The sequence below is a fragment of the Streptomyces sp. NPDC015345 genome, assembly GCF_043078805.1.
Lineage (GTDB): Bacteria > Actinomycetota > Actinomycetes > Streptomycetales > Streptomycetaceae > Streptomyces.
Map to the genome: position 1 here is coordinate 1,110,858 of NZ_JBIBTX010000002.1, position 57,134 is coordinate 1,167,991.

A 57,134-nucleotide genomic window follows, 5' to 3' on the forward strand; every position below is an offset into this window, starting at 1 on the left:
ACCGGCGGCATCGAACGCTGGCTGCGGCTCGGCGAGGCCGCCGGGATCGACCGGCGGCAACTCCTCGACGCGTCACAGGTGTTGCCCGGCGTACGGCTCGCCGTCGACGGCTACGTCAACTTCTGCCGGCTCAGCCCCGCCCTCGACGCAGTCGCCGCCTCCCTCACCGAGCTCTCCGCGCCCGACCTGATGCGGACCCGGATCGCCGCCTTCGAACGGCACTACCCGTGGGTCGACGCGGCCGGCCTCGCCTACTTCCGCACCCGCGTCGGTCAGGGCGGCCGCGACGGGCAGGAGGCGCTCGGCCTCGTCCTGGCGTGGGCGCGCACCCGCGAGGAACAGGAACGGGCGGTCGCCGCCCTCGCGTTCAAGTGCGACGTCCTCTGGTCACTGCTCGACGCCGTCGACCACGGGCCGGGAGGCATCACATGACCGCCCCCGACGGCGTACGCGAAGGGGTACGCCGCACATGGCGCCCCGCGCTCGTCCGCTCCGTCCTGCTCCGGCACGACCGGGTACGCGGCGTCGACCTCCTGGTGCTGCCCGAACGCGTCGTCGTACTGCGGGGCGCCGCGGGAGCCATCGTGGCCCTGTGCGACGGCGAGCGAGACGTCACCGGCATCGTCGCCGAGCTGGCACGCCGCCACCCCGACGCACCCGTGGCCGAGGAAGTGCCGCTGTTCCTCGACCGGCTGAGGTCCGAGGGATGGCTGCGATGAACGCCACCGACCCCGCTCCCGTCTCCGACCCCGATCCGCCCTGGGCCCTCCTCGCCGAACTCACCCACGGCTGCCCCCTGCGCTGCGCCTACTGCTCCAACCCGACGGAACTCACCGGCAGGACCGCCGAGTTGACGACCGACGAATGGGCGGATGTGTTCAGCCAGGCGGCCGGCCTCGGCGTCGTGCAGAGCCATCTGTCCGGCGGGGAACCGCTGCTGCGCCGCGACCTCGCGGAGATCGTCGCCGCTGCCGACTCCGCGGGCATCCACACACAGCTCGTGACCAGCGGCGTCGGCCTGCACCGCGAGCGCCTCGGCCACCTCCGTGACGTCGGGCTGCGCAGCGTCCAGCTCTCCGTGCAGCACGCAGAGCCGCGGGCCGCGGCGCGCATCGCGGGCGCCCGGGCGTTCACCGCGAAGGAACGCGCGGCCCGGCTCGTGCGGGCCGCGGGCCTGCCGCTCGGCCTCAACGCCGTACTGCACCGCGCCAACCTCGACGCGCTGGACGCCCTCGTGGAACTCGCCCTGGCCTGGGGCGCCGACCGCGTCGAACTCGCCAACACCCAGTTCTACGGTTGGGCGCTGCGCAACCGCGACGCCCTGCTGCCCTCCCGCGCGCAGGTCGCCCGCGCCCGCGAGCGCGTCGAACACTGGCGCGAGCGGCTCGCGGGCCGCATGGAACTCGTGTGGGTGGCGCCCGACTACGTCGACGGCGTCGCGAAGCCCTGCATGGGCGGCTGGGGCGCGGTCTCGCTGACCGTCGCCCCCGACGGCACCGTCCTGCCCTGCCCGGCCGCCGCGGACCTCCTCGGCCGGGACGCACCGAACGTCCGTGACCACCGACTGGCCTGGATCTGGCGGGAGTCGGACGCCTTCGGCCGCTACCGCGGCGAGGCGTGGATGAACGATCCCTGCCGCGGCTGCGAACTGCGCACCCTCGACTTCGGGGGGTGCCGCTGCCAGGCGTACGCCCTGACCGGTGACGCCACGCGCACGGACCCCGCCTGCCACCGCTCGCCCGACCACGGCGTCGTCCGGTCCCTGGTGGACGACGCCTCCTCGGCCCCTGCCCGTGACGGCGAGCCGCCCGCGTACGCCTACCGCACCAACGCGCGGTGACCTGCCGCGCCACCACTTCCCCCGTCCCTCACGCAGATGCAGAGATGGAGAACCGGCAACATGCCAAGAACTCTCACCGCCCTGGCAGCCGCGGGCGCCGTCGCCGCGACCTCGCTCACCCTGGCCACCGGACCGTCCGCCCACTCGGCCCCGGCCGACCGCCCCGCCCCGGCCGCCGCGGCCGGGGAACCCGGCCGGCCCACCACCGTCTCCACCGGCTGGACCGTCCCCTGGGGCATGTCCTGGCTGCCGGACGGTTCCGCGGCCCTGATCACCGAGCGCGACGACTTCCGGGTATGGCGCCTGTCGAAGGACGGCAAGGACAAGCAACTGCTGGGCACCGTACCCGAGTCGCAGACCACCGGTGGGGAGGGCGGCCTGATGGGGATAGCGGTCGACCCCGACTGGAACACCAACCACTACGTGTATGTGATGCACACCTCGGCCGAGGGCAACCGCATCGCCCGCATGACGTACGACGGCACGTCCCTGACCGGCTACAAGCCGCTCCTCAAGGGGATCAAGAAGAACCGGTACCACAACGGCGGCCGCCTCGCCTTCGGCCCCGACGGCCACCTCTACGCCACCACCGGCGACGCCCAGGACAAGCCCCTCGCGCAGGACAAGAACTCCCTCAGCGGCAAGATCCTGCGCCTGACGAAGGACGGCAGGCCCGCCCCTGGCAACCCCTTCGGCAACTACGTGTACAGCCTGGGGCACCGCAACCCGCAGGGCCTCGCCTTTGATGCCCAGGGGCGGCTCTGGGAAGCGGAGTTCGGGGACAGCAGGCAGGACGAGCTGAACCTCATCAAGCCCGGCGGGAACTATGGCTGGCCCACCTGCGAGGGTGCCTGCAACGTCGCCGGCATGACCAACCCCAAGAAGACGTGGACCGTCGCCGAGGCCTCGCCGAGCGGGGTGGCCGTCGTCGACGGCGCGGTCTACATGGCGGCGCTGCGGGGCAAACGCCTGTGGCGCATCCCGATCAACGCCGACAACGAGAACGTGGGCGCCGCGAAGGCGTACTACATCGGCGAGTACGGCCGTCTGCGCTCCGTCACCACAGTGCCCGGCGCCAACGCGCTGTGGCTGTCGACCACGAACGCCGACGCCAACGGCGGGCAGCCCGACGGCGCGGACAAGATCCTCCGCGTGCCGATCGGCTAGCACGCTGCCTTCGGGATTACCGGGTCCTGAAGTGGCGGAAGAGGTTGCGGGCCACGTAGACGCCCGGGCCGCCGAAAGCCGCGGCACACCAGTTGCGTCTGCTCGAACTGGCAGTCGCCCCTTGGGATCCAGCGGACCCGTTCCCCGCGACCGTGCTGATCTTTCCGTCGGCCGTGACCTTCCGGACCCGGTGGTTGTCGCAGTCGGAGATGTAGAGGTCGCGACTGTGCTGGTCTTTCCGTCGGGCGTGACCTTCCGGACCCGGTGGTTGTTGTACTCGGCGATGTAGAGGTTGCCGACGCTGTCCACCGCGATCCCGTACGGAACGTCCAACTGGGCCGTCGCTGCGGGTCCGCTAGCCGCGGTACAGCGCCTCGACCTCCGCCGAGTACACCGTCTCGATCGCCTTGCGCTTCAACTTCAGGGAGGGCGTGAGCAGGCCGTGCTCCTCGCTGAACTGATGCGCCAGTATCCGGAACGTACGGATCGACTCGGCCTGCGAGACCAGGGTGTTCGCGGCGACCACGGCCCTGCGCACCTCCGTCTCCAGATCCGGGTCGCGCACCAGCTCACCGGGGGGCAGCAGGGGCTTGCGGCGCATGGTCAGCCAGTGCTCCACGGCCTCCGCGTCCAGCGTGACGAGCGCCGCGATGTAGGGCCGGTCGTTGCCCACGAGGATGCACTGCGCGACCAGCGGATGGTCACGCACACGCTCCTCCAGTTGGGCCGGTGAGACGCTCTTGCCGCCGGAGGTCACGAGGATCTCCTTCTTGCGGCCCGTGATCGTCAGGTAGCCGTCCTCGTCGAGCGAGCCCAGGTCGCCGGTGGCCAGCCAGCCGTCGCGCAGGGACGCCTCGGTGGCCGCCGGGTTGTTGAGATAGCCCTGGAAGACGTTGTCGCCGCGCAGCCAGACCTCGCCGTCCTCCGCGATGTGCACGGTGGTGCCGGGGATGGCCTGGCCGACCGTGCCGTAGCGGGTGCGCTCGGGCGGGTTGGCGGTCGCGGCGGCCGTCGACTCGGTCAGCCCGTACCCCTCGTAGATCGTCACACCCGCGCCCGCGAAGAACAGGCCGAGCCGCCGGTCCATGCCCGAGCCGCCCGACATCGCGTGCCGCACCCGGCCGCCCATCGCGTCGCGCACCTTGGAGTAGACGAGCTTCTCGAAGAGCTGGTGCTGCATGCGCAGCCCCGCCGAAGGCCCGGGGCCCGACCCGAACGCCTTGGCCTCCATCGCGTCCGCGTACCGCACCGCGCACTCCACGGCCTTGTCGAACGCGCCCGCCTTCCCCTCCTTCTCCGCCTTGCGCCGCGCCGCGTTGAAGACCTTCTCGAAGATGTACGGCACGGCCAGGATGAACGAGGGCCGGAACGCGGCCAGGTCGGGCAGCAGCGCCGCCGCGTTGAGGTTCGGCTGGTGGCCCATCTTGACCCGGCCGCGCACCGCCGCGACCTGCACCATGCGGCCGAAGACGTGCGCCAGCGGCAGGAACAGCAGTGTGGTGGCCTCGTCGCCGCGCTTGGAGTGGAAGACCGGCTCCCAGCGCCCGACCATCACATCCGCCTCGAACATGAAGTTCGCGTGGGAGATCAGACAGCCCTTGGGGCGGCCCGTGGTGCCCGAGGTGTAGATGATCGTGGCGATCGAGTCGGGGGTCACCGCGCGGCGGTGGCGGTGCACCACCTCGTCGTCGATGTCCCGGCCCGCGCCGGTCAGCTCACCGACCGCGTCGGCGTCCAGCTGCCACAGCCGGCGCAGCTGCGGCAGCCGGTCGATGACCGAGCCGATGGTCATCGCGTGGTCCTCGTGCTCGACCATCGCGGCGGACACCTGGGCGTCGTGCAGCATCCAGAAGACCTGCTCGGCCGAGGAGGTCGGGTAGACCGGCACGACCTGGGCGCCGATGGTCCACAGGGCGAAGTCGAAGAGCGTCCACTCGTACCGGGTGCGGGACATGATGGCCACGCGGTCGCCGAACCGTACGCCCTGCGCGATCAGGCCCTTCGCCAGCGCCAGCACCTCGTCGCGGAACGCGGCCGAGGTGACGTCGTGCCAGCGTCCGTCGATCTTGCGGCCGAGGGCGACGTGAGCAGGGTCGTCGAGGGCATGGTCGAAAACGGCGTCGGCAAGGCCGCCCACCAGTGGCGCCGACGCCATCGGGGGGTTCGTGAACTCGCGCAATGATGCTCCTTGTGGCGCTCCGCACAGCGCCTGGACCGTACCCCACGGCGCGGCCCCCCGGGAGGGGGCCGAAACGCGGTGGTACGGACCATCGGCACAGGTCAGGCGGTGGAAATACGGCCACAAAGGGAAGGGACGGACAGATCTACTTACGCTGGAGTAAGTTTCGGTGGCGTAATCTCCACCGAATCTGTACGCGGCGTGCAGAGATGCGGCGGCCGCCTCCGCCCCGTGTCCCGCCCTTCGCTACAGGCCGAGCTCGGCCTCGAACTCGCCGGCTTCCAGGATCGCCTTGACGGCGGTCAGGTAGCGGGCGGCGTCGGCTCCGTCGACCAGGCGGTGGTCGTAGGAGAGCGAGAGGTACGTCATGTCCCGTACGGCGATGGTCTCGCCGAGGTCGGGGTGGTTGATGACGACCGGGCGCTTGACGGTGGCGCCGATGCCGAGGATGGCGGCCTGGTTCGGCGGCACGATGACCGTGTCGAACAGGGCGCCGCGGGAGCCGGTGTTGGAGATGGTGAAGGTGGCCCCCGACATGTCGTCCGGGGTGAGGCCGCCGCCGCGGGCCTTGCCGGCCAGCTCGGCGGTCTTCTTGGAGATGCCGGCGATGTTGAGGTCGCCCGCGCCCTTGATGACCGGGGTCATCAGGCCCTTCTCGGCGTCGACGGCGATGCCGATGTTCTCCGCGTCGAAGTAGGTGATGGTGCCTTCGTCGTCATTGATGCGGGCGTTGATGACCGGGTGGGCCTTCAGTGCCTGGGCGGCGGCCTTGACGAAGAACGGCATCGGGGACAGCTTGACGCCCTCGCGGGCGGCGAAGGCGTCCTTGGCCTTGGCGCGCAGCTTCATCAGCTTGGTGATGTCGACCTCGACGACCGAGGTCAGCTGGGCCTGCGAGTGCAGGGCCTTCATCATGTTGTCGCCGATGACCTTGCGCATGCGGGTCATCTTGACCGTCTGACCGCGCAGCGGCGACGCCTCTGGGACTGGCGTCGCACCGCTGTCCTGTGCCGGGGCGGCCTTCTTGGCCTCGGCGGCGGCGATGACGTCCTGCTTGCGGATGCGTCCGCCGACACCGGAGCCGGTGACCTCGGAGAGGTTCACGCCGTTCTCGGAGGCGAGCTTACGGACCAGCGGGGTCACGTAGGCGCCGTCGTCGGCCGGGGCCGACTGCTGGGCCGGGGCGGCGGGAGCGGTGAGGCCCGGCCGCGTGGCGGAAACCGACGGCTGGGCCGCGGCGGTAGCCGGTTCCGGAGCCGCAGCGGTGGGAGCCGAAGCCGTGGCGGTCGGCGCGGCCGGAGCCGCCGGTGCCGCAGCGGCGGCGGGCGCGGCAACCGGAGCCACTGGCTCCGCCGCCCTCGCAGGGCCCGCCCCGGCCGAAGCCGCCGCAGCCCCAGCCGAAACCGCCACCGGTCCCTCCGCCCCGGCAGAGCCCGCCGCACCCCCCGGCGCGCCGACCACCGCCAGCTTCGCGCCCACCTTCGCCGTCTCGTCCTCGCCGACCACGATCTCCAGCAGCACCCCGGCCACCGGCGACGGAATCTCCGTGTCGACCTTGTCCGTCGAGACCTCCAGGAGGGGCTCGTCGGCCGCGACCTCCTCGCCGACCTCCTTCAGCCAGCGGGTGACCGTGCCCTCGGTGACGGACTCACCGAGCGCGGGCAACGTGATGACCTCGTCGGGCCTGGACTCGGACATGCTCACGCCTCCACCCCGTAACGCGCCGCGGCCTGACGTACCGTCTCCTGCTTGACCTCGCCGCGCCTGGCGAGCGTCGCGAGGACGGCGACCACGATCGAGGGAGCGTCCACACCGAAGTGGCGGCGGACGTTCTCCCGGCTGTCGGAGAGGCCGAAGCCGTCGGTCCCGATGGACGTCCACTCCTGTTCCACCCAGGGGCTGATCTGATCCGGCACCGCACGCATCCAGTCGCTGACGGCGACCACCGGCCCCGGAGCACCGGCCAGCGCACGCGTGACGTAGGGGACACGGCCGCCCCCGGCGCCCGCGCCCTCGCCCGCCGTGGCCGCGCGGAGGTTCTCCGCCTCCGCGTCGAGCGCCTCGCGCCGCAGCTCCGTCCAGGACGGGGCGGACCACACGTCGGCGGCGACACCCCAGTCCTCGCGCAGGAGCCGTTGGGCCTCCAGAGTCCAGTGGACGGCGGTGCCGGAGGCCAGAAGTTGCAGGCGCGGGCTGTCGGCGGCCGCGTCGACGGCCTCCTGGTAGCGGTAGAGGCCGCGCAGGATGCCTTCCTCCACGCCCTCGCCGGACGGCATGGGCGGCTGGACCTTCGTCTCGTTGTAGACGGTCAGGTAGTAGAAGACGTCCTCGGCGTCGGGGCCGTACATGCGGCGCAGCCCCTCACGGACGATGACGGCGACCTCGTACGCGAACGCGGGGTCGTAGCTGACCGCGGCCGGGTTGGTGGACGCGATCAGGTGCGAGTGCCCGTCGGCGTGCTGGAGGCCCTCGCCCGTCATGGTGGTGCGGCCCGCCGTCGCTCCGATGACGAAGCCGCGGCCCAACTGGTCGGCGAGCGCCCAGAACTGGTCGGCCGTCCGCTGCCAGCCGAACATCGAGTAGAAGATGTAGAAGGGGATCATCGGCTCGGCGTGCGTCGCGTACGACGTGGCCGCTGCCGTCAGCGAGGCCAGCGAACCGGCCTCCGTGATGCCCTCGTTGAGGATCTGCCCGTCCTTGGACTCCTTGTAGTAGAGGAGCTGGTCGCGGTCGACGGGGTCGTAGGTCTGGCCCACCGGCGAGTAGATGCCGGCCGAGGGGAACAGCGACTCCATGCCGAAGGTGCGGGCCTCGTCGGGGACGACGGGGACCCAGCGCCCGCCGGTCTCCTTGTCCCGCATCAGCTCCTTCACCAGCCGGACGAACGCCATGGTGGTGGCGATCTCCTGGCTGCCCGAACCCTTCTTCAGCGCGTCGAAGGGCTTCGCGGACGGCAGCGGCAGCGGCTTGGGGACGACCTTGCGCGCGGGGGCGGGACCGCCGAGGGCGGCGCGGCGCTCCTTGAGGTAGCGGGCCTCGGGGGAGTCGGGCCCCGGGTGCCAGTACGGCACCAGGGAGTCGTCCAACGCCTTGTCGGGGATGGGCAGTTCGAGCAGGTCCCGCATGGCGCGGAACTCCTTGCCCGAGAGCTTCTTCATCTGGTGGTTGGCGTTGCGCGACTCGAAGCCGGGGCCGAGCGTCCAGCCCTTCACCGTCTGGACCAGGACGACCGTGGGCGCGCCCTTGTGTTCCAGGGCGGCGCGGTAGGCGGCGTACACCTTGCGCGGTTCGTGACCGGCCCGCGAGGTGCCGACGATCTCCTGGAGGCGTGCGTCGCTCAGCCGGTCGGCGAGCGGGGCGAGCGCGGGGTCCGCGCCGAGGAACCGCTCGCGGATGTACGCGCCGTCGCGCGCCGCGAAGGTCTGGAACTGCCCGTCGGGGACGCTCCCGAGGTGGCGCACCAGGGCGCCCTCGGTGTCGTCGGCGAGCAGCTCGTCCCAGGCCTGCCCCCACAGGGACTTGACGACGTTCCAGCCGGCCGCGCGGAACTGCCGCTCCAGCTCCTGGACGATCTTGTAGTTGCCGCGCACGGGGCCGTCGAGGCGCTGGAGGTTGCAGTTGATGACGAAGGTGAGGTTGTCCAGCTTCTCGCGCGCGGCGAGGGCGAGGGCTGCCGTCGACTCTGGCTCGTCCATCTCGCCGTCGCCGAGGAACGCCCACACGTGTGAGCCGGAGGTGTCCTTGATGCCGCGGTTGGTGAGGTAGCGGTTGAAGCGCGCCTGGTAGATCGCGGAGAGCGGGCCGAGGCCCATGGAGACCGTCGGGAACTCCCACAGCCAGGGCAGGCGGCGCGGATGCGGGTAGGAGGGCAGCCCGTCACCGCCCGCCTCCTGCCGGAAGCGGTCCAACTGCCCCTCGGTCAGGCGCCCTTCGAGGAACGCGCGGGCGTAGACGCCGGGGGAGGCGTGACCCTGGACGTACAGCTGGTCACCGGAGCCGTCGGCCTCCTTGCCGCGGAAGAAGTGCTGGAAGCCAACCTCGTACAGCCAGGCCGCCGAGGCGAAGGTCGCCATGTGCCCGCCGAGGCCTCCGCGCTGGTTGCCGCGCGTGACCATCGCCGCCGCGTTCCAGCGGTTCCAGGCGGTGATCCTGGCCTCCATCGCCTCGTCGCCGGGGTAGGCCGGTTCGGCGGCGGTGGGGATGGTGTTGATGTACGGCGTCTCCAGGAACGGCGGGACGTCGATGCCGGTGCGCCGCGCGTGTTCGTTCACGCGCTGCAGAAGCTGTGCGGCCCGTTGCGGACCCCCGAACTCGGCTGCCGCGTCGAGGGATTCACGCCACTCGGCGACCTCGGACGGGTCTTTGTCGGGAAGCTGGTCGAGCTGGGACACGGATGATCCCCTTTCACATTCCTGGGTGAGCGGGGCCGGATATACGGGTGGTCCGGCCGGTGTACGAGGGCGGCGACGCACACCCTGGCTGACGCTGACGCCGCTTTCGTCATGCGGAAGCGTGTTTCCGTTTTCAGAACCTAGAAGCCGTTGTTAGATGCAGTCAACACTTACCGGCGAGTAATGAGCGATGATCGATCATTTCTCACGATGCGAGACCCCGGCGGCGGCCCGGCGGAGCAACTCCTCATAAACCGTGGGGTCGTTGCCCGTCACCTCGGGGAAGCCGGTGCCGTACTTGCCGTGCCAGCGGGCCGTCACCCCGGGGTTGGCGTGGTCGGAGCCGTCCGGCAGGTAGAGATGCGGGCTGCACTGGACCTGGTGCTCCCGGGCGCACGCGAAGTCCTTCGTGATGACGCGGCGCGCCCGCCCGTCGTCCAGACCCTCGGCGATCGCCGACGCGTCGACGCCCGGAGTCTCCCGCGCCACGTCGAGGACCACCGAGCGGGCACCGATGGACCGGCTCTCGGCCCAGAAGGCCCGGCGCAGCGCGAGATCGAGCCGTTCGGAGACCTCCAGGCCCTGCCGCTTGGCCAGTTGCACGGCTTCGAGCGCCGGCAGCGACGAGGACGGGAACTTCCAGTCCGGCGCCCGCCACAGCTGCCAGCCGGCGTCGGGCTCGATGTGCGCCACCCCGCCGACCTCGGAGTCCGTGCCCGGCCGCGGGCTCGGCCCGTCGTTGAACAGCTCCAGGGGGAAGGCCCGGTGGTCGAACCGGACCCGGCTCTCCAGGCCGAGCCTGGCCCGCGTGGTGTGCAGCCTGTACAGCGCCACGTGGGCGAAGGAGCACCAGATGTCGGAGAACACGGTGATGGTGTGCGGCGCGACCCGCTCACGGGGGTGCGGTGTGGTGGGGGCGGCGGGTGTGGTGGTCAAGGCGTTCACGTTCCTATCGGCTTGTGTGCGTAGTCCAGGACGTGCAGTTCGAGCATGCGACCGACGTAGGGGTCCTGGCGCCGGAAGGCGTCCACGATGGCGATGTGGTCCTCGGCGTTCTCGTGCAGTTCGGTGCGCAGCCACTTCAGGGAGAGGCGGGTCCACAGCTCGATGGCCAGGGACTCCCAGTTGCGCAGCAGTACCTCGTTCCCCGCGGCCCGGACGATCTCCCGGTGGAACTCGACCGCGCAGTGGATCTGGAGATCGGGGTCCCCGTCCCGCGCCGCTTGGTGCAGCAGCTCCAGGTGCGGTTCCAGCTCCGACACGTCCCCCGCGAGCCGGCGTACGGCCAACTGGCCGGCGAGGCGTTCCAGGGCGGCGCGCACCGGATAGACCGCGGGCAGGTAGTCCGGGGTCAACTCCCGTACTCGTACACCCTTGTTGGGGATCATGTCCACGAGCTGCATGGCCTGGAGGTCGCGCAGCGCCTCGCGCACGGGGCCGTGGCTGACGTCGAGTTCCTGGGCGATGTGCCGCTCGATGATGCGGTCGCCGGGGCGCCAGCGGCCGTTCAGCAGTCCGTCGAGGAGGGCGCGCCGCACCTGCTCGCTCAATGGGACGCGCTTCAACGAGGCGGCGAACGCCGAGACTTCGGTGACTCTCTCACCTGACATGGGGACTCCGGTCGGAACGGGCGGGCGGCGGCCCGGAAGGGTTGAGCGATGATCGATCATCGTCTAACGTACGTCACGGTGGTCACGCCGCACCAGGTTCAAAACCCTCAGAGGCAAACCCTGTTGCGGCCCAGCCGGGTGCGGGCCCGGCCGCTCTCCGCGATGACGCGCGTTTCCGAGCAGATCTCCACCCTTCTTCCCGGCGCCGACGCGCCGAACGGGCCCAGCCGCCGTGCCGTGCGGGCATGCCCCGGTCCTCGCGCGTCGCCCTCTTTCCCCAAGGACTCCTGTGACCGAGCAGCTTCTCGACCTCACCCAGCACGAGATCCAGGCACTGAAGACCCGGTTCAACCTCGCCGACGCCCACACCCACCAGCAGCAGTCCCCGGGCCAGCGCGAGATCGTGTCGGCCCTGCCCGCCCTCTGGTACGAAGCCGAGGAGACGCGCCAGGCGGACCTGGAAGACCGTTTCAAGGAGGTCTTCTTCCGGCTGCACGGCCAGAACAGCGTGCGCGCGGAGACGACGATGCTCTCCTACGCGGCTTCCATCTCCACGCTCGTCGCGGGCATGTACCTGCGGCGCAACGACATCAGCGTCAGCCTCGTCGAGCCCTGCTTCGACAACCTCCCCGACGTCCTGCGCAACGTCGGCGTCCGCCCGGTGCCGGTCCCCGAGGACGCCCTGCACGACGCCGACCGCATCTACGACCGCCTCGCCGAGTCCGTCACCACCGACGCGCTCTTCCTCGTGGACCCCAACAACCCCACCGGCTTCTCGCTGCTCAGTCACGGCCGCAAGGGTTTCGAGGAAGTCGTCCGCTACTGCGTCGACCACGACAAACTCCTTGTCGTCGACCTCTGCTTCGCCGCCTTCGCCCTCGCCGACCCGCGCTTCGGCCGGTTCGACCTCTACGAACTCCTCGACACCTCCGGGGTGCGCTACATCGCCCTGGAGGACACCGGGAAGACCTGGCCGCTCCAGGACGCCAAGTGCGCCCTGCTCACGTGCAGCCGCGACCTGTACGAGGACGTCTACAACATCCACACCAGCGTCCTGCTCGACGTCTCGCCGTTCGTCCTCAACTTCCTCGCCCGCTACGTCGAGGACTCCATCGAGGACGGCATGGCCTCGGTCCGCGACGTCATCACCCGCAACCGCGAGACCGCCCTCAAGACCCTGGAGGGCAGCCTCCTCGAACACCTCGACCCCGCGGTCAACGTCAGCGTCGCCTGGTTCCGGATCACCGACGACCGGATCAAGGCGACCGAACTCCAGGCCCACCTCATCGAGTACGAGGTCTACGTGCTGCCCGGCACGTACTTCTACTGGAACGAGCCGGAGCGCGGCGAGGCCTACGTCCGCATCGCGCTCGCCCGCGACCCCCAGGAGTTCGCGGACTCCCTCACCCGCCTGCGCGAGGCGGTGGACAGCTATGCCGCGTGACGTCTACGTGGACGCGTCCCTGTTCATGGGGATGCACAGCGCCGATCCGGCCGTGCGCGCCGCCTGCGCCGCCTTCTTCGCCGAACACCTCCACCGGCCGGTCGTGATGACGTACGAGGAAGTCGGCCGGTGCGACGACCTGGTGTGGAGTCACTCACGCCACGAGCAGGACGTCTACTACCCTTTCATGGACGTGCTGCACTCCCTCATGCCGATCCGGCGGCGCGCCTACACCGCCGCCGACTGGGCGGCGCAGGACCGGCTGCCGGCCCGCGCCGGCACCCTCGCCCCGCGCGAGCGGATGCTGCTGGCGTCCGTCCTGGCCACCGAGAGCGAACTGGTCACCGTCAACCCCCGCCTCACGGCGCTCGCCGCGGACGGACTCCCGGTGCGCACCCCGCGACCCGCGGACGGAGCCGTGCGCTTCACCGACGCCGACGACGTACTCGACGGCCTGTACCGCACATCCCTGACCCTGGAGGTCGACCATGCCGCCGTCTGAAGCACCCGGGAACCGGTACGCCGCCGTGGAGGAGCTGAAGCGGCTGCGCGGCGTCGTCGTGCCGCTCGTGACCCCCGTCGACGCGCGGCACAAGGTGTGCGAGCGGAGCGTCGCCCGGCTGATGGACAGCCTGCGGGGCCGGGTCGCGGGGTACATGCCGGCGCTCAGCACCGGGGAGGGCTGGAAGCTCTCCCTCAAGCAGTGGATCGACATCGTGCACCTGACCGTCGAGCACGCCGACGGCGCCCCGGTCCTCGCCGGCGTGGAGGTCGGCCGACCCGCCGGCATCCTGGCGCGGGCCGCCCTCGCCGAGGCCCTGGGCGCCGACGCCATCGTCGTACCGCCGCCGTTCCCGGCCGCCGACACGCCGCGCCCCACGCTCGTCGAGCACTTCCGGGAGATCGTCGACAAGAGCCCGCTGCCGGTCTTCGTCTACCACGAGAACGCGGTTTCCAAGATGGACCTGGACGTGACCGCGCTGCGCGAGGTGTGCGCGCTGCCGGGCGTCATCGGCGTCAAGGAGTCCAGCGGTGACGCCCAGTTCACCAAGGAGCTGCTGGCCGGCGAGGTGCCGGTGCCGGTGTTCCAGGGCTGGGAGCACCAGATCGCCGACGTACCCGGCGTGCAGGGCTTCGTCGGCCCACTGGCCAACCTCGAACCCGACACCTGCGACGAGGCCGTGACGTCCTTCTCCCGCCTCTCCCAGGAGCGGGTCGACGAACTGTCCGAGCAGTACGGCCTGTTGGCGGACGACTGGTACCTGCACGTAAAGACCGAGCTGGCCCGGCGCGGCGTCATCAGCACGGCGCTGGCCGTCGGCTGACCTCGCCCCCACCCCCGCCAAGCGCGAAGGAGCGCCCCAGTGACAGCGAACGCCACCGCGGAACGCACCGCGGGCAGCCGCCTGTTCGTCCTCAACCGCACCATCCCCAGCCCCGAGGAGCTGCGTGAACTGCACGACCTCGAAGAGCGGCTGATCGCCTCCCGGGTCCGCGAGATCGAGGCCGCGGCACCGGACCTGCCGGACCGCGCCGCCCTCGGCCGGCAGATGAAGGAACTGCTGAAGGCCGAGGAGGCCGACCCGCCGGAGTTCGAGCGCGTCATGGCCGAGGACCTGGACCTCGAACAGTTCAAGGAGGTCGTCGCGCAGTTCGCGGTGGACGGCCTGACCGAGTCCGAGTCGTTCCTGCCGATCGTCTGGCGGCTCCCGAAGAAGGCCAAGATGGCCGTGTTCCGGGTCCTCATCGACGAGTTCGGCTGCGGCAACCTCGACCAGGCGCACTTCAACATCTACCGCGACCTGATGACCGAACTGGGCATGTCCCTGGAGGTCGAGGACTATCTCGACCGCACGAACGAGGAGACGTACGCGTACGTCAACACGTTCTTCTGGGCGGCGGCCCGGGCCCCGCGCCCCGAGTACTTCCTCGGCACGCTCTGCTACCTGGAGTCCAGCATCCTCTACGCCTTCAAGTGCTTCGCCGCGGCGGCGCAGCGGCTCGGCCTCAAGGGCGCCCGCTACTACACCGAGCACCTGCACATCGATCACTTCCACGCCAAGGAACTCCAGGTCGCCATCAGGGAGTTCGACGCCGAGGCCGACCTGCACCCGGTGAAGGTATGGGCCGGGTTCAAGATGGCCAGTGAGGTCATCGGCGGCGCCACCGAGGCGGCGGTCGCCTCCGCGCTCAAGGCGGCCTGAGTGGACGACGCCACCATCGAGCAGGTGGGCGATGACAAGCTCCGGGTGCGGGTCGGGGGGCGGGAGTTCGAGGTGGACGCGGCCTGCCCGCACCGCAAGGGCTTCCTCGCCCACGGCTATGTGAACGCCGCGCGGCTGCGGATCACCTGCCCCCTGCACCACTCCAGCTTCTCGCTGGAGACGGGCGAGGCGATCACCGGGCCCACCGACCGGCGCCTGTGCACCCGGGAGACCACCCCACCCGCCGGCTGACCCCTACGGCTGCAACAGGGCGGCGGGTTCCGGGCAGCCGCCCCGGAACCCGCCGCCCGGCACATCGAGCAGGCGCCGCTCCTGCGCCGCCGCAAGGAACTCACCTGCCCGCGACCGCTGCGTCAGCGTCGCGCCGCAGCCGGTCCCCGCCCGCCAGGATCGCCGCCGCCAGCGCGTCCGCGGCGCCCGGCGCGCCCTGCTCGGCGTCGCGCCGCTCGCCGTGCAGCAGGACGAAGTCGACCGAGCCGAGCTCCGGCAGGCCCGCCCGGTCGGGGACGCGGACCAGGCCCGGCGGGATCAGCCCGCGCGAGTGCGCCATCACGCCGAGGCCCGCGCGGGCCGCCGCCACCAGGCCGTTGAGGCTGCCGCTGGTGCATGCCACCCGCCAGGCACGGCCGCGCCGCTCCAGCGCCTCGAAGGCGAGGGCGCGGGTGATGCCCGGCGGCGGATAGACGATCAGCGGCACCGGGCGTTCGGGGTCCAGGCGCAGCCGCTCGGAGCCGATCCACACCAGCTGGTCGTGGCGGACCAGTTCGCCGCGCGGGTCCTCCGGGCGCCGCTTGGCGAGCACCAGGTCGAGCTTGCCCGCGTCCAGCCGCTCGTGGAGCGTGCCGGAGAGCTCGACGGTCAGCTCCAGGTCGACGTCCGGGTGGTCGTGCCGGAAGGACTCGAGGATGTCGGTGAGCCGGGTCAGGACGAAGTCCTCCGACGCCCCGAACCGCAGCCGCCCGCCGAGCCGCGTCCGGGTGAAGAACGCCGCCGCCTGCTCGTGCACCGCCAGAATCCGCCGGGCGAAGCCGAGCATCGCCTCGCCGTCCTCGGTCAGCTCGACGGTGTGGGTGTCCCGGGTGAACAGCGGCCGCCCGGTGGCGTCCTCCAGGCGGCGCACGTGCTGGCTCACCGTCGACTGGCGCAGGCCGAGACGCCGGGCGGCCTGCGTGAAGCTGAGCGTCTGGGCCACCGCGAGGAAGGTGCGGAGCTGCGAAGGGTCGTACACGCCACCAGCGTAGTACCGCTCATCGCGATCCGTGATGACAGTGAGAGCGGTGTACCGGATTCCCGATCGCACCGGACAGGAGGATCATGGTGAGGGCATGTTCCGGCCGAAGGCCGGATTTCGCCCCCGAGAGCATGGAGCACCGTGAAACGCCTGAAGTGGCCGTCGTGGATGCCGGTCGACCCCTACATCGTGGGGCTGCTCGCGATCGTGGGGATCGCGGCCCTGGTGCCCGCCCGCGGCACCGCCGCCGATGTCGCCTCCGGGGCCTCCACCGCCGCCGTCTCGTTCCTCTTCTTCCTCTACGGGGCCCGGCTGTCCACCCGCGAGGCGCTCGACGGGCTCAAGCACTGGCGGCTGCACGTCACGGTCCTCGCCTGTACGTTCCTCGTCTTCCCGCTGCTCGGACTCGCGGCGAAGGGGCTCGTGCCCTACGTCCTGACGCCCGCCCTCTACAGCGGCTTCCTCTTCCTCACGCTGGTGCCGTCGACGATCCAGTCGTCCATCGCCTTCACCTCCATCGCCCGCGGCAACGTCCCCGCGGCCATCTGCGCGGGCTCCTTCTCCTCGCTCGCCGGCATCCTGCTCACCCCGCTGCTCGCGGCGGCCCTGCTCGGCAGCAGGGGCGGCGGCTTCTCTGCGGACTCCGTCGTCAAGATCGTGCTGCAACTGCTCGTGCCGTTCGTCGCCGGGCAGCTCCTGCGCCGCTGGATCGGCGGCTTCGTCACACGGCACAAGAAGGTCCTCGGGTACGTGGACCGCGGCTCGATCCTGCTCGTCGTCTACACCGCCTTCAGCCAGGGCATGGTGCAGGGCATCTGGAGCCAGGTCACCCCATGGCGGCTGCTCGCGCTGCTCGGCGTCGAGGCGGTGCTGCTCACCGTGATGCTGACGCTGACCTGGTACGGCGCCAAGCGGCTCGGCTTCGGCCGCGGCGACCGCGTCGCCATCCAGTTCGCCGGGTCGAAGAAGTCCCTGGCCGCCGGGCTGCCCATGGCGAGCGTCCTGTTCGGGGCGCACGCCTCCCTCGCCGTCCTGCCGCTCATGCTCTTCCACCAGATGCAGCTGATGGTCTGCGCGGTCATCGCCAAGCGCCGCTCGCGCGATCCGCGCGACTTCGACGGCGAGGAGCCGCTCAGCGCGGCTCCGCAAGGCGCAGCGTCACGAACCGCGGCCGGTACAGCGCCACGTTCCGGTTGACGTTCGCCTGCGCGCTCGCGGGCACCGGGTCCAGCCAGTTCACGTCGTAGCTCAGCACCACGCGCCCGTCCCCGCCGAGCGCCGGGTGGGCCTGCGGGTTGTACGCCGCCGTGTCCTGACGCGGCGCGGAGTCCTTCGGCAGCGGCGCCTCGAACCCCTTGGCGGGGCCGTGCCAGGGCCCGGTGGGGGAGCAGGACCAGTACGACGTGACGGTGGTCAGCCCCTCGGTGCCCGCGGCCATGGTGAACAGCACATACGTCCCGTCCTCCCGCACGACCGTGAACGCGCTGCCCACCCCCTTGCGCTTCCCGTCCCCGAGGACCGGCCGCGACGTGGCCCCGCGCCCCCACTCCTCGCCGTCCCAGTACTCCCACGCGTCCGCCTCGGCGAGCCTGCCGTGCGGGACGCGCGCGACATGGGCGTGCGAGGACGGCCGCGAGGTGGCCTGGGCGTCCGTGCCGCCGAAGACGTACGTCCAGCCGCCGTCGTCGACCGTCGCCGCGCCATACAGGACCCGCTTCTCCGGGTCCTTCACGCCCTGCTGGTCGGAGACCTTCACGATGCCCTCGACACGCAGGTCGGGCAGGGAGAGCGTGGCGACCTCCGTGGCGAGGGGGACGCCGTAGATCCAGGGGCCCTGGCTCGCCATGCGGGTCCACAGGAGCACGCGTACGACCTGCTCGTCCGAGCCGGGCGACCGGGGCTCGACGCGCGCCGCCACCGGCCAGCGCCACTGCTGGGGGGCCGGGTCGGCGAAGAGGGGAGTGGGGAGGGTGCGGTTGAGGGTGCCCGAGCGGGACATCACCACGGCGGAGTTGCGCACCATCGGCGCGTTGGTGTCCCGCCAGGTGTGGGGTTGGCCCGCCGGGTTGGGCGGGGCGTGGACCTGGCCGAGGAAGGTGTCGGAGAACAGCCACAGGACGCGCCCGTCCGGCAGCCGCACCGAGTGGGTGCCGTCCCCGCCGGTCCAGTCGTCGGTCCGCGTCCCGTCGTCGCCGTAGCGCGCGAACTCCCCCGTCGCCTTGTCGTCGGCCGACCAGGACGCCACGGCCTTGGGGCGGCACGCCGCGTCCGGCGCGCCCTCCCGGTCGTCTTCCGGGAGGGCGATGAGCAGGACGGCCGCGCAGGCGACGGCGAGCAGCAGGACCAGCCAGATCCTGCCGCCCGCGCCACCGCGACGTTCTCGGTCGGACACGCCGGGGACGTTAGTTGCTGCCGCGCACGCGGTCCATGGGGAGCCGGGTGACGGTGTCCCGTGTCACAGGAGCCTCACCGGTGCGCAGGGCTTCCACCTCCGCGTCGCCCAGGGCTCTGTCGTACACCGCCACGTCGTCGACCGACCCGGTGAAGTGGGCGCGGCTGTCCATGCGTTGCCCGATGTGCACGCCGAACGCGGAGTTGCGGCTGACCGAGCCCGGCACGTCCGCGGCGGTGACCTGCTCCCCGTCGAGGAAGAGCGTGAGCCGCCCGTCGCCACGGCGCAGCGCGATGTGGTGCCACGCGCCGTCGTTGTACGCGCCCGTGGTGCGCACGAAGGCGGACCTCGGCGGCGCGGCGCCCTCGCGCGTGGTGATCAGGCCGGTGACGCGGTCGCTCGCCGGCTCGCCGCGCAGCCACACCTGCGGCTGGTTGGTGCCGATGCCGCCCATCCACAGCATCGGCTGCTCACCGCTGGTCGCGGTGTAGCGGAACCACATGGAGGCAGTGAAGTCCTTGGCGCCCAGCGGCAGCTGGCGGCGGAAGGGCAGGCGTACGGCGTCGTCCGCGCCGTCGAGGGAGAGCGCCCCGCCGAAGCGTCCCGGGGTCGCGCGTGCCCCGCCGAGCACGGCCGCGGCGCGGGCACCCGGGGCGTGGTCGCGGGTCGTCGGGTCGGGGCCCCGGCGCGGCTTCAGCCAGTCCTCCGTGAAGCGGGCGAAGCGGATCTCGTCGCGCGCGTCGACCGCGCCGGCCTCGTACAGCAGGCCGGTATGCGAGCCGTCGGCCCGCACCAGGTCGGAGTAGCCGGACCAGTCCGTGGTCACCGTCGTGCCCCGGTCGACGCTGTCCCAGGTGCGGCCGCCGTCGTAGGAGGAACGGATCTGCATCGTGCGGCGCCGGTCGGGGTCGCCGGGGCAGGCGAGCAGCATCCGCTTGCCCGACTGGAGGGTGGAGCACTGCACTTGGGGCGCGTAGATGTCCGGGACCGCCCGGAAGGGAGCGGTGAAGGAGCCGCCGCCGTTCCGGCTGACCGCCTGGGTGCGGTGGCCGAGGTCGGTGCCGTCCTGCTCGCGCCCGCTGACGTGGAGCGCCCCGTCGGGCCGCTCGGTGACGGTCATCTCGGACGGCTTCTGGCGGAACGTGCCGTCGGCGGCGACCGGGTACGAGTCCGTGGCGCCGATCCGCCAGTGGTCGCCGCCGTCGTCGCTGACGACCAGCGCCGCGTGGTTGGCGCTTATCCGGCTGCCGTCCCACGTCTCGGCGTTGACGGCGAGGACGAGCCGTCCCGCGTGCCGGCCGCGGGTCAGCTGGACGCCGTGCACGGGGCCGGTCGCGTACCAGGAGTTCCAGTTCTCCGGCAGGATCTCCTCGCTCAGGTCGCGCGGCGGCGACCAGGTGCGGCCGTCGTCGTCGCTGTACTGGAGGTGGGGCGTGCGGTCGCAGGGGATGTCGCAGTTCTTGCCGTCCGTGCGGCCGGTGTTGAAGGTCTCCGCGAGCAGGATCCGGCCGCTCTCGCGGTCCACGACGGGCGCCGGATTGCCGTGGGTGTCGCCCCCGCCCTCGTTGATGACCTGGAGCGGGCCCCAGGTGCGGCCCCCGTCGTACGAGCGCTTGAGCACCAGGTCTATGTCGCCCGCGTCGCCGCAGTTGTCGACCCGGCCCTCGGCGAAGGCGAGCAGCGTGCCCTTGGTCGTCCTCACGACGGCCGGGATGCGGAAGCAGGCGTACCCCGGGTCCTGGGAGGCCTTGAACAGCACCTGCTCCTCGAACGGCGCCGTCCGTTCGGGCGCCGCCTGCGCCCCGGGAGCGGGCAGCAGGGCGCCGACGGACACGACGGCCGCGGCGGTCAGGGCGGCGGTGGCGGCGCGGAGGGATCCGAGACGTACGCGGAGGCTGGATCTCGATGGGCTCGACGACAGCGACGACATGGTGCGGCCCGCCTTTCGTGGCGACTGCGATGGCGACGGCGACAGCGACTGCTCGACAGCGATACGACTGCGACTGGACATCTGGACATCCCACGTCCTATGTGCGAGTCATAGACGGTACTGAGGGCCACCGCACCTCACAAGAACCATGCGTCGGGGAACCGCGCGTCGCTCACGGCACGAGGACCACCTTCCCGAGATTGCTCCGCCCCTCGATCGCCGCGTGGGCGAGGGCCGCGTCCTCCAGTGCGAACCGCCCGTGCACGGCGGGCCGCAGCTCACCCGCCTCGAACAGGCGCCACAGCTCCCGCCGCCACGTCTCGTACACCGCGGGTCTGCCGCGCGCGATCAGCGCCATCTGGAAGCCGATGACCGACTTGGCGCCGACGAGCAGGTCGTACGCCGCCACGGTGCCGCCGCCCGAGCTGTAGGCCACCAGCCGGCCGTGCGGGGCGAGGGATCCGACGGCGGGTGACAGCAGGTCGCCGCCCACCGCGTCCAGGACGTAGTCGACCGGCTCGCCCCAGTCCTTACGGTCGTACGTGATGACGTCATCGGCGCCGAGCCCGCGCACGAAGCCGGCCTTGTCGGAGTCGGACACGGCGCCCACGACGCGTCCGGCCCCCCGCGCCTTCGCCAGCTGCACGGCAAGATGGCCGACCCCGCTCGCCGCGGCCGTGACGAGCGCGGCCTCACCGGGCGCGGGGCGCGCGGCCTCCAGCGCGCCGAACGCGACGAGCCCTGAGCGGACCAGCGCGACGGCGTCGACCGCGCTCGCCCCGTCCGGGACCGGGGAGGCCATGGTGGTGTGCAGCAGGGCGTAGTCGGCGTATCCGTGCCCGAAGACGAGCCCTGTCACCCGGTCGCCCGGCGCATGGCCGCGGGCGCCCTCGCCGAGCGCGACGACCTTCCCGGCGATCTCGCCGCCGAGCGCGATCGGCTCGCGCTGCTCACGCACTTTGCGGACGACGGGCAGCGTGACGCCGGCGGCCTCGACGCGCACGAGCAGCTCGCCGGGGCCCGGCTCGGGGACGGGGGCCTCCTCCAGGAACAGGACCTCGGGGCCGCCACTTCGTTCGTACCGGACGCGACGCATCCGCACCACCTCCAGAGTGCTCGGGAATCATTGGGAACCCCAACGGTAAACAGGTTTCGTTGGGAAGTCCAATGATTCTTCGCTAGGCTCGGTCCATGCCCACGACGCCGCCCGCCCCCAGCACCATCCGCACCCTCCCCAGCTGGCTGCTCGGCCGCGCGGCCGCCCGCGGCCGGGGCCTCGTCGCCGAAGCGCTTGGGCAGGAGGGGCTGAAGATGTGGCACCACGTGGTGCTCGCCGCCGTCGCGGACCTCGGCCCGGTCGCCCAGGCGGAGCTGGGCCGCAGCGTCCTGCTCGACCCGAAGGACATGGTCGGGGTGCTCAACGACCTCCAGGCAGGCGGCTTCGTCGACCGCGCGCCCGACCCCAAGGACCGCCGCAAGAACGCGATCACGATCACCGCCGAGGGAAAGCGGCTCCTGGCCCGCTGCACCCGCGCCGCCGAGCGGGCCAACGGCGAACTCCTCGCGCCCCTCTCCGCCGACGAGCGGGCACGGTTCCTGGAGATGCTGACCCGGATCTCCGGGGTCACGGAGGACGGCGCGTCCTGAGGCAGGCGGCCCGGTCGGCGCAGGGGGCGCTCCCCGCCGGCCGGGACCGCGCCGCCGTGCGGCGGGCGGCCCCGGGTCAGCCCTGGGCGGCCGCGGCCCGCAGGGCGACGCGGTGCTCGCCCGCGTACACGTTCATGGAGGAGCCGCGCAGGAAACCGATCAGCGTCAGACCGGTCTCGGCGGCCAGGTCGACCGCGAGCGAGGACGGCGCCGAGACCGCGGCGAGCACCGGTATGCCCGCCATCACCGCCTTCTGGGCGAGCTCGAAGGAGGCCCGGCCCGAGACGAGCAGGATCGCGCGCGACAGCGGGAGCCGCCCCTCCTGAAGGGCCCGGCCGACGAGCTTGTCGACGGCGTTGTGCCGCCCCACGTCCTCCCGTACGTCGAGCAGCTCCCCCTCCTCGGAGAAGAGCGCCGCCGCGTGCAGGCCCCCGGTCCTGTCGAAGACCCGCTGCGCCGCGCGCAGCCGGTCGGGCAGGACCGCGAGGAGCTCCACACCGAGCCGCACCGGTGGGGTGTCGGCGATCGGGAAGCGGGCCGTGGTGCGGACGGCGTCCAGGCTCGCCTTGCCGCACAGGCCGCAGGACGAGGTGGTGTAGACGTTGCGCTCCAGCGTGATGTCGGGGATCACGACACCCGGGGCGGTCCTCACGTCGACGACGTTGTACGTGTTGACACCCTCGGCGGTCGCCCCGGCGCAGTACACGATCGACTGGAGCTCGTCGGCCGCGCCGAGCACGCCCTCACTGACCAGGAACCCCGCCGCGAGCGCGAAGTCGTCGCCCGGCGTGCGCATGGTGATGGCGAGCGGCCTGCCGTTCAGCCGGATCTCAAGGGGCTCCTCGGCGACCAGGGTGTCGGGCCGCTCGGAGACGTGCCCGTCCCGGATCCGGATGACCTTGCGTCGCTCCGTGACTCGTCCCATGTCCTGATCAGTCCCGGTTCTGTACGTGCTGGTAGCCGAAGCGGCCCTTGACGCGGAGATTGCCGTGGGTCACCGGATCGTCGTACGAGGAGGTGACCTTCACGATCTCATTGTCCTGCACGCGCAGGGTGAGGTCGCAGCCGGCTCCGCAGTACGCGAGTACGCGCACACGGTCCTCGTCCCGGTCCGCGCCGCCTCGTACCAGGTCGGTCGCTGCGAGAGCGATGGCGTCGGGGGTGGCGGGGTCGACGGTGGCGGTGGCGGTGGCGTGGGTTGGCGCGCAGGTCACCGGGCCCCGCCTCGCGTAGGGTCCGTGCGGCAGATCGCGGTTGGCACGAGGCGCTGCGCCGTGGGGAGTTGACGTGAATGGCCGGTGGTCCGAGGAAGCCGGCGACGGCGAGGCATGCCGGAACCGCCCGAAGCCGCCTACCGCGCCTACGCCGAGCGGGGCGACCGACTGGCCTACGAGCAGCCCTACTTCGCCCGCGGGCTCACGTGACGGCGCTCGCGGCCGAGGCGGTGTCCGACCCGGCGGCGCCGGTCGCCGCCCTGGAGGACGCGCTGCGGGCGGTGTGCGGCGAGACGGCTCGCCCGACCACGGCGCAGGCCGCACCGGCACCACCCGTCCCGGACCGGTCCTCACCGTCGCCTCCGTCGTACGGGAGGGCGTCGAGGTCCGCCTGCCCGCGCCGACGGGCTCGCTCCCGGGCACCGCGTCCGGATGGGCGGCCGGCCTGTCGCGGGGGACGCGCGGTCGCGAACGGAGGCCGCCGGCTCCGGCCGGGCCGAGGCGGCCACCGCCGCCCTGCGCCCCACCTCGACGTCGCCGGGCGGCGGCTTCGCGGAGGCGGGCGTGCTCACCGAGGAGGGGGCCTCGCCGCTCGGCCGGTGGACGGCGATCCCCTGGCTCTGCGCCGCCGGGGCCGACGGCGTGGTCCTCGCGGCGGTCGTGACCCTCACCAAGGCGGCGCCGGCGATCGACGGCCCGACGCCCGCCCTGACCACGCACGAGGACGGCGAGGGCGGTCACCTGGCCGTCATCACCTGGCCCTACGGCACCCGCAGCGACGTCCCCCCGCCACCGCCGGAACAGGCGGGTCAGGTATACGAGGCGGGGACAGCGGTCGAAGAGGGCCGCGCAGCGGCCAATTCCGTGCGCCCCCTTCCCAAGCCGCCGGACGGTTCCTAGCGTTCGGGATCATGAAGCCCCCCGTCGCACCCCCCGGCTGGAGTCGCTGGCTCGTGCCGCCGGCCGCCCTTTCGGTGCACCTCTCCATCGGCCAGGCGTATGCCTGGAGCGTCTTCAAACCGCCCCTCGAATCAGCGCTGCACCTCAGCGGCACCCAGAGCGCGCTGCCCTTCCAGCTCGGCATCGTCATGTTGGGCCTGTCCGCCGCCTTCGGCGGCACGCTCGTCGAGCGCAACGGCCCGCGCTGGGCGATGAGCGTGGCGCTCGTCTGCTTCTCATCGGGCTTCCTGATCGCCGCGCTCGGCGCCGCGATCAGCCAGTACTGGCTGATCGTGTTCGGCTACGGCTTCGTCGGCGGGATCGGCCTCGGCATCGGCTACATCTCGCCCGTCTCCACCCTCATCAAGTGGTTCCCCGACCGCCCGGGCATGGCCACCGGCATCGCGATCATGGGCTTCGGCGGCGGCGCGCTCATCGCCTCGCCGTGGTCGGCGCGGATGCTGGACGCCTTCGGCGCGGACACGGACGGCATCGCGCTCGCCTTCCTCGTGCACGGCCTCACGTACGCCGTCTTCATGGCACTAGGCGTGCTCCTGGTCCGCGTACCGCGTACGGAGGGCGCGCGCCGGCCCGGCGTCCCCGGCGTGCTCGAAGGACCGCAGGTGTCGGCGCGGCAGGCCGTCCGCACCCCGCAGTTCTGGTGCCTGTGGGTGGTCCTGTGCATGAACGTGACCGCGGGCATCGGCATCCTGGAGAAGGCCGCCCCGATGATCACGGACTTCTTCGCGGACACCGCGACCCCCGTCTCGGTCTCCGCCGCGGCCGGCTTCGTCGCCCTGCTCTCAGCCGCCAACATGGCAGGTCGCATCGGCTGGTCCTCGGCCTCCGATCTGATCGGCCGCAAGAACGTCTACCGCGTCTACCTCGGCGTGGGCGCTCTGATGTATCTGCTCATCGCCCGCTTCGGGGACGCATCAAAACCGCTGTTCATCATCTGCGCGCTGGTCATCCTCTCCTTCTATGGAGGCGGCTTCGCGACCGTCCCCGCCTATCTGAAGGACCTCTTCGGCACCTATCAGGTGGGCGCCATCCATGGCCGGCTGCTCACCGCCTGGTCCACGGCGGGCGTCCTCGGGCCGCTGATCGTGAACCGGGTGGCCGACCACCAGGAGGAGGCGGGCCGACACGGGTCCGGGCTCTACGGCCTCTCCTTCGCCATCATGATCGGACTGCTGCTCGTCGGCTTCGTGGCCAACGAACTCGTCCGCCCCGTCCACCCCCGCCACCACATCCCCGCCCCGAGGGAGGCCGGCGATGACCACGCCGCCGAGCACACCACCACGTGACCGCCGCTCACTCACCGTGTTCGCCTGGCTCTGGGTCGGGGTACCGCTCGGCTACGGACTGTATGAACTCGTACACAAGGTCACCCAGCTCTTCAGAGGGTGACCGGCTCATGAGAAGCATCCAAAGGGGGCGCGCCTTTCCTGTTGCTTTACGTGTCCTGTTACCGGTGAGTCGCTGACCACACTGGAGGGTCCCGCATCTCCGGCAACAAGGGGGACCCGTACATGCACGGCTCGCGCATCGCCGCCGTCGGCCACTACCAACCCGCCAAGATCCTCACCAACGAGGATCTGGCGGGCATCGTGGACACGAGCGACGAGTGGATCCGCTCCCGGGTGGGCATCCGCACCCGACACATCGCGGGTCCCGAGGAGCCGGTCGACGAGCTGGCCGCGCACGCCGGCGGCAAGGCCCTGGCCGCCGCGGGCCTGACCCCCGACGCGGTCGACCTGGTCCTGGTCGCCACCTCCACGGCCATCGACCGCTCGCCGAACATGGCCGCCCGCGTGGCGGCCCGGCTCGGCATCCCCTCGCCGGCCGCCATGGACATCAACGTCGTGTGCGCGGGCTTCACGCACGCGCTCGCCACGGCCGACCACACCCTGCGGGCCGGGGCCGCCACCCGCGCCCTGGTCATCGGCGCGGACAAGATGTCCGAGGTCACCGACTGGACGGACCGCACCACCTGCGTGCTGACCGGTGACGGCGCGGGCGCCGCCGTCGTCGAGGCGTGCGGGCCAGGCCAGGAGCCCGGCATCGGCCCCGTGCTGTGGGGCTCGGTGCCCGGGATGGGCAACGCCGTCCGGATCGAGGGCACCCCGCCGCGCTTCGCCCAGGAGGGACAGAGCGTCTACCGCTGGGCGACGACCCAGCTGCCGCCGCTGGCCCGCGCGGCCTGCGAACGCGCCGGGCTCACCCCCGCCGACCTCGCCGGAGTCGTCCTGCACCAGGCCAACCTCCGCATCATCGAGCCGCTCGCCGAGCGCATCGGCGCGGTGAACGCCGTCGTCGCCCGCGATGTCGTCGACTCCGGGAACACCTCGGCGGGCTCCATCCCGATGGCGCTGTCCAAGCTGGTGGAGCGCGGGGAGCTGCGCTCCGGCGACCCTGTGCTGCTGTTCGGCTTCGGCGGCAACCTCTCGTACGCGGGGCAGGTCGTCCGCTGCCCGTGAACGGGGCACGCCCCGCCGTTTGACCGGCTCGCGCCCCGGGCCGCTCAGGGAGCGGATCTACGAGACGCTGCTCGGACTACGGCTGAACACCGAGGGCCGGGTCGATCTGCGGCCCGCCCGGGGCGCGTTCGTGCACGAGCCGACCGAGGAGGAGGCGGACCAACTGCTCACGGCCCGCACCCTCTTGGCGACCGGGGCGAACAGGCCGTGGCGGACGGCGACACCGACGTGGTCGTCCCCCTCGACGCCGCCTGCCACGCCAAGGTGATGGAGTTCGCGGGCGATGGCGTCCCCGCGAGCGGCGCGCCACCGAGATCGTGCGGGCCCACACGGAAACACCCGGCGGACCTACCACCAGCGCGAGCGGGGCTGACCCCGCCCGCGCCACGGCCCGCGGGCCAGGGGCTCACTTGCTCCTGGGCGCCAGCACCGCCTGCGTCTGCGTGGTCTGTCCCGCCAGGCGCCCCTGATCGTCGTACACCTCGGTCTGTACGACGATGAAGGAGCCGCCGACGTGCAGCGGGCGGGCCACGGCGCGGGCCGTCCCGGAGCGCACGGCCCGCAGGAAGTTGGTCTTGGACTCGATCGTCGAGGTGGCCTCACCCTCGGGCAGATTGAGGTACGCGCACACCGCGCCGACCGTGTCCGCGAGGGTCATCAACGCCCCGCCGTGCAGCACGCCGCCCGCCGTGCACAGCTGGGGGGACCACGGCAGGGTGCCCTCCACGCGCTCGGGTCCCGCCTCGTCGAAGGCGATGCCGAGATGGGCGGCGAAGGGGACGGCGGAAAGCAGTTGGGCCCGGAGATCGTTCTGGGGCAAGGTGTCCGACATGGGGTGACCTTCCACTGGGGGGCGTGGCGACCACCATCGTGCGGCACGGCCCCCCGGGGCGTCGATTACCCCGGAGGTAAGCCACCACGGCACCGCCACGGCACGACAGCGACACCGGGAGAAGCACATGAATACGGAGCACCGCGTACGCCCCGCGACCGAGGAGGACGTGCCGACGGCCGTGGACACCCTCGCCCGGGCCTTCGCCGACTACCCCTTCACGCGGTACGTCGTCGCGGCCGACGGCCACGAGGAGCGGATACGCGGCTTCCAGGAACTCTTCCTCACCCGGATCGGCATGGTCTACGGACGCGTCTGGGTCGCGGACGCCGGACGTGCCGTCGCCGTCTGGACCACGCCGGACCAGGACCCGGGGCCCGGTTTCGCCGAGGTCGGCCCGCGGATCGGGGAACTCGCCGGGGACCGCGCCCCCTGGTTCGAGTCGGCCGAGCGCGCCCTGGAGGCACACCGTCCCGAACGCCCGGTGTGGTTCCTCGCCACGGTCGGGGTCGACCCGGCGGCGCAGGGCCAGGGGCTCGGCAGTGCGGTGCTCCGGCCCGGCCTGGAGGCCGCCGACCGCGCGGGGTGCCCGGCGTTCCTGGAGACGTCGAGCGAGCGCAACGTCGCGTTCTACGAGCGGCTCGGCTTCGCCGTCACGGCGGAGGTCGCGCTGCCGGACGACGGCCCGCGCACGTGGTGCATGCTGCGCGAGCCCGCGTAGCCGCGCACGCCCTTCCTCCTCGGTCCGGCGAGTGGGGCGCCCTTTGTCCTGTGACTGGAGAAAGTCGGGGGCATTTTCCGCGCAACTTCTTCCCACACCCGGCACGCGCTGCTACGTTCCCCTCGAAAGCTCGGAAGCCCGATGAGGCGGGGAGGGGCGCGTGAGACGTATGACGGCTCGACCCGCCAACGCGCACCAGGCGCGACTGCTGCGGCTGTTGCGTGACGGCGGGCCCAACTCCCGCGCCCAGCTGGGTGATCAGGTCGACCTCTCGCGGTCCAAACTGGCCGTGGAGGTGGACCGGCTCCTGGAGACCGGGCTCGTGGTCGCCGACGGACTCGCCGCCTCGCGCGGCGGCCGCCGCTCCCACAACATCCGCCTGGCACCGGCGCTGCGCTTCCTCGGCGTGGACATCGGCGCGACCTCGGTCGACGTCGCGGTCACCAACGCCGAGCTGGAGGTCCTCGGCCACATCAACCAGCCCATGGACGTACGCGAGGGCCCGGTCGCGGTCTTCGAGCAAGTCCTCGCCATGGCCGCCAAGTTGCAGGCCTCCGGCCTCGCGGAGGGGTTCGACGGCGCGGGCATCGGCGTCCCCGGGCCCGTCCGCTTCCCCGAAGGCGTCCCGGTCGCCCCGCCGATCATGCCGGGGTGGGACGGCTTTCCCGTCAGGGAGGCCCTCAGCCAGGATCTTGGCTGCCCGGTCATGGTCGACAACGACGTGAACCTCATGGCGATGGGGGAGCAGCACGCGGGCGTCGCACGCTCCGTCGGCGACTTCCTCTGCGTCAAGATCGGCACCGGCATCGGCTGCGGCATCGTCGTCGGCGGCGAGGTCCACCGCGGTACGACGGGCAGCGCCGGCGACATCGGCCACATCCAGGCGGAGCCGGACGGACGCCCCTGCGCCTGCGGCAACAGGGGTTGCCTGGAGGCCTACTTCAGTGGCGCGGCGCTCGCCCGCGACGCCGAGGAGGCGGCCACCCAGGGGCGTTCGGCGGAGCTCGCCGCGCGGCTCGACGAGGCGGGGCGCCTGAGCGCCGTCGACGTCGCGGCGGCCGCCGCCGCGGGCGACGCCGCCGCGCTCGACCTCATCCGCGAGGGCGGCAACCGCACCGGCCAGGTCCTCGCCGCCCTCGTCAGCTTCTTCAACCCCGGCCTCGTGGTGATCGGCGGCGGTGTGACCGGGCTCGGCCACACCCTGCTCGCCGCGATCCGCACCCAGGTCTACCGCCAGTCCCTGCCGCTGGCGACCGGCAACCTTCCCATCGTGCTCGGCGAACTCGGCCCCACCGCCGGAGTCATCGGCGGCGCCCGGCTCATCAGCGACCACCTGTTCTCGCCGGCCTGACCGGCACGTACAGCACCTCACCCAGCACCGCACCCCGTACCTCACCCAGCACCGCACCCAGCACAGCGCACTGCTCTGCCCTGCCTGCTCTGCCCTGCCCTGCCCTGAGACCGGCACGTACGCACCCGCCTGGGGGAACCGTCATGGCACCAGAACCACCGCTGCTCACCATGTCCGGCATCACCAAGTCGTTCCCCGGCGTCCGTGCCCTCGACGGCGTCGACCTCCAGGTCCAGGCCGGGGAAGTGCACTGCCTCCTCGGCCAGAACGGCGCCGGGAAGTCCACGCTCATCAAGGTCCTCGCCGGCGCCCACCAGCCCGACGGCGGCGAGATCCGCTGGCGCGGCGAGCGCACCGCCCTGCGCTCGCCCATCACGGCCATGCGGCTCGGCATCGCCACCATCTACCAGGAACTCGACCTGGTGGAGGGCCTGTCCGTCGCCGAGAACGTCCACCTCGGACACGAGCCGACCGCCGCCGGGTTCGTGGTGCGCGGCCGGGAGGCCAAGGCGTCGACGGCCGCCCTGCTCAAGCGACTCGGGCACGCCGAGATAGACCCGGGGCGGCTCGTCGGCGAACTCTCCGCCGCGCAGCGGCAGATCGTCTCGATGGCCCGCGCGCTCTCCCACGAGGTGCGCCTCATCGTCATGGACGAGCCGTCCGCGGCCCTCGACCCCGACGAGGTGGACAACCTCTTCCGCATCGTCGGCGACCTCACCGGGGACGGCGTCGCCGTCGTCTACATCTCGCACCGCCTGGAGGAGATCCGCCGCATCGGCGACCGCGTCACCGTCCTCAAGGACGGGCGTGCCGTCGCGGGCGGCCTGCCCGCGAAGTCCACGCCGACCAAGGACGTCGTGGCGCTCATGACCGGACGCAACGTCGAGTACGTCTTCCCCGACCGCCCCACGCAACGGCACGCACACCAGCCGGTGTTGACGACCCGCGGCCTCACCCGGCACGGCGAGTTCGCACCCCTCGACCTCGACCTGCGCCCCGGCGAGATCGTCGGCCTCGCCGGACTCGTCGGCTCCGGACGCTCCGAGATCCTGGAGACGATCTACGGCGCCCGCAAGCCGAGCGCCGGCCACGTGAGCGTCGACGGACGGCCGCTGCGGCCCGGCAGCGTCCGCGCCGCCGTCCGCGCGGGCCTCGGCCTCGCCCCCGAGGAGCGCAAGGCACAGGCCCTGCTCATGCTGGAGTCCGTCACCCGCAACGTATCGGTCTCCTCCATGTCCCGCTTCTCGCGCGGCGGCTGGCTCGACAGGGGCGCCGAGCGGGAGGCCGCCCGCGCCGCCACCCGCGAGCTGTCGCTCCGCCCCGACCAGCCGTCCGCCCCGGTGCGCACCCTCTCCGGCGGCAACCAGCAGAAGGCGGTCCTCGCCCGCTGGCTGCTGCGCGGCTGCCGCGTCCTGCTGCTGGACGAGCCCACCCGCGGCGTGGACGTCGGCGCCCGCGCCGAGCTGTACGCGGTGATCCGCCGCCTCGCCGACGAAGGCCTCGCCGTGCTCCTCGTCTCCAGCGAGGTGCCCGAGGTGCTCGGCCTCGCCGACCGCGTCCTGGTGCTCCGCGAAGGCCGCGTCGTCCACACCGCGCCCGCCCGGGACCTCGACGAACACCGCGTACTCGACCTCGTCCTCGAAGGGAGCCCGGCGTCATGACCCAGCCCGCCCCGGCGGCCGAGGCCGCCGACCGCAAGCCCGCACCGGCCGACGACGGCGGCAGCCCGTGGCGCGCCACGCTCGCCCGCGCCGACGTGCGCACCCTGTCGCTGCTCGGCGTGCTCGCCGCGCTGATCGTGATCGGCGGCATCACCCAGCCCGACTCCTTCCTGGACGGCGACAACGTCCAGCTGATCCTCACCCAGGCGTCCGTCATCGGCGTCGTCACCGTCGGCATGACCTTCGTGATCATCTCCGGCGGCATCGACCTGTCGGTCGGCGCGATCGTCGCGCTGGCCTCGGTATGGGCGACGACCGTCGCCACCCAGGAGTACGGCTTCGCGGGCATCCTCTTCACCGCCGTCGTCGTCGGCATGGGATGCGGCCTGGTCAACGGCCTGCTCATCGCGTACGGCGGCATGGTGCCGTTCATCGCCACCCTCGCCATGCTGGCGGCGGGCCGCGGACTCGCCCTCCAGATCACCGACGGCAAGACCCAGATGGTCACCGTGGACGGGGTGCTGAAGCTTGGCGAGCGCGACTCCTACGTCCTCGGCATCCCACCGCTCGTCCTGGTCTTCGCCGCCGTCACCGTCGTCGGCTGGCTGCTGCTCAACCGCACCACGTTCGGCCGCCGCTCCGTCGCGGTCGGCGGCAACGCGGAAGCGGCGCGCCTCGCCGGCATCGACGTACGCAGGCAGCGGCTGTATCTGTACCTGCTCTCGGGCCTGTGCTGCGGCATCGCGGCGTTCCTGCTGATCATCCTCTCCGGTTCGGGACAGAACACCAACGGCAATCTGTACGAACTCGACGCCATCGCCGCGGCGATCATCGGCGGCACCCTGCTCAGCGGTGGCCGCGGCACCATCACCGGCTCCGTGCTCGGTGTGCTGATCTTCACCACGATCACCAACATCTTCGCGCTCAACAACCTGGAGACCGCGACCCAGCAGATCGCCAAGGGCGCGATCATCGTCGCCGCGGTCCTGGTCCAACGACGCACGGCCCACACTTCCTGAGCTGAGGGGTTCACCCATGCCAACGAACGCGAGCCGCAGAGGGCTCCTCTTCGGAGCCGCAGCCCTGTCCACCGGAGCCCTGATGACGGGGTGCACCAGCAACGAACCGAAGGACGAGGGCGACGACGCCAAGGACCAGCCGGTCGCCGACGACAAGCCGGGCAAGAAGGTCACCATCGGCTTCGCGGGCCCACAGGCCGACCACGGCTGGCTCAACGCCATCAACGACAACGCCAGGCGGCGGGCGGAGAAGTACTCCGACGTCACCCTGGAGGCCACCGAGGGCTCCAACGACACCGCCGCCCAGATCGGCCAGGTCGAGACGCTCATCAACAAGAAGGTCGACGTCCTGGTGATCCTGCCGGCCGACGGCAAGGCGCTCACCCAGGTCGGACTGAAGGCGATGAAGGCGAACATCCCTGTCGTCAACCTCGACCGCGTCTTCGCCTCCCCGCAGGCCTACCGCTGCTGGATCGGCGGCGACAACTACGGCATGGGCCTGAGCGCCGGCCACTACATCGGCGAGAAGCTCAAGGACAAGAAGAACGCGCGCGTGGTGGAGCTGGCCGGGCTCGACAACCTCGAACTGACCAAGCAGCGCACCAAGGGCTTCGACGACGCCCTCAAGAATTACCCGAACATCAAGAAGGTCGCCCGCCAGGCCGCCGAGTTCACCGTCGAGTCGGGGCAGTCGAAGATGTCCCAGCTCCTCCAGGCGCAGAAGAACTTCGACGCGCTGTGGAACCACGACGACGACCAGGGCGTGGGCGCCCTGCGCGCGATCAAGCAGGCGGGCCGCGACGACTTCATGATGGTCGGCGGCGCGGGCGCGCTCTCCGCCTTCCAGGCCATCGAGGCGGACAACAGCGTCCTGAAGGCCACCGTCCTCTATCCGCCCACCATGGCCGCGTCCGCGATCGACCTCGCGCGCGCCCTCGGCCAGGGCAAGGGCGTCAGCGGCATGGCCGAATTCGAGATCCCGGCCTTCATCACGCTGTACTCGGCGGTCGTCGACAAGGAGAACGTCGGTCAGTACATGTCCACCGGCTTCAAGTGATGCGCGCGTCCGCACCCCCCACAGAGCGTCGACGAGGAGGAGTACCGCATGCGTGAGACGGGACCCGATGCCGGGGCCGATGCCGGAAGCGCGGGGAAGAGGCCGGTGGGGGTGGGCATGGTCGGCTACGCGTTCATGGGCGCCGCCCACTCCCAGGGCTGGCGCACCGTGGGGCGCGTCTTCGACCTGCCGGTCGAGCCGGTGCTCGCGGCCGTCTGCGGCCGTGACGGGGGCGCCGTGCGCGCCGCTGCCGACCGGCTCGGCTGGGCCGCCGCCGAGACCGACTGGCGGGCCCTGATCGCGCGGGACGACGTCGACCTCGTCGACATCTGCACCCCCGGCGACAGCCATGCGGAGATCGCCGTCGCCGCCCTGGAGGCGGGCAAGCACGTGCTGTGCGAGAAGCCGCTCGCCAACACCGTCGAGGAGGCCGAGGCCATGGCCGAGGCGGCCGAACGGGCCCGCGCCCGGGGGCAGGTGTCCATGGTCGGCTTCAACTACCGCCGGGTGCCCGCGCTCGCGCTCGCCCGCCGGATGGTCGCCGAGGGGAGGCTCGGGCCACTGCGGCACGTGCGCCTGACGTACCTTCAGGACTGGCTGGTGGATGCCGAGTTCCCGCTGACATGGCGGCTGATCAAGGAGCACGCCGGCTCCGGCGCGCTCGGGGACCTGGGGGCGCACATCGTCGACCTCGCGCAGTACCTGGTGGGGGAGCAGGTGGCGGGGGTCTCCGCGCTCACCGAGACCTTCGTCAGGGAACGGCCGCTGCTGGAGGGCGCCTCCAGCGGGCTCACCGCGGCGGGCGGAGCGCGGCGCGGCGCCGTCACGGTGGACGACGCGGCCGTCTTCACCGGCCGCTTCCCCAACGGGGCGCTGGCCTCCTTCGAGGCGACGCGCTTCGCGGCGGGCCGCAAGAACGCGCTGCGGCTCGAACTCAACGGCTCTGACGGCTCGTTGGCCTTCGACCTGGAGCGCCTGAACGAACTGTCCTTCCACGACCACACCGAGCCCGCCGCGTCCTCCGGCTTCCGCAGGATCCTGGTGACCGAGCCCGAGCATCCGTATCTGGCGGCCTGGTGGCCGCCGGGGCACGGACTCGGCTACGAGCACACCTTCGTGCACCAGGCCCGCGACCTGCTGCACGCCATCGCCACCGGGACGCGGCCCGAACCCTCCTTCGCCGACGGGCTCTCCGTGCAGCGGGTGCTCGCGGCGGTGGAGGAGAGCGCGGCGAAGAACTCCGTGTACACGCCGGTGACGGCGTGAGCCGTCGCGCCGATCCCCGCCCGAGTATCCACGCCCTTGCTTGAGGAGGCCCGGACATGCCCCGTAGCTTCACGCTCTTCACCGGCCAGTGGGCCGACCTGCCGCTCGAAGAGGTCTGCCGGCTCGCCCGCGAATTCGGCTACGACGGCCTCGAACTCGCCTGCTGGGGCGACCACTTCGAGGTCGACAAAGCGCTCGCCGACCCGTCCTATCTGGACGGTCGGCACGCCCTGCTCGACAAGTACGGCCTGAAGTGCTGGGCCATCTCCAACCACCTGGTCGGCCAGGCCGTCTGTGACGCGATCATCGACGAGCGGCACCGCGCGATCCTGCCCGCCCGGATCTGGGGCGACGGCGAGGCGGAGGGCGTGCGGCAGCGGGCCGCCGCAGAGATCAAGGACACGGCACGGGCCGCCGCCGCCTTCGGCGTGGACACCGTTGTCGGCTTCACCGGCTCGGCGATCTGGCATCTGGTCGCGATGTTCCCGCCGGTCCCCGAGTCCATGATCGAGCGCGGGTACGAGGACTTCGCCGAGCGCTGGAACCCGATCCTGGACGTCTTCGACGAGCACGGCGTGCGGTTCGCCCACGAGGTGCATCCGTCCGAGATCGCGTACGACTACTGGACGACGCACAAGGCGTTGGAGGCCGTCGGCCGCCGCCCGGCCTTCGGCCTCAACTTCGACCCCTCGCATTTCGTCTGGCAGGACCTCGACCCGGTGGGCTTCCTCTACGACTTCCGCGACCGCGTCTACCACGTCGACTGCAAGGAGGCCCGGCGCCGCCTGGACGGCCGCAACGGCCGCCTGGGTTCGCACCTGCCGTGGGGTGACCCGCGGCGCGGCTGGGACTTCGTGTCGGCGGGCCACGGGGACGTCCCCTGGGAGGACGTCTTCCGCATGCTCGGCTCCATCGCGTACGAGGGGCCGGTCTCGGTGGAGTGGGAGGACGCCGGCATGGACCGCCTCCAGGGCGCCCCGGAGGCCCTCGCTCGTTTGAAGGCGTACGACTTCGAGGCACCGACCGCCTCGTTCGACGCCGCGTTCGGCGGCTCCGACTAGCCGTCGCCGCACCATGTTTGTCCAGTGACGGGAAAAAGCTGAACTTCAATGCTGCGTAAGGGCTTTCCGCCCGGGACAAACGTGGCTACCGTCCCTGATGTGTACAGGACATGAAGGTCCGGGGTGACGGCGCACCCCGGCGCACGGCGCAGACACCCGCGTACGACTGTCCCCTCCGGAGGAACCCCGTGCACAGGAAACGCCCAAGACTTCGCCACCAGGCCCTCGCCCTGCTCACCGGCGCGCTGCTCACCGGTGCCTCGCTGACCCTCGCCGCACCGACGGCCGGGGCCGTCCCCGCCGACCCGCCCGCGACGGCCGCGCCCGCCGCCGAGGACTTCCAGCAGGTCACCCTCGCCAAGGGCGAGCCGGAGGTCGGCGAGCCCATGACGCTCTCCGTGCTCCCCGACCGCTCGGTCCTGCACACCTCCCGCGACGGCACGCTGCGTCTGACCGACGCGGCGGGCAATACCAAGATCGCGGGCAAGATACCGGTCTACACGCACGACGAAGAAGGCCTCCAAGGCGTCGCCATCGACCCGAAGTTCAGCGAGAACCGCGCGATCTTCCTCTACTACGCGCCTCCGCTCGACACCCCGGCCGGCGACGCCCCGGAGAACGGCACGGCCGAGGACTTCAAGAAGTTCGACGGCGTCAACCGGCTCTCCCGCTTCGTCCTGAAGGCCGACGGCACCCTGGACACCGCCAGCGAGAAGAAGGTTCTCGACGTCCCCGCCAGCCGCGGCATCTGCTGCCACGTCGGCGGCGACATCGACTTCGACAAGGCCGGCAACCTCTACCTCTCGACGGGCGACGACTCCAACCCCTTCGCCTCGGACGGCTTCACGCCCATCGACGAACGCGCGGGCCGCAACCCCGCCTACGACGCCCGGCGCGGCGCCGGCAACACCAACGACCTGCGCGGCAAGATCCTGCGCATCAAGGTCGCCGACGACGGCTCGTACACGGTCCCTGACGGCAACCTCTTCCCCAAGGGCACCGAGAAGACCCGTCCCGAGATCTACGCGATGGGCTTCCGCAACCCCTTCCGGATGAGCGTCGACAAGCCGACCGGCGTGGTCTACGTCGGCGACTACGGGCCCGACGCGGGCGCGGCCGACCCCAAGCGCGGTCCCGCCGGGCAGGTCGAGTTCGCCCGCGTGACCAAGCCGGGCAACTTCGGCTGGCCGTTCTGCACCGGCAAGAACGACGCCTACGTCGACTACGACTTCGCCACCGGCACCTCGGGCGCGCCCTTCGACTGCGCCAATCCGAAGAACGACTCGCCGTACAACACCGGCCTCACCGACCTGCCGGCCGCCCAGGAGGCATGGATCCCGTACGACGGCGGTTCCGTCCCGGAGCTCGGCTCCGGTTCCGAGTCCCCGATGGCCGGTCCCGTCTACCGCTACGACGGGGCGAACGACTCCCCGGTGAAGTTCCCCGAGGCGTACGACGGCGACTTCTTCGCGGGCGAGTTCGGCCGGCGCTGGATCAAGCGCATCGAACAGGGTGCGGACGGCGCGGTCTCGAAGATCAACCCGTTCCCGTGGACGGGCACCCAGGTGATGGACATGGAGTTCGGCCCCGACGGCGCGCTCTACGTCCTGGACTACGGCACGGCCTGGTTCGGCGGCGACGAGAACTCCGGTCTCTTCCGCATCGAGAACGCCACGACAGGGCACTCGCCGGTCGCCGAGGCGAGCGCGTCGGTGACCAGCGGCCAGGCCCCGCTGCGCACCAAGTTCACGGCCAAGGCCACGGACGCCGACGGCGGCACGCTGACCTACGCCTGGGACTTTGGCGACGGCGGCAAGACGACCCAGCAGAACCCCACGTACACGTACAAGAAGAACGGCGTCTACACCGCCACCGTGACCGTCAAGGACTCCACCGGCCGCACCGGCTCGGCCAGCGCGCACATCACCGTCGGCAACACCGCGCCCAAGGTCACCCTCGAACTGCCAGGCGACGGTCAGCTGTTCACCTTCGGCGACAAGGTGCCCTTCAAGGTGAAGGTGACCGACCCCGAAGACGGCGCCGCGGGACCCATCGACTGCTCGAAGGTCAAGGTCACCCACATCCTGGGCCATGACAGCCACGGCCACCCGGTCACCTCGGCCAACGGCTGCTCGGGCACCATCCAGACGTCAGCGGACGGCGAGCACGACCCGAACGCCAACATCTTCGGGGTCTTCGACGCCGAGTACACCGACAGGGGCGCGAACGGCCAGCCCGCGCTGACCACCCACGACCAGAACGTCGTCCAGCCCAAGCACCGCCAGGGCGAGCACTACGGCGACTCCAAGGGCGTCTCCGTGATCAACCACACCCCGGCGCACGGCGGGAAGACCGTCGGCGACATCCACAACGGCGACTGGATCTCCTTCAAGCCGTACATCCTCGGCAACGCCACCAAGCTGACCGCGCGGATCGCCTCCGCCGGGTCCGGTGGCACCCTGGAGGTCCGCAGCGGATCGGTGAGCGGCAGGCTGCTCGGCACCGCGAAGGTCGAGTCGACCGGCTCGTGGGAGACGTACAAGGACGTCAGCACGGCGATCACCAAGGCGCCGTCGAAGACCACGACGCTCTACCTGGTCTTCAAGGGCACGGGCACCGGGGCGCTCTACGACGTGGACGACTTCACGTTCACGACCAGGTCCACGGCCGGCGGGAAGAGGTGAGCGCGATGCGTGGACGAGCGCGGCTCCTCACCGCGACGGCGGCGGCCGCCCTGCTCATCGGGTGCGTCGCGGGCACGGCGTCCTCCGAGCCGGGCCCGGGTACGGGTGCCGGTGTGGGCGGGGACGCGGGTGCGGGTACGGGCAAGGACGGTGAGCGCGTCCTGGTCTTCTCCAAGACGGCGGGTTTCCGGCACGACTCGATCCCGGCCGGGGTGGCGGCCGTCAGGGAACTCGGCGCTGAGGGCGGCTTCACCGTCGACGCGACCGAGGACGCGGGCGCCTTCACCGCCGCCAACCTCGCCCGGTACGACGCCGTGGTCTGGATGTCGACCACCGGGGACGTCCTCAACGGGGAGCAACAGCGGGCGTTCGAGGGCTATATCCGCGGCGGCGGCGCCTACGTCGGCGTGCACGCCGCCGCCGACACCGAGTACGACTGGCCCTTCTACGCGGGCCTCGCGGGCGCGTACTTCCAGTCGCACCCCGCGATCCAGAAGGCGCGGGTCCATGTGGAGGACCACGCGCACCCGGCCACGTCCCACCTGGGCGCCGGGGCCTGGGAGCGCACCGACGAGTGGTACAACTACCGCTCCAATCCGCGCGAGCGGGCCCGGGTCCTCGCCTCGCTCGACGAGTCGTCGTACGCGGGCGGCACGATGTCGGGCGACCACCCCATCGCCTGGTGCCAGAGCGACTACCACGGAGGCCGCTCCTTCTACACGGGCGGCGGTCACACCAAGGAGTCGTACGCCGAACCGGAGTTCCGCCGACACCTGCTCGGCGGCATCCGCTGGGCGGTCGGCGCCGCGCAGGCCGACTGCCGTCCCGAGAAGGGCTACACGTCGATCTTCGACGGCACGGCGGCGTCCCTGCCGGGCTGGAAACAGGCCGGTCCGGGATCCTTCGCCCTGAACGAGGACGACGGAACGCTCACCACCGTCGGCGGCATGGGCATGCTCTGGTACGAGCGGCGCCAGCTCGGCGCGTACTCACTCAAGCTCGACTGGCGGATGCGCGGCGACGACAACTCCGGGATCTTCGTCGGCTTCCCGGCATCCGACGATCCCTGGTCGGCCGTGAACAACGGCTACGAGATCCAGATCGACGCCACGGACGTCCCCGCGAAGACCACGGGCTCCGTCTACGGCTTCAAGTCCGCCGACCTGAAGAAGCGCGACAAGGCGCTGAATCCGCCGGGGGAGTGGAACACCTACGAGATCCGCGTCGAGGGCGAACGCCTTCGCGTCTACCTCAACGGCGTGAAGATCAACGATTTCACCAACACCGATCCGGCGCGGAGCCTGCGCCAAGGGCATATCGGCATCCAGAACCACGGCGATGCCGATGAGGTCTCCTTCCGGGACATCCGGGTGAAGGACCTGCCCGCGGCGTGACCGGGCGCCGGTCACTGGACGGCGGCGGGCGGAGGACGCCGGACCTCCGCTCGCCGTCTCGCACCACACAGCCACGTTTCGTGAGCTCGTGAGCGCGTGAGCTCTTGAGTCATGCAGGAGGCAGCCGTGTCCGAGTCCCCCGTGCCCGCCGAGTCCGCCGCCGTCCGTCATGCCCCGCCTTCCGTCTCCTCTGTAGGGGTCTGGCTGATCGGTGCCCGGGGGTCGGTCGCGACCACGGCCGTCGCGGGGTGCGCGGCCGTGGCAGCCGGTCTGCATCCGCCGATCGGCATGGTGACCGAGACACCGCCCTTCACGGACTGCGGCCTGCCGACGCTGCCGTCGCTCGTCTTCGGCGGCCACGACACCGCGAACTGCCCGCTGCCCAAACGCGCCGAGGAACTCGCCGCAGGTGGCGTACTGCCGCACGGCCTTCCCTCGGCCGTGCATGCCGAACTCACCGCCGCGGACGCCGAGATACGTCCCGGCGGCCCCCTGCCGGGCGACTCCCGCACGGACGAGGAGCTGATCGACGCCTTCGCCGCCGACCTGCGCGACTTCCTGCGCCGCCGGGGACTGACCCGTGCGATCGTCATCAACGTCGCCTCCACGGAACCAGTCCTTTCGGGTGTTGACGAGGGGCGGGAAGCTGCGGGCTCGGGCGGGTCGGCCTCGGCGGGCGGGGCGCGGCTGCCCGCCAGCTCCCTCTACGCCGCGGCGGCGCTGCGGGCCGGCTGCCCCTACGTGAACTTCACCCCCTCCGCCGGCCTGCACCACCCCCGCCTTGCCGAGGCCGCCCGCGCCTCAGGGCTGCCCTACGCCGGCCGCGACGGCAAGACCGGGCAGACCCTCCTGCGCTCGGTGCTCGGCCCGATGTTCGCGCAGCGGGCCCTCGCCGTACGCGCCTGGTCCGGCACGAACCTCCTGGGCGGCGGCGACGGCGCGGCCCTCGCCGACCCCGCCGCAGCGGCGGCCAAGAACGCCGGCAAGGAACGCGTCCTCGCTGACACCCTCGGCACCGTCCCCGAGGGCGAGGTCCACATCGACGACGTCCCTTCCCTCGGCGACTGGAAGACCGCCTGGGACCACATCGCCTTCGACGGCTTCCTCGGCACCCGCATGGTCCTCCAGACCACCTGGCAGGGCTGCGACTCCTCTCTCGCGGCCCCCTTGATCCTCGACCTGGCACGCCTGACCTCCCGTGCCCACGAGCAGGGCCTCGCGGGCCCTCTGCCGGAACTCGCCTTCTACTTCAAGGACCCGGACGACGACGCACCTGCCGCGCTCGGGGACCAGTACGCAGCGTTGCTCGGCTTCGCCGCGCGGCTGAGGGGTGGGCGATGAGTGCGGGGGCGGGTGCGGGGCCGGGCGCAGGTGCTGGGGGTGGGGGTGGGCGTTGGGGTGGCTCTGGCGTGGGGTCGGCTGCGGGGGTGGCGGGTGGCTCCGGTGCGGGGTCGGCTGTGGGGCCTGGGGTGAGTTCTGCCGTGAGGTCGGCCGACGGGTCCGTCGCGCGCTCGGCCGCGCGGGACTGGGCCGAACTGTTTCGGCTCCCGGCCCTGTTCACCGTCCCCGGCGACGCGCTCGCCGGAGCCGCCGCGACCGGCATGCGCCCCAACCGCCGCACCCTCCTCGCCCTCACCTCCTCTCTCTGCCTGTACGAAGCCGGCATGGCCCTCAACGACTGGGCGGACCGAGCCGACGATGCCGTCGAGCGTCCCGAACGCCCTCTGCCGTCGGGCCGCATCAGCCCGCCCGCTGCCCTCGCGGCGGCGGTCGCCCTCTCCGCGGCGGGCCTGGCTCTCGCCTCCCGCGCCGGCCGCCCCGCCCTGGCGGTGGCGGGCACCTTGGCGGGCACGGTGTGGGCGTACGACCTCGGCCTGAAGCACACCCCGGCGGGCCCCGCGGCCATGGCCGCCGCGCGGGGCCTCGACCTGCTCCTCGGCGCGACCGCAACGGCGGACCGGGGCCACAGCCTGCGCGCCGCCAAGCACGCCGTGCCCTCCGCCGGCGCCCTCGCCGCCCACACGCTGGCCGTCACGGTGGTCTCCCGCCGCGAAGCCGAGGGCGGCTCCTCGGCAGCCCCCTTGGCCGCGCTGGCAGTGACGACGGCCCTGGCACGGCTCGTCGGCGGAAGACCGGGCGCGCGGCCGGCCGACGGGGGTACCTGCGGTGGTGGCGAGGCCTGCACCGGGGCTGGGCCCGGGGGAGGGGCGGGGGCCGGTATGAGAGCTCCGGCCGGAGCAGGAGCAGGAGCAGGAGCCGCAGCCGGGGCTGGCACTGGTGCTGGTGCTGGTGCTGGTGCCTGGCCTGGTGCTGGCGCTGGTGCCGGTGCCGGTGTCACAGCTTGGGCGGGAGCGGGAGCGGGAGCTGACGATGGAGCTGGAACCGGTGGCGGAATCCGAGCCAGGGTCGGTTCCGGTGCCAGAACCGGTCCCGCAGCTTGGGCGGGAGCGGGAGCGGGAGCTGGCGATGGAGCTGGAACCGGTGCGGGAAATCGCGCCAGGGTCGGTGCCGCCGCCAGAGCCGGTGTCGGCACCGGAACCCCCTCCCGCGCCCCCCGCCAACCCCTGCGAGCCGCCCTCGCTCTCGCCTACGTCGGGACCGCCGCCAAACCCCTCTTCCACGCCGTCCTCAACCCTTCACCTCCCCTCACCCAACGAGCCGTCGGCGGCGGGATCCGCGCCATGATCCCGCTGCAAGCCGCGCTCGCCGCTCGGTCGGGCGCCGTCGGTACCGCCCTGCTGACGGCCGCCCTCGCCCCGGCCGCCCGGAAGTTCGCACGGAAGGTGAGCGTCACATGAGCGGCACCACGCCCCAGCACCCGAACCCGGCCGGGACCCCCACCGACCGCCCGATCGACACCCTCCGCTTCGGCTACGGCACCAACGGCCTCACCGACCTCCGTCTCGACGACGCCCTCGGTCTCCTCGCCGACCTCGGCTACTCCGGTGTCGGTCTGACCCTCGACCACATGCACCTCGATCCCCTCGCCTCCGACCTCGCCACCCGCACACGCCATGTGGCCCGCACCCTCGACCGCCGCGGCCTGACCGTCACCGTCGAAACGGGCGCCCGCTATGTCCTCGACCCGCGCCTCAAACACGGCCCCTCCCTCCTCGATCCCGACCCGCAGCGGCGGGCCACCCGCGTACGCCTGCTGATCCGCGCCGTCCACGTCGCCGCAGACCTGGGCGCCCACGCCGTGCACTGCTTCAGCGGCATCCGCCCGGACGACACCCCCGACGACGTCGCGTGGAAGCGGCTCGCCGACACCCTCGGCCCCGTCCTCGACACCGCGTCCGGCGCCGGTGTCCCGCTCGCCGTCGAACCCGAACCCGGCCACCTCCTCTCCTCGATCAACGACTTCCACCACCTCCGCGGCGAACTGGGCGATCCCGCGCCCGAACTCCTCGGCCTCACCCTCGACATCGGCCACTGCCAGTGCCTCGAACCGCTCCCGCCCGCCGACTGCGTGCGCGCCGTCGCGCCCTGGCTGCGGCACGTCCAGATCGAGGACATGCGGCGCGGCGTCCACGAGCACCTGCCGTTCGGGGACGGGGAGATCGACTTCCCGCCCGTCCTCGCGGCGCTGGCGGCCACCGGCTACCAAGGGCTCACCGTCGTCGAACTGCCCCGCCACTCCCACGCAGGACCCCGGCTCGCCGCGGACTGTCTCGACTTCCTCCGCCGAGCGGCGGCAGACGCCGAGAAGCCGGTGCCCCCGGAGCGCGTGCCGCTGCCCCGAGCCCTCGCCGCTGTCCCCACCGCCGCCGAAGGAGGAACCCGGTGACCGACACCCCCGGAATCGCCGCCCTCCGCACCCGTCTCGAAGCCGACCTCGGCGGAGCCGCCCGCGCCTGGCTCGACCAGGCCACCGCCGAGGCCGCGGCCCACGCCGAGCGGAGCGAACCGGAGCGGGGAGGGCCCATCCCCACATGGGAGTTGCGGATCGCCGAGGCGGGACGACGCTGCGGGCCCGACCACGCCGACGCCGCCCGCGTCCTGCTGCTGCACGCGGCGTCCGCGGACCCGGCCACCCTCACCCGTGTCTACGCCCAGGGCACCGCCCCCGAACGCCGCGCCGTCCTGCACGCCCTGCCGCACCTGGTGCCGGGCCCCGAAGCCCTGCCGCTGGTCGAGGACGCCCTGCGCACCAACGACACCCGGCTCGTCGCCGCGGCCGTCGGCCCGTACGCCGCCGCACACCTGGCACCGCACGACTGGCGCCACGCCGTCCTCAAGTGCCTGTTCACCGGCGTGCCCGTGGACGCCGTCGCCGACCTCCCGAGGCGTGCCCGAGGCGACGGAGAACTCGCCCGCATGCTCGGCGACTACGCGAGCGAACGCACGGCGGCGGGCCGCCCCGTCCCCGGCGACCTGCATCGCGTCCTGGCCCTGACCGCCCCCGGGGCGGTATCGCACCCCACGGCGCCCTCGGGCCCCGGGGCCCCTTCGACCGGCGAGGAGTAGGAGTCCCGATGCGCATCTTCGATCCCCACATCCATATGACTTCCCGTACCACCGACGACTACCAGGCGATGTACGCGGCGGGTGTCCGCGCGGTAGTGGAGCCGGCCTTCTGGCTTGGCCAGCCCCGCACCTCGCCCGCCTCCTTCTTCGACTACTTCGACTCCCTCCTCGGCTGGGAACCCTTCCGCGCCGCCCAGTACGGCATCGCCCACCACTGCACGATCGCCCTCAACCCGAAGGAGGCGAACGACCCCCGCTGCACCCCCGTCCTCGACGAACTGCCCCGCTACCTCGTCAAGGACAACGTCGTCGCCGTCGGCGAGATCGGCTACGACTCCATGACGCCCGCCGAGGACACCGCGCTCAGCGCCCAGCTCCAACTGGCCGCCGACCACGAACTGCCCGCCCTCGTGCACACCCCGCACCGCGACAAGCTCGCCGGCCTGCGCCGCACGATCGATGTCATCCGGGAGTCCGCGCTGCCCCTGGACCGCGTGCTGATCGACCACCTCAACGAGACCACCGTCAAAGAAGCCAAGGACAGCGGCTGCTGGCTCGGGTTCTCCGTCTATCCCGACACCAAGATGGACGAGGGGAGAACGGTCGAGATCCTGCGGGAATTCGGCCCCGAGCGGGTCCTGGTCAACTCCGCGGCGGACTGGGGGAAGAGCGACCCGCTCAAGACCCGCAAGGTCGCCGACGCCATGCTCGCGGCCGGCTACGGCGAGGACGACGTCGACCTGGTCCTGTGGCGCAACCCAGTCGCCTTCTACGGACTCAGCGGCCGCCTCGCCCTGGACATCACCGGCACGGACGCCACCCACGAGGGCAACTCCATCCTGCGCGGCGGGGCGTGAGCCATGCGCTTCCGGCACCCCGACGGTTCCACCGTCCACCTCGCCTACTGCACCAACGTCCACCCGGCCGAGACCCTCGAAGGCGTCCTCGCCCAACTCCGTGACCACTGCGAACCCGTGCGCAAGAGACTCGGCAGGGACCGCATCGGCATCGGCCTCTGGCTCGCCAAGGACGCCGCCCGCGCCCTCGTCACCGACCCCGCGGCCCTGCGCGGCCTGCGCACCGAACTCGACCGGCGCGGCCTCGAAGTCGTCACGCTCAACGGCTTCCCCTATGAGGGCTTCGGCGCCGAAGAGGTCAAGTACCGCGTGTACAAGCCGGACTGGACCGACCCGGAGCGCCTCGCCCACACCACCGACCTGGCCCGGCTGCTCGCCGCCCTGCTCCCCGACGACGTCACCGAAGGCACCATCTCCACCCTGCCGTTGGCCTGGCGCACCCCCTTCGACGCCGTCCGCGCCGAGGCCGCCCGCACCGCCCTCACCATGCTCGCCCAGCGACTGGACGCCCTCGACGAACTGACCGGCCGCTCCATCCGCATCGGCCTGGAACCGGAACCGGGCTGCACCGTCGAGACGACCGCCGACGCCATCGCCCCCCTCACCGCAGTCGGCAACGACCGCATCGGTGTCTGCGTCGACACCTGCCATCTCGCCACCTCTTTCGAGGACCCGAAGACCGCTCTCGATGCCCTCACCGACGCGGGCATCCCCGTCGTCAAATCCCAGCTCTCCGCCGCCCTGCATGCCGAACACCCCCATCGCCCCGATGTACGTGAGGCCCTCGCCGCCTTCGACGAGCCCCGCTTCCTCCACCAGACCCGCGCCCTGACCAGCGGCGGGCTGCACTCCGCCGACGACCTCGGCGAAGCTCTCAGTGGCCACGCCCTGCCCGACACCTCCCCCTGGCGGGCGCACTTCCACGTCCCCCTCCACGCGGACCCGGCCGCGCCGCTCACCTCCACCCTCCCCGTGCTCCAGGACGCTCTGACCCGACTCGTCGGCGGCACCGTCCCCCTCACCCGCCACCTGGAGGTCGAGACCTACACCTGGCAGGCCCTGCCTCCCGCGCTGCGCCCCCGCGGGCGCTCCCAGCTCGCCGAGGGCATCGCCGCGGAACTCACCCTCGCCCGTGACCTCCTGACGGACCTCGGCCTGAAGGAACTCCCATGAGCCAGCCCCAGAGCGACCCGCACAACGGCCCCACCCCGCTCCTCGTCCTGGACGTCGTCGGCCTCACCCCCCGCCTTCTCGATCACATGCCACACCTCAAGGCCCTCGGCCAGTCCGGATCCCGGGCACCGCTCGGCACCGTCCTGCCCGCCGTGACCTGCGCCGCCCAGTCCACCTTCCTCACCGGCACCACTCCCGCCGAGCACGGCATCGTCGGCAACGGCTGGTACTTCCGCGAACTCGGTGACGTACTCCTGTGGAGGCAGCACAACGGCCTCGTCGCCGGCGACAAGCTGTGGGACGCTGCCCGCCGCGCGCATCCCGGCTACACCGTCGCCAACATCTGCTGGTGGTACGCCATGGGCGCCGACACCGACTTCACCGTCACTCCCCGCCCCGTCTACTACGCCGACGGCCGCAAGGAACCGGACTGCTACACCAGGCCTCCTGCCCTGCACGACGAACTCACCGAGAAACTCGGCACGTTCCCCCTCTTCCACTTCTGGGGACCGGGCGCCGATCTCGTCTCCAGCCGCTGGATCGTCGACGCCACCCGGCACATCATCGACACCCGCCGACCTGACCTCGCCCTGTGCTACCTCCCTCACCTCGACTACGACCTCCAGCGTTTCGGCCCCGACGACCCGCGCTCCCACCGAGCGGCCGCCGACCTGGACGCGACCCTCACCCCGCTCCTCGACGACGCCCGAGCCGAGGGCCGCACCGTCGTCGCGCTCTCCGAGTACGGCATCACCCGCGTGAACCGGCCCGTCGACATCAACCGCGTGCTGCGCCGCGCCGGCCTGCTGGAAGTGCACACACAGGACGGCATGGAGTACCTCGACCCGATGGCCTCGCGCGCCTTCGCCGTCGCCGACCACCAGATCGCCCATGTCTACGTGCGCCGGCCGGAAGACCTCGACATCACCCGCGCCGCCCTGAAGGACGTCCCCGGCATCGAGCAACTCCTCGATGACGAGGGCAAGAAGACACACCACCTGGACCATCCGCGCTCGGGCGAACTCGTCGCCCTCGCGGAACCGGACGCCTGGTTCACGTACTACTACTGGCTCGACGACGACCGCGCGCCCGACTTCGCGCAGCTCGTCGAGATCCACCGCAAACCCGGCTACGACCCCGTCGAGCTCTTCATGGACCCCGATGACCCCTACGTCCGCGTCAAGGCCGCGGGCGCACTGGCCCGGAAGAAGCTCGGCATGCGCTACCGCATGGCGGTCGTGCCCCTGGATCCCTCACCTATTCGAGGCAGCCATGGCCGCCTCCCCACGAGCGAGGACGAAGGTCCGCTCATTCTGTGCTCCACCCCCCGCGCTGTCAGCGGCCGCGTCGCGGCCACCGATGTGAAATCGCTCCTGCTCCGTCTCGCGGGCCTGCACTGACCTCGGCCTGCCCGCGTCGCTGCGTCTGCTTGATCTCCACTGAACCAGACAGCTCGACCCCTGCCATCAGGGTCCGACCCCCAGCGAACCCTGAACCGTAGGTCGAACCGATCCCTGACACGACCCTGATCCGCCCAGCTTCGCCACGATCCACCCCGATCCACCCCGATCCACCCTGATCTACACCGTCCACCCCATTCATCCCGATCCGCCCTGATCCAGCCTGATCCAGTCGAGGAGAACCGCATGAGCCGCAAGCCGACCCCCGCCGACCCCGAACTCGCCCACAGACTCAGCCGACGCGGCATGCTCGGCGTCGCGGCGGGCGCCACCGCCGCGGCCCTCCTCGGCACCGCGACGCCGGCCGCGGCGGGAGAGAAGGGTCGAGGCCGCCCCGTCCTGCCACCGGGACGCCTCGGCATCCAGCTCTACAGCCTCCGCGACAAGGTCTCCACGCTCGGATTCGCCGCCGTATTCGCCGAATTGAAGAAGTACGGCTATGACGAGATCGAGTTCGCCGGTTACAGCCAGGGCTCGGCGGGCGCCATCAGCCTCGCCCAGCTGAAGGCGCTCGCCCGCGACCACGGACTGCACCCCATCGGTTCCCACGTCGGCTATTACGACAACAACAACCCGAACGCTTACACGTTCGCGCAGAACCTCACCAAGGTCCTCGACGACGCGGAGGCGCTCGGTCTGAAGCACATCGGGACGGCATCGGGACCCTTCCGCTACGGCTCGACGGTCGACGCCTGGAAGCGCGCGGCGGACGACTTCAACACGTATGGCGAGGCGGCCCGCGAGCGCGGCATGAAGTTCTACCAGCACAACCACGCGGAGGAGTTCTCCTTCGCCACGGACAAGCCGGGCGTCCGCCTCTACGACGTACTGCTCGCAGAGACCGATCCCGATCACGTGTTTCTGGAGATGGACATCTACTGGGCCCACTGCGCCCAGTTCCGCTTCGGCAAGCGCCCCGACGGCACGCCCGCCCCCTTCGAGCCGGTCGACTACGTACTGAAGCAGCCGCACCGCTATCCGCTGTTCCACGTCAAGGACGGCGTGCGTGACGAGACGACCCGCGACGGTTACCGCATGTCGGATGTCGGGGACGGCGACATCGACTACAAGAAGTTCCTTTCGAAGGTGACCGCGCGCACGCACCACGGACGGCGCTACCACCACTGGCAGACCGAGCACGACAACCCGGTCGAGTCCTACGCCTTCGCCCGCAAATCCAGCGAGCATCTGCACTCCCTGCGCTCAGGGCGCTGCGGGGACTGACCCAGGCACCGACACCCCCTGCTCGACACGGAGGGCCCTCCCGCCGCCGGGAGGGCCCCTTCAGGAGGCGAGGTGCTCGCCGCCATGACGCGCCGAAGCCGCCGACGAGCTACATCATGGCGGAAGTGACGTCTGCGTAACCGATCCGTGACCCACGGTGAGGTGGTGACCGGGGCTGGCGCTGCCCACCGCGCATCCGGCGGTCGGCGGACGGATATGCAGGTGAAAGGCACTCCGAAACCTTGGTATTGTTGTCCATGTCGCCGCGGGGAACACCCCGCACGGCGGCAGACACCTAGTCCGGGTGGCGGAATGGCAGACGCGCTAGCTTGAGGTGCTAGTGCCCTTTAACGGGCGTGGGGGTTCAAGTCCCCCCTCGGACACAGAGGCGACAAATCGGTTTCACCGTGCGTCGCGATCCCCATGATCTCCCAGAGATCGTGGGGATTCTTCGTGTGAGGATCTTTAGTATCGGGCTCATCCGTGTATGGATCATTCGGGTTCCGTGTATGGATCATCGGGTAAGGATCTATCGCGGGACCGCCGCCGCGGCGCCCTCCGCCCACAGCGACCGCACATGGCTGAGGTGCCGGGCCATGCACCGCTCCGCCGCCTCCGCGTCGCCCGACAGCATCAGGTCGAGGAGTTCGATGTGCTCCTCGGCCGACGGGGTCAGCTGGTCGTTCTCGTCCAGGGCCGTCAGGCCGTAGAGACGGGAGCGCTTGCGCAGGTCGCCGACCGTCTCGACCAGGCGGTCGTTGCCCGAGAGGGCGAGCAGTGACAGGTGGAAGCGGCGGTCGGCCTCCAGGTAGGCGATCAGGTCATGGCCCCGCGCGGCGCGCACGATCTCCTCGGCGACCGGGCGCAGCGCCTCCAGTTCCTCGCGGGCCGCGGTGCGGGTGATGCGGCCGATCACGGGCACCTCGATCAGGGCCCGGATCTCCGAGTACTGGTCGAGGTCGCGCTCATTGACCTCCGTGACGCGAAAGCCCTTGTTGCGGACCGGCTCGACGAGGCCCTCCCGGGCCAGATCGAGCATCGCCTCGCGCACCGGCGTCGCCGAGATGCCGAAGTCCTCGGCGAGGCCGGGCGCGGAGTAGATCTCGCCGGGCCGCAGCTCGCCGGAGATCAGGGCGGCCCGCAGGGCGTGGGCGACCTGATCGCGCAGTCGCTCCCTGGTCGTGATGAGGTTCTTGTGCTTCAGGTGCCCCATGGTGCTCCCCTCCGGTGGTACCCGCGCCCGCGCGGAGCACCAAAGTACAATGTCACGTTGCCAGTTGGGCGGTCGGGGAGCCGCCGGGGTCAGAGGGTGAAGCCCGCGGGGAACGGATCGTCGGGGTCCAGGAAGTACTGGGCCGTGCCGGTGATCCAGGCCCGTCCGGTGATCCGGGGGACGACCGCGGGCAGGCCCGCCACCTCTGTCCGTGCGATCAGCCGGCCGGTGAACTCCGTACCGATGAAGGACTCGTTGACGAAGTCCCGGTCCAAGGGGAGTTCGCCGCGGGCGTGCAGCTGCGCCATCCGCGCGGAGGTGCCCGTTCCGCACGGGGAGCGGTCGAACCAGCCGGGGTGGATGGCCATCGCGTGCCGGGAGCGGTACGCGTTCGAGCCCGGCGCCGCGAGGTAGACGTGCTTGACGCCGGAGATGTCCGGCTGCTCGGGGTGGGCCGGGCGATCCGGGGAGGCGTTGATCGCGTCCATCACGGCGAGACCCGCCGCGAGCAGGTCGTCCTTGCGGGCACGGTCGAACGGCAGCCCCAGTGCGTCGAGGGGGACGAATGCGTAGAAGTTCCCTCCGAAGGCCAGGTCGTACGTCACCGTGCCGTGGCCCGGCACGGTGACCTCATGGTCCAGGGCGACACAGAACGCGGGGACGTTGGTGAGCGTCACCGATGTCGCCGCACCATCGCTGACCTGCACGTCTACGGAGATCAAGCCCGCCGGGGTGTCCAGGCGGACCGTGGTGACGGGCTCGGTGACCGGCACCATGCCCGTCTCGACGAGGACCGTGGCGACGCCGATGGTGCCGTGGCCGCACATGGGCAGCAGGCCGGACACCTCGATGTAGAGGACGCCGTAATCGGCGTCGGGGCGGGTCGAGGGCTGGAGGATCGCGCCGCTCATCGCGGAGTGGCCGCGCGGCTCGTACATCAGGAGCGTACGCAGATGGTCCAGGTGTTCGATGAAGTGGAGCCGGCGCTCGGCCATGGTGGTGCCGGGGATCACCCCTACGCCGCCGGTGATCACGCGGGTGGGCATGCCCTCGGTGTGCGAGTCGACGGCGTGGAAGACGTGTCGGGTGCGCATGGATCTCCTCGGAGGGGGGCGGGTGTCTCTAGCGGTGGCCTGCCGCCAGCGCCTTCTCGGTGGCCGCCCGCACCAGCGCCTCCGTGGCGCCGGACAGAGGGGCGCGCGGGGGGCGGGTCGGGCCGCCGCGGCGGCCCACGAGGTCCATCGAGAGCTTGATGGACTGCACGAACTCGGTCTTGGAGTCCTGCCGCAGGAGCGGGTGCAGTGAGCGGTAGAGCGGCAGTGCCGTGTCCAGGTCCCGCGCGCAGGCGGCGTGGTAGAGCTCCGCGCAGGCGGCGGGGAACGCGTTCGGATATCCGGCGATCCAGCCCACCGCGCCCGCGACGGCCAGTTCCACCAGGACGTCGTCCGCGCCGATCAGCAGATCGAGGTCGGGGGCCAGTTCGGCGATCTCGTACGCCCTGCGCACATCGCCGCTGAACTCCTTCACCGCCACGATGCTGCCGTCGCCGTGCAGCCGGGCGAGCAGGTCGGGCGTCAGGTCGACCCTGGTGTCGAGGGGGTTGTTGTACGCGACCACGGGCACGCCGGCCTTGGCGACCTCGGCGTAGTGGGCGCGCACGGAATCCTCGTCGGCGCGGTAGGCGTTCGGCGGCAGGAGCAGTACCGAGCCGCAGCCCGCCTGTGCCGCCTGCTCGGCCCAGCGGCGGGACTCGGCGCTGCCGTAGGCGGAGACGCCGGGCATGACCCGGGCTCCGTCGCCCGCCGCTTCGACGGCGGTGCGGACGACGCGGGCGCGTTCGTCGTCGGTGAGGGTCTGGTACTCGCCGAGGGAGCCGTTGGGGACGACGCCGTCGCAGCCGTTGGCGAGGAGGTGGCGGATGTGCGCGGCGTAGGCGTCGTGGTCGATGGAGAGGTCATCGCGGAGGGGGAGCGCGGTGGCGACCATGATGCCGCGCCAGGGGCGGTGCGGTGTCCAGGTCGGCGTCCAGGTGGGGGTTCGGGGGGTGGTGGTCATGACGGCTGCCTGCCCTTCATTAGGGATGCGGGTTGGTGTTTGGGACACCCGGGCCATCCAGACCATCCGGGCCATCCGGGCCGCCCGGATCGACGTGGTCGGTGCGCCCGGTGGGTTCCGAGGCAGGGATCGGGAGGTTGGCGAGGGTGGTGAGAGGGACGGGTGTGGCGAGTGGGCGGCGGTCGAGGGGTGCGGGGGTGGTGGTGGCCGGTGCGGTGAGGCAGGACACCGCCGTTCCGCACATGCGGCCCTGGCACCAGCCCATGCCCGCCCGGGTGAGGAGCTTGACGGTGCGGGCGTCGCGGGCGCCGTAGTCGGCCACGGCCTCACGTACGCGGCCCGCCGTCACCTCCTCGCAGCGGCACACGTCCGTGTCGTCGCTGAGCCACCCCGTCCAGCCGGGGCCCGGCGCGTGTGCGGCGGTCATCGTCTCGGCGAAGGCGCGCATGCGGTCACGTCGGCGTCGCGTGGCGCGCAGCCGGGGGAGGGGCGACGGGCGCTCCCCGGTCAGTCGGGCGGCGATCGCCGCCGCCGCCAACTCGCCCTCCGCGCGCGCCAATTGCGCCCCGCCGATGCCAGACGTCTCACCCGCCGCCCACATGCCCGGGAGTGATGTCTCCTGGAGCGGGCTCAGGGCGAGGGCGTGCGTGCCGTCGGCGGTACGGCGGGTGGCGCAACCCAGGGCGGTCGCCAGGTCGATGTGCGGGACCAGGCCGTGGCCGACCGCCAGCGCGTCGCAGGCGACGCGACGGCCCGTGCCCGGCACCGGTCGCCAGTCGCGGTCCAGGCGGGAGACCGTCACCGCCTCCACCCGGTCCGTGCCGTGCGCCTCGGTCACCGCGCTGCGGGTGCGCAGGCGCACCCGGTGGCGGAGCAGGGCCGTGCCGTGGAGCGCTGCCTCCGCGAGCTTGTGCGGGTTGGCGGCGAGCGCGAACGGGCGGCGGGCGTAACCGAGGTAGCCCGACGCCTCGACCACCTCCGGGACCTCGGCCCCGGCTGCGGCGAGCGAGGTGGCGACGGCGAGCAGCAGCGGTCCGCTGCCCGCGACGACGACGCGGCTGCCGGGCAGGGCGAGACCGGACTTGAGCATGGCCTGGGCGCCGCCCGCGCCCACGACGCCCGGCAGGGTCCAGCCGGGGAAGGGCAGGTGGCGTTCGTACGAGCCGGTCGCGAGGAGGATCGCGCGGGCCCGGACGGTCACCGGCCGCTGCCCTGGTACCAGCCCATGCCCGTCCCTGAGCACGTCCGTGTGCGTGCCGTCCTCTCCGTCCTCCTCACCGGTGAGTGCGTGGACGGCCCACCGTTCCCCGGCCGTCTCGCGCGTCACCGTCCAGACGTGGTGGCCGAAGAGCTGGGTGACGTCGCTCGCCGCCAGGCGGTCGCGCAGGTCGGCGTAGGCGGCCCAGTCGTGGTGCAGGGCCTCGGGGCGGGTGGCGCCCGTGGCCGGGGCGGGGTGCCGGTAGAACTGGCCGCCCGGCCGGTCCGAGGCGTCCAACAGCGCGACGCAGAGGCCCAGTTCGGAGGCCGTCACGGCACCCGCGAGTCCCGCGGGTCCCGCGCCCAGCACCGCGACGTCGTACGCCTCAGGTGTCGAGCCCGGCATGGCCGTGTCCTTCCTGCGTGGTCACCGCGTCGCCGGGCCGGGCGGTGACCAGGCACGCCCGCCGGTTGGGGCGGCCGTTGACGGTGGCGAGGCAGTCGTAGCACTGGCCGATCCCGCAGAACGCCCCGCGCGGGCGCCCCTCGACGCGGGTGCTCCGCCAGGCCAGGATGCCGGCGGACCAGAGCGCGGCTGCGATGGACTGACCCGGCAGGGCGGGCAGTTCGCGGTCGTCGAAGGTGATCGTGAAGGCGGCGGTGTGCGGGGAGACGCCCACGAGCCCGGCGGGTGTCCGTTCGTCACGCTTCATGAGGCGGCTCACTCCTCTCGGATACGGGTGCGGGTGCGGGTGCGGGTGCGGGTGCGGGTGCGTGGGGGCTGTGCGTCCTCACCCTGTGGCCGCCTCTTCCGTGAAACGCTCGGGTGCGAACGGGGCCGCTGACATCGGGGGTTCACGCCCCGTCAGCATCGTGGCGACGAGCAGCCCCGTGGCCGGGGCGAGGCCGATGCCCGCGCCCTCGTGGCCGCACGCGTGCAGCAGGCCCGGGACGCGCGGGTCGGGGCCGATCGCCGGGAGATGATCGGGGAGGTAGGGGCGGAAGCCCGCGTACGTACGGATCGCCCTGACTTCGGCGAGGACGGGGAAGAGCCGCGTGGCCTGTGCCGCGAGGCGCCGCAGCACCTCGACGGACAGGCTGCGGTCGAAGCCCACCCGCTCCCGGCTCGCGCCGATGAGCACCGGGCCCGCCGGGGTGCCCTCCACCACGGCGGACGTCTGGAGCCCGGCGGAGCCGCTGGCGACGTCGGCGACGTAGTCCGCGGAGTACACCTTGTGCCGTACGACGCGCGGCAACGGTTCCGTGACGAGCACGAAGCCCCGCCGGGGGAGCACGGGCAGTTCCACTCCCGCCATGCGGGCGAGTCGGCCACCCCAGGTGCCGGCGGCGTTGACCACGTGCGGAGCCTTCACGTCGCCCGTCGGGGTCCGTACGCCGCGCACCTCGCCGCCCGGCCCGGTGAGGACCGCGGTGACCTCATCGCCGAGCCGCAGTGCCAGGCGCCCCGCGTCGGCGGCCGCCCTCAGCAGGTGGGCCGCCGCCAGGGCCGGTTGCACCTGGGCGTCCTGCGGGTAGTGGAAGCCGCCCGCGAGGCCGGGGGCCAGGTGCGGTTCCAGGTCGGCGAGGCCGTCGGCGGGGACCTCGATCGCCTCGACGCCCGCCTGCCCCTGCCCAGCCGCGAAGTCCCGCAGCGCGTTCATCCCCGCCTCGGTGGAGGCGACGACGAGGCCGCCCTTTCTCTCGTACTCGATGCGCGAGGGGAGCCCGGCCGCCAGTTGTCGCCACAACTGAGCTGATATCAACGCTAGTTCGAGCTCGGGGCCGGGCTCCTTGTCGGAGACGAGGAGGTTGCCCTCGCCTGCTCCCGTCGTGCCGCCCGCGACGGGTCCGCGGTCGATGACGGTGACTCGGAGGCCGGAGAGAGAGGCGTAGTAGGCGCAGGCCGCGCCTACCACCCCGGCCCCCACGACGATGACGTCCGAGTGTCCCGGACGTCCGGAAGGGTGTCTCGTGAGCACGGCAGTAATATTTCACATGGCACTGGGCCTGCCAAGGGGGCGGAGCAGTCAGGGAGTTGACGAGCTCGGGAGCGGATCAGTCGCGGCGGTGGTGCGCTCCCGGCGTGTAACCGAACGCGCGGCGGAACACATCGATGAAGGCGCTGGTGGACGACCATCCGCAGCGGTGTGCGACCGCGGTGACCGGCGTGCCGTCGGCCAGCATGCGCAGGGCGTGGTAGAGGCGCAGCTGCGTGCGCCACTGGGGGAAGGTCATGCCCAGCTCGCGGCGGAAGAGGCGGCTGAGGGTGCGCTCGCCCGCCCCGGCCGCTGCGGCGAGTTGGGCGAGGCCGCGGGTGTCGGCGGGGTCGTCGTGCAGCAGGGCGCAGACGGCGGTGAGGCGTGGGTCCGAGGGGGTGGGCAGCTGGACGGGTTGCTGGGGTGACGCGCGCAGTTGGTCGAGGAGCACCGCGCGAAGGCGCCGCCGCTCGGGGGTGTCCTCGTACGGGTCCCGGGTCCAGGCGAGGATCAGTTCGCGCAGCAGCGGGCTGACGGTGAGGACGGTCGGCACGTCGAGGCCGAGCGGGTTCGTGCCGGCGGGCAGGCCGAGCAGGTGCAGCGCCAGGTGGCCGTGGGCGCGGTGCGCGTGGACGCATCCGGCGGGGACCCAGATGGCGCGGGTGCCGGGTGCGAACCAGGTGCCGGCGTCGGTGGTGACGGCCACGACGCCCGAGCCCGCGTAGATGATCTGGTGGTCGTCGTGGCGGTGCGCGTCGATGCGGTCGCCGGGGGCCAGTACCTGGGTGCGGGTGGGTGCCTCGGGGGTGTGGCGGATGTCCGGCATAAGTTGGCATTTTATCGGAAGCGCGCCACCGGGAGGCGTGGCGACGATGGGGCGGTGCCAGCGAACCAGCCCTCAGTCCCGGCGAACCAGCCCGTAGCGTCGACGCACCCCCGTCACCCCCGTCACCCCCATCACCCCCGTCACCCCATCCTTCTCCTCTCCCTCGCTCACGCCTGCGTCGACGTCTACCAAGGAGCCGTCGCCGCGCTCGTCCCTTTCTTCGTGGCGGAGCGCGCCTACACCTATGCCGCCGCGTCCGGCATCGTGCTTGCCGCGTCGCTGTTGTCCTCCGTGGTGCAGCCGCTCTTCGGGGCGCTCACCGACAAATGGGCCCTGCCTTGGCTGTTGCCGGTCAGCACGCTGGTGGGCGGGGCCGGCGTCGCGTTGGCCGGGGTCGGTGGCTCCTACGCCCTCACCCTTCTCGCCGTCGCCGTGTCCGGCGTCGGCGTCGCCGCGTACCACCCGGAGGCCGCGCGGGCCGCGCGGCGGGCGAGCCGCGGGAGTCATGCCGCCATGAGCTGGTTCTCGCTCGGCGGCAACCTCGGCTTCGCGACCGCCCCTCTGCTGACCGCCGCCACCGTCGCCACGGGCGGCCTGCGCGCCTCGCCGCTCCTTGTGGTCCCCGCCCTCGCGGGGGCGGTGCTGTGCGTGGCCGCGTTGCGGGGCGTCAGGGCCGCGGAGGCCGCCGTACCGAAGAGCGCGGCGCCCGCCCAGGTGGCCCCCGCCGACGACTGGCCCTCCTTCCTCAGGCTGTCCGGCGCCGTCGTCTGCCGCTCGATCGTGTTCGCCGGCTTGAGCACGTTCATCTCGCTGTACGCGCGCCAGCGCACCGGAGGCGGTGAAGTGGCGGGAACCGTCGCCCTGTTCGTGCTCTACCTGGGCGGCGCCGTCGGTACGGTCGCGGGCGGGAGGCTCGCCGCCCGCCATGGCCGCCTGCCGGTGGTGCGGTGG

General features: G+C 71.9%; 51 protein-coding genes, 1 tRNA gene and 1 pseudogene (2 of these 53 cut by a window edge). 34 read left to right on the forward strand and 19 right to left on the reverse strand.

Going from position 1 to position 57,134, the window contains the following annotated elements; translation table 11 throughout:
* The 4 genes in view from pqqC to ACF062_RS11180 are tightly spaced (at most 60 nt apart) and all read left to right on the forward strand, a layout consistent with a single transcriptional unit that may run on beyond the window.
* Positions 1–432: the 3' portion of a pyrroloquinoline-quinone synthase PqqC gene (gene pqqC / locus ACF062_RS11165; protein WP_392137457.1), read on the forward strand. 291 nt of this gene lie to the left of the window's left edge; only the last 432 of its 723 coding nucleotides appear in the window; the start codon falls outside the window, past its left edge; the stop codon is at positions 430–432.
* A complete protein-coding gene (gene pqqD / locus ACF062_RS11170; protein WP_392137458.1) occupies positions 429–719 on the forward strand; it encodes a pyrroloquinoline quinone biosynthesis peptide chaperone PqqD in 291 nt (96 codons plus the stop codon). Before pqqC ends, pqqD begins: the two co-directional genes overlap by 4 nt.
* The gene (gene pqqE, locus ACF062_RS11175; protein ID WP_392137459.1) at positions 716–1,840 is read left to right on the forward strand and encodes a pyrroloquinoline quinone biosynthesis protein PqqE; all 1,125 of its coding nucleotides are present in this window, start codon (positions 716–718) and stop codon (positions 1,838–1,840) included. Before pqqD ends, pqqE begins: the two co-directional genes overlap by 4 nt.
* Positions 1,841–1,900: 60 nt before the next feature.
* Positions 1,901–3,007, forward strand: a complete 1,107-nt coding sequence (locus ACF062_RS11180; protein WP_392137460.1) for a PQQ-dependent sugar dehydrogenase — start codon at positions 1,901–1,903, stop codon at positions 3,005–3,007.
* 355 nt (positions 3,008–3,362) lie between these two features.
* On the opposite strand, the gene ACF062_RS11185 is transcribed toward ACF062_RS11180, so the two are convergent.
* From ACF062_RS11185 to ACF062_RS11205, 5 genes are all read right to left on the reverse strand, one after another.
* Entirely contained in the window at positions 3,363–5,186 is a 1,824-nt protein-coding gene (locus tag ACF062_RS11185; RefSeq protein WP_392137461.1) for an AMP-dependent synthetase/ligase, read from the reverse strand.
* A 246-nt stretch (positions 5,187–5,432) separates the two neighbouring features.
* Entirely contained in the window at positions 5,433–6,884 is a 1,452-nt protein-coding gene (locus tag ACF062_RS11190) for a 2-oxo acid dehydrogenase subunit E2 (RefSeq protein ID WP_392137462.1), read from the reverse strand.
* A 2-nt stretch (positions 6,885–6,886) separates the two neighbouring features.
* On the reverse strand, positions 6,887–9,577 hold the full coding sequence (gene aceE / locus ACF062_RS11195; RefSeq protein WP_392137463.1) for a pyruvate dehydrogenase (acetyl-transferring), homodimeric type: 2,691 nt from the start codon (positions 9,575–9,577) through the stop codon (positions 6,887–6,889).
* Between the two features lie 198 nt (positions 9,578–9,775).
* The gene (locus tag ACF062_RS11200) at positions 9,776–10,513 is read right to left on the reverse strand and encodes a DsbA family protein (RefSeq protein WP_392137464.1); all 738 of its coding nucleotides are present in this window, start codon (positions 10,511–10,513) and stop codon (positions 9,776–9,778) included.
* A gap of 5 nt (positions 10,514–10,518) precedes the next feature.
* A complete protein-coding gene (locus ACF062_RS11205) occupies positions 10,519–11,187 on the reverse strand; it encodes a GntR family transcriptional regulator (protein ID WP_392137465.1) in 669 nt (222 codons plus the stop codon).
* A gap of 289 nt (positions 11,188–11,476) precedes the next feature.
* Here ACF062_RS11205 and ACF062_RS11210 point away from each other — a divergent pair, with 289 nt between their 5' ends.
* Genes ACF062_RS11210 through ACF062_RS11230 form a run of 5 tightly spaced genes read left to right on the forward strand, consistent with a single transcriptional unit; the run spans position 11,477 to position 15,087 of the window.
* Positions 11,477–12,631, forward strand: coding sequence for a pyridoxal phosphate-dependent aminotransferase (locus ACF062_RS11210; protein ID WP_392137466.1), 1,155 nt, complete (start codon positions 11,477–11,479; stop codon positions 12,629–12,631).
* The gene (locus tag ACF062_RS11215; RefSeq protein ID WP_392137467.1) at positions 12,621–13,133 is read left to right on the forward strand and encodes a DUF6190 family protein; all 513 of its coding nucleotides are present in this window, start codon (positions 12,621–12,623) and stop codon (positions 13,131–13,133) included. Before ACF062_RS11210 ends, ACF062_RS11215 begins: the two co-directional genes overlap by 11 nt.
* Positions 13,120–13,956 carry a dihydrodipicolinate synthase family protein gene (locus tag ACF062_RS11220; RefSeq protein WP_392137468.1) on the forward strand — a complete coding sequence of 279 codons (837 nt, stop codon included), beginning with the start codon at positions 13,120–13,122 and terminating at the stop codon, positions 13,954–13,956. Before ACF062_RS11215 ends, ACF062_RS11220 begins: the two co-directional genes overlap by 14 nt.
* A 39-nt stretch (positions 13,957–13,995) precedes the next feature.
* Positions 13,996–14,835: an iron-containing redox enzyme family protein gene (locus ACF062_RS11225; protein ID WP_356579083.1), complete on the forward strand. Its 840-nt coding sequence runs from the start codon at positions 13,996–13,998 to the stop codon at positions 14,833–14,835.
* Entirely contained in the window at positions 14,836–15,087 is a 252-nt protein-coding gene (locus ACF062_RS11230; protein WP_223777977.1) for a Rieske 2Fe-2S domain-containing protein, read from the forward strand.
* Between the two features lie 100 nt (positions 15,088–15,187).
* Here ACF062_RS11230 and ACF062_RS11235 read toward each other — a convergent pair whose 3' ends face one another.
* Positions 15,188–16,084 carry a LysR substrate-binding domain-containing protein gene (locus tag ACF062_RS11235; RefSeq protein ID WP_392137469.1) on the reverse strand — a complete coding sequence of 299 codons (897 nt, stop codon included), beginning with the start codon at positions 16,082–16,084 and terminating at the stop codon, positions 15,188–15,190.
* A 144-nt stretch (positions 16,085–16,228) separates the two neighbouring features.
* Between ACF062_RS11235 and ACF062_RS11240 the strand changes: the two genes are divergently transcribed.
* Complete coding sequence (locus ACF062_RS11240; RefSeq protein WP_392137470.1) at positions 16,229–17,284, forward strand: bile acid:sodium symporter family protein; 1,056 nt, start codon at positions 16,229–16,231, stop codon at positions 17,282–17,284.
* Here ACF062_RS11240 and ACF062_RS11245 read toward each other — a convergent pair.
* The 3 genes from ACF062_RS11245 to ACF062_RS11255 all read right to left on the reverse strand — a co-directional run bounded on the left by ACF062_RS11245 (position 17,220) and on the right by ACF062_RS11255 (position 21,505).
* On the reverse strand, positions 17,220–18,479 hold the full coding sequence (locus tag ACF062_RS11245) for a DUF4185 domain-containing protein (protein ID WP_392137471.1): 1,260 nt from the start codon (positions 18,477–18,479) through the stop codon (positions 17,220–17,222). The two genes, ACF062_RS11240 and ACF062_RS11245, sit on opposite strands and share 65 nt — an antisense overlap.
* 10 nt (positions 18,480–18,489) lie before the next feature.
* On the reverse strand, positions 18,490–20,409 hold the full coding sequence (locus ACF062_RS11250) for an exo-alpha-sialidase (RefSeq protein WP_392137472.1): 1,920 nt from the start codon (positions 20,407–20,409) through the stop codon (positions 18,490–18,492).
* A 172-nt stretch (positions 20,410–20,581) separates the two neighbouring features.
* On the reverse strand, positions 20,582–21,505 hold the full coding sequence (locus ACF062_RS11255; RefSeq protein ID WP_392137473.1) for a zinc-binding alcohol dehydrogenase family protein: 924 nt from the start codon (positions 21,503–21,505) through the stop codon (positions 20,582–20,584).
* A gap of 95 nt (positions 21,506–21,600) precedes the next feature.
* Between ACF062_RS11255 and ACF062_RS11260 the strand changes: the two genes are divergently transcribed.
* Positions 21,601–22,056: a MarR family winged helix-turn-helix transcriptional regulator gene (locus ACF062_RS11260; RefSeq protein WP_392137474.1), complete on the forward strand. Its 456-nt coding sequence runs from the start codon at positions 21,601–21,603 to the stop codon at positions 22,054–22,056.
* A gap of 76 nt (positions 22,057–22,132) precedes the next feature.
* Here ACF062_RS11260 and fdhD read toward each other — a convergent pair whose 3' ends face one another.
* Together fdhD and ACF062_RS11270 are read right to left on the reverse strand one after the other, a co-directional pair.
* Positions 22,133–22,981 (reverse strand): formate dehydrogenase accessory sulfurtransferase FdhD, encoded by an 849-nt coding sequence (gene fdhD / locus ACF062_RS11265; protein ID WP_392137475.1) that lies wholly within the window; start codon positions 22,979–22,981, stop codon positions 22,133–22,135.
* A 7-nt stretch (positions 22,982–22,988) separates the two neighbouring features.
* Positions 22,989–23,185, reverse strand: a pseudogene (locus tag ACF062_RS11270) (Fe-S-binding domain-containing protein); the annotation flags it as partial.
* Between the two features lie 517 nt (positions 23,186–23,702).
* On the opposite strand from ACF062_RS11270, the gene ACF062_RS11275 reads away from it, so the two are divergent.
* The 4 genes from ACF062_RS11275 to ACF062_RS11290 all read left to right on the forward strand — a co-directional run bounded on the left by ACF062_RS11275 (position 23,703) and on the right by ACF062_RS11290 (position 26,957).
* Positions 23,703–24,170 carry a hypothetical protein gene (locus ACF062_RS11275; protein WP_392137476.1) on the forward strand — a complete coding sequence of 156 codons (468 nt, stop codon included), beginning with the start codon at positions 23,703–23,705 and terminating at the stop codon, positions 24,168–24,170.
* A gap of 11 nt (positions 24,171–24,181) precedes the next feature.
* Positions 24,182–25,516 carry an OFA family MFS transporter gene (locus tag ACF062_RS11280; protein WP_392137477.1) on the forward strand — a complete coding sequence of 445 codons (1,335 nt, stop codon included), beginning with the start codon at positions 24,182–24,184 and terminating at the stop codon, positions 25,514–25,516.
* Positions 25,517–25,741: 225 nt separating this feature from the next.
* Positions 25,742–26,689, forward strand: coding sequence for a beta-ketoacyl-ACP synthase III (locus ACF062_RS11285; protein ID WP_392137478.1), 948 nt, complete (start codon positions 25,742–25,744; stop codon positions 26,687–26,689).
* Positions 26,690–26,708: 19 nt separating this feature from the next.
* A complete protein-coding gene (locus tag ACF062_RS11290) occupies positions 26,709–26,957 on the forward strand; it encodes a hypothetical protein (protein ID WP_392137479.1) in 249 nt (82 codons plus the stop codon).
* 138 nt (positions 26,958–27,095) lie between these two features.
* On the opposite strand, the gene ACF062_RS11295 is transcribed toward ACF062_RS11290, so the two are convergent.
* Complete coding sequence (locus tag ACF062_RS11295) at positions 27,096–27,521, reverse strand: PaaI family thioesterase (protein WP_392137480.1); 426 nt, start codon at positions 27,519–27,521, stop codon at positions 27,096–27,098.
* Between the two features lie 127 nt (positions 27,522–27,648).
* On the opposite strand from ACF062_RS11295, the gene ACF062_RS11300 reads away from it, so the two are divergent.
* From ACF062_RS11300 to ACF062_RS11385, 18 genes are all read left to right on the forward strand, one after another.
* Complete coding sequence (locus ACF062_RS11300) at positions 27,649–28,242, forward strand: GNAT family N-acetyltransferase (RefSeq protein ID WP_392137481.1); 594 nt, start codon at positions 27,649–27,651, stop codon at positions 28,240–28,242.
* 169 nt (positions 28,243–28,411) lie between these two features.
* The gene (locus ACF062_RS11305) at positions 28,412–29,593 is read left to right on the forward strand and encodes an ROK family protein (protein ID WP_392137482.1); all 1,182 of its coding nucleotides are present in this window, start codon (positions 28,412–28,414) and stop codon (positions 29,591–29,593) included.
* Positions 29,594–29,736: 143 nt separating this feature from the next.
* Positions 29,737–31,254 carry a sugar ABC transporter ATP-binding protein gene (locus ACF062_RS11310; protein WP_392137483.1) on the forward strand — a complete coding sequence of 506 codons (1,518 nt, stop codon included), beginning with the start codon at positions 29,737–29,739 and terminating at the stop codon, positions 31,252–31,254.
* Positions 31,251–32,273, forward strand: coding sequence for an ABC transporter permease (locus tag ACF062_RS11315; RefSeq protein ID WP_392137484.1), 1,023 nt, complete (start codon positions 31,251–31,253; stop codon positions 32,271–32,273). The genes ACF062_RS11310 and ACF062_RS11315 overlap by 4 nt, the downstream gene beginning before the upstream one ends.
* Positions 32,274–32,289: 16 nt before the next feature.
* A complete protein-coding gene (locus ACF062_RS11320; RefSeq protein ID WP_392137485.1) occupies positions 32,290–33,330 on the forward strand; it encodes a substrate-binding domain-containing protein in 1,041 nt (346 codons plus the stop codon).
* 48 nt (positions 33,331–33,378) lie between these two features.
* Entirely contained in the window at positions 33,379–34,596 is a 1,218-nt protein-coding gene (locus ACF062_RS11325) for a Gfo/Idh/MocA family protein (protein WP_392137486.1), read from the forward strand.
* A gap of 56 nt (positions 34,597–34,652) precedes the next feature.
* The gene (locus ACF062_RS11330) at positions 34,653–35,657 is read left to right on the forward strand and encodes a sugar phosphate isomerase/epimerase family protein (RefSeq protein WP_392137487.1); all 1,005 of its coding nucleotides are present in this window, start codon (positions 34,653–34,655) and stop codon (positions 35,655–35,657) included.
* A 188-nt stretch (positions 35,658–35,845) separates the two neighbouring features.
* Positions 35,846–38,341 (forward strand): PQQ-dependent sugar dehydrogenase, encoded by a 2,496-nt coding sequence (locus tag ACF062_RS11335; RefSeq protein WP_392137488.1) that lies wholly within the window; start codon positions 35,846–35,848, stop codon positions 38,339–38,341.
* A 5-nt stretch (positions 38,342–38,346) separates the two neighbouring features.
* Positions 38,347–39,735 (forward strand): ThuA domain-containing protein, encoded by a 1,389-nt coding sequence (locus ACF062_RS11340; protein ID WP_392137489.1) that lies wholly within the window; start codon positions 38,347–38,349, stop codon positions 39,733–39,735.
* Between the two features lie 111 nt (positions 39,736–39,846).
* Complete coding sequence (locus ACF062_RS11345; RefSeq protein WP_392137490.1) at positions 39,847–41,076, forward strand: inositol-3-phosphate synthase; 1,230 nt, start codon at positions 39,847–39,849, stop codon at positions 41,074–41,076.
* A gap of 128 nt (positions 41,077–41,204) precedes the next feature.
* Positions 41,205–42,533 carry an SCO3242 family prenyltransferase gene (locus ACF062_RS11350; RefSeq protein WP_392137491.1) on the forward strand — a complete coding sequence of 443 codons (1,329 nt, stop codon included), beginning with the start codon at positions 41,205–41,207 and terminating at the stop codon, positions 42,531–42,533.
* Positions 42,530–43,522 carry a sugar phosphate isomerase/epimerase family protein gene (locus ACF062_RS11355; protein WP_392137492.1) on the forward strand — a complete coding sequence of 331 codons (993 nt, stop codon included), beginning with the start codon at positions 42,530–42,532 and terminating at the stop codon, positions 43,520–43,522. The genes ACF062_RS11350 and ACF062_RS11355 overlap by 4 nt, the downstream gene beginning before the upstream one ends.
* Positions 43,519–44,202, forward strand: a complete 684-nt coding sequence (locus ACF062_RS11360) for an EboA domain-containing protein (protein WP_392137493.1) — start codon at positions 43,519–43,521, stop codon at positions 44,200–44,202. The genes ACF062_RS11355 and ACF062_RS11360 overlap by 4 nt, the downstream gene beginning before the upstream one ends.
* Before the next feature lie 8 nt (positions 44,203–44,210).
* A complete protein-coding gene (locus ACF062_RS11365) occupies positions 44,211–45,059 on the forward strand; it encodes a TatD family hydrolase (RefSeq protein WP_392137494.1) in 849 nt (282 codons plus the stop codon).
* Positions 45,060–45,062: 3 nt separating this feature from the next.
* Complete coding sequence (gene eboE, locus ACF062_RS11370; protein WP_392137495.1) at positions 45,063–46,232, forward strand: metabolite traffic protein EboE; 1,170 nt, start codon at positions 45,063–45,065, stop codon at positions 46,230–46,232.
* Positions 46,229–47,632, forward strand: coding sequence for an alkaline phosphatase family protein (locus ACF062_RS11375; RefSeq protein WP_392137496.1), 1,404 nt, complete (start codon positions 46,229–46,231; stop codon positions 47,630–47,632). The genes eboE and ACF062_RS11375 overlap by 4 nt, the downstream gene beginning before the upstream one ends.
* Before the next feature lie 246 nt (positions 47,633–47,878).
* Positions 47,879–48,916, forward strand: coding sequence for a sugar phosphate isomerase/epimerase family protein (locus ACF062_RS11380; RefSeq protein WP_392137497.1), 1,038 nt, complete (start codon positions 47,879–47,881; stop codon positions 48,914–48,916).
* A gap of 298 nt (positions 48,917–49,214) precedes the next feature.
* Positions 49,215–49,299: transfer RNA gene (locus ACF062_RS11385), tRNA-Leu, on the forward strand.
* Positions 49,300–49,445: 146 nt separating this feature from the next.
* Here ACF062_RS11385 and ACF062_RS11390 read toward each other — a convergent pair.
* The 7 genes from ACF062_RS11390 to ACF062_RS11420 form a co-directional block, all read right to left on the reverse strand.
* Positions 49,446–50,129, reverse strand: a complete 684-nt coding sequence (locus ACF062_RS11390) for a GntR family transcriptional regulator (protein WP_392137498.1) — start codon at positions 50,127–50,129, stop codon at positions 49,446–49,448.
* 89 nt (positions 50,130–50,218) lie between these two features.
* Positions 50,219–51,223, reverse strand: coding sequence for a proline racemase family protein (locus ACF062_RS11395; protein ID WP_392137499.1), 1,005 nt, complete (start codon positions 51,221–51,223; stop codon positions 50,219–50,221).
* A gap of 28 nt (positions 51,224–51,251) precedes the next feature.
* Entirely contained in the window at positions 51,252–52,184 is a 933-nt protein-coding gene (locus ACF062_RS11400) for a dihydrodipicolinate synthase family protein (RefSeq protein WP_392137500.1), read from the reverse strand.
* Between the two features lie 19 nt (positions 52,185–52,203).
* A complete protein-coding gene (locus tag ACF062_RS11405) occupies positions 52,204–53,787 on the reverse strand; it encodes an NAD(P)/FAD-dependent oxidoreductase (protein ID WP_392137501.1) in 1,584 nt (527 codons plus the stop codon).
* Entirely contained in the window at positions 53,768–54,094 is a 327-nt protein-coding gene (locus tag ACF062_RS11410) for a (2Fe-2S)-binding protein (protein ID WP_392137502.1), read from the reverse strand. Before ACF062_RS11410 ends, ACF062_RS11405 begins: the two co-directional genes overlap by 20 nt.
* 78 nt (positions 54,095–54,172) lie before the next feature.
* Positions 54,173–55,360 carry an NAD(P)/FAD-dependent oxidoreductase gene (locus ACF062_RS11415; RefSeq protein WP_392137503.1) on the reverse strand — a complete coding sequence of 396 codons (1,188 nt, stop codon included), beginning with the start codon at positions 55,358–55,360 and terminating at the stop codon, positions 54,173–54,175.
* Positions 55,361–55,436: 76 nt separating this feature from the next.
* Entirely contained in the window at positions 55,437–56,183 is a 747-nt protein-coding gene (locus ACF062_RS11420) for an AraC family transcriptional regulator (protein ID WP_392137504.1), read from the reverse strand.
* Positions 56,184–56,330: 147 nt separating this feature from the next.
* Here ACF062_RS11420 and ACF062_RS11425 point away from each other — a divergent pair, with 147 nt between their 5' ends.
* Positions 56,331–57,134, forward strand: partial view of an MFS transporter gene (locus ACF062_RS11425; RefSeq protein WP_392137715.1) — the 5' portion only. It continues 342 nt past the right edge of the window; 804 of the gene's 1,146 nt are visible here — the first part of the coding sequence; it begins with the start codon at positions 56,331–56,333; the stop codon falls past the right edge of the window.

Bases quoted from the DNA above. Each gene is read 5' to 3' on its own strand.
- pqqD (WP_392137458.1), top strand. From the start codon at position 429: ATGACCGCCCCCGACGGCGTACGCGAAGGGGTACGCCGCACATGGCGC.
- pqqE (WP_392137459.1), top strand. From the start codon at position 716: ATGAACGCCACCGACCCCGCTCCCGTCTCCGACCCCGATCCGCCCTGG.
- ACF062_RS11180 (WP_392137460.1), top strand. From the start codon at position 1,901: ATGCCAAGAACTCTCACCGCCCTGGCAGCCGCGGGCGCCGTCGCCGCG.
- ACF062_RS11190 (WP_392137462.1), bottom strand. From the start codon at position 6,884: ATGTCCGAGTCCAGGCCCGACGAGGTCATCACGTTGCCCGCGCTCGGT.
- ACF062_RS11205 (WP_392137465.1), bottom strand. From the start codon at position 11,187: ATGTCAGGTGAGAGAGTCACCGAAGTCTCGGCGTTCGCCGCCTCGTTG.
- ACF062_RS11215 (WP_392137467.1), top strand. From the start codon at position 12,621: ATGCCGCGTGACGTCTACGTGGACGCGTCCCTGTTCATGGGGATGCAC.
- ACF062_RS11220 (WP_392137468.1), top strand. From the start codon at position 13,120: ATGCCGCCGTCTGAAGCACCCGGGAACCGGTACGCCGCCGTGGAGGAG.
- ACF062_RS11250 (WP_392137472.1), bottom strand. From the start codon at position 20,409: ATGTCGTCGCTGTCGTCGAGCCCATCGAGATCCAGCCTCCGCGTACGT.
- ACF062_RS11255 (WP_392137473.1), bottom strand. From the start codon at position 21,505: ATGCGTCGCGTCCGGTACGAACGAAGTGGCGGCCCCGAGGTCCTGTTC.
- ACF062_RS11260 (WP_392137474.1), top strand. From the start codon at position 21,601: ATGCCCACGACGCCGCCCGCCCCCAGCACCATCCGCACCCTCCCCAGC.
- fdhD (WP_392137475.1), bottom strand. From the start codon at position 22,981: ATGGGACGAGTCACGGAGCGACGCAAGGTCATCCGGATCCGGGACGGG.
- ACF062_RS11275 (WP_392137476.1), top strand. From the start codon at position 23,703: ATGGGCGGCCGGCCTGTCGCGGGGGACGCGCGGTCGCGAACGGAGGCC.
- ACF062_RS11280 (WP_392137477.1), top strand. From the start codon at position 24,182: ATGAAGCCCCCCGTCGCACCCCCCGGCTGGAGTCGCTGGCTCGTGCCG.
- ACF062_RS11285 (WP_392137478.1), top strand. From the start codon at position 25,742: ATGCACGGCTCGCGCATCGCCGCCGTCGGCCACTACCAACCCGCCAAG.
- ACF062_RS11295 (WP_392137480.1), bottom strand. From the start codon at position 27,521: ATGTCGGACACCTTGCCCCAGAACGATCTCCGGGCCCAACTGCTTTCC.
- ACF062_RS11300 (WP_392137481.1), top strand. From the start codon at position 27,649: ATGAATACGGAGCACCGCGTACGCCCCGCGACCGAGGAGGACGTGCCG.
- ACF062_RS11305 (WP_392137482.1), top strand. From the start codon at position 28,412: ATGACGGCTCGACCCGCCAACGCGCACCAGGCGCGACTGCTGCGGCTG.
- ACF062_RS11310 (WP_392137483.1), top strand. From the start codon at position 29,737: ATGGCACCAGAACCACCGCTGCTCACCATGTCCGGCATCACCAAGTCG.
- ACF062_RS11315 (WP_392137484.1), top strand. From the start codon at position 31,251: ATGACCCAGCCCGCCCCGGCGGCCGAGGCCGCCGACCGCAAGCCCGCA.
- ACF062_RS11320 (WP_392137485.1), top strand. From the start codon at position 32,290: ATGCCAACGAACGCGAGCCGCAGAGGGCTCCTCTTCGGAGCCGCAGCC.
- ACF062_RS11325 (WP_392137486.1), top strand. From the start codon at position 33,379: ATGCGTGAGACGGGACCCGATGCCGGGGCCGATGCCGGAAGCGCGGGG.
- ACF062_RS11330 (WP_392137487.1), top strand. From the start codon at position 34,653: ATGCCCCGTAGCTTCACGCTCTTCACCGGCCAGTGGGCCGACCTGCCG.
- ACF062_RS11340 (WP_392137489.1), top strand. From the start codon at position 38,347: ATGCGTGGACGAGCGCGGCTCCTCACCGCGACGGCGGCGGCCGCCCTG.
- ACF062_RS11345 (WP_392137490.1), top strand. From the start codon at position 39,847: ATGCAGGAGGCAGCCGTGTCCGAGTCCCCCGTGCCCGCCGAGTCCGCC.
- ACF062_RS11355 (WP_392137492.1), top strand. From the start codon at position 42,530: ATGAGCGGCACCACGCCCCAGCACCCGAACCCGGCCGGGACCCCCACC.
- ACF062_RS11365 (WP_392137494.1), top strand. From the start codon at position 44,211: ATGCGCATCTTCGATCCCCACATCCATATGACTTCCCGTACCACCGAC.
- eboE (WP_392137495.1), top strand. From the start codon at position 45,063: ATGCGCTTCCGGCACCCCGACGGTTCCACCGTCCACCTCGCCTACTGC.
- ACF062_RS11375 (WP_392137496.1), top strand. From the start codon at position 46,229: ATGAGCCAGCCCCAGAGCGACCCGCACAACGGCCCCACCCCGCTCCTC.
- ACF062_RS11380 (WP_392137497.1), top strand. From the start codon at position 47,879: ATGAGCCGCAAGCCGACCCCCGCCGACCCCGAACTCGCCCACAGACTC.
- ACF062_RS11390 (WP_392137498.1), bottom strand. From the start codon at position 50,129: ATGGGGCACCTGAAGCACAAGAACCTCATCACGACCAGGGAGCGACTG.
- ACF062_RS11395 (WP_392137499.1), bottom strand. From the start codon at position 51,223: ATGCGCACCCGACACGTCTTCCACGCCGTCGACTCGCACACCGAGGGC.
- ACF062_RS11400 (WP_392137500.1), bottom strand. From the start codon at position 52,184: ATGACCACCACCCCCCGAACCCCCACCTGGACGCCGACCTGGACACCG.
- ACF062_RS11405 (WP_392137501.1), bottom strand. From the start codon at position 53,787: ATGCCGGGCTCGACACCTGAGGCGTACGACGTCGCGGTGCTGGGCGCG.
- ACF062_RS11410 (WP_392137502.1), bottom strand. From the start codon at position 54,094: ATGAAGCGTGACGAACGGACACCCGCCGGGCTCGTGGGCGTCTCCCCG.
- ACF062_RS11420 (WP_392137504.1), bottom strand. From the start codon at position 56,183: ATGCCGGACATCCGCCACACCCCCGAGGCACCCACCCGCACCCAGGTA.